This is a genomic window from Chitinophaga barathri (assembly GCF_003807585.1).
In the GTDB taxonomy this organism is placed as follows: domain Bacteria; phylum Bacteroidota; class Bacteroidia; order Chitinophagales; family Chitinophagaceae; genus Chitinophaga; species Chitinophaga barathri.
Window position 1 is genome coordinate 230,686 of the sequence record NZ_RMBX01000001.1, and the last position, 57,671, is coordinate 288,356.

General features: G+C 53.0%; 50 protein-coding genes (2 of these 50 only partly in view). 32 read left to right on the forward strand and 18 right to left on the reverse strand.

The window, feature by feature from the left end; genetic code table 11:
- From EG028_RS00805 to EG028_RS00845, 9 genes are all read left to right on the forward strand, one after another.
- Nucleotides 1–405 carry the 3' end of an ABC transporter permease gene (locus tag EG028_RS00805; protein WP_120514147.1) on the forward strand. 774 nt of this gene lie to the left of the window's left edge, so the window shows 405 of its 1,179 coding nt (coding positions 775–1,179); its start codon lies beyond the left edge, outside the window; its stop codon occupies nucleotides 403–405.
- A gap of 18 nt (nucleotides 406–423) precedes the next feature.
- Nucleotides 424–1,797: a sigma-54-dependent transcriptional regulator gene (locus EG028_RS00810; RefSeq protein WP_120514148.1), complete on the forward strand. Its 1,374-nt coding sequence runs from the start codon at nucleotides 424–426 to the stop codon at nucleotides 1,795–1,797.
- On the forward strand, nucleotides 1,778–3,019 hold the full coding sequence (locus EG028_RS00815; protein ID WP_241559031.1) for a sensor histidine kinase: 1,242 nt from the start codon (nucleotides 1,778–1,780) through the stop codon (nucleotides 3,017–3,019). The genes EG028_RS00810 and EG028_RS00815 overlap by 20 nt, the downstream gene beginning before the upstream one ends.
- Nucleotides 3,020–3,309: 290 nt before the next feature.
- Nucleotides 3,310–4,707, forward strand: a complete 1,398-nt coding sequence (locus EG028_RS00820; protein WP_120514149.1) for an ATP-binding protein — start codon at nucleotides 3,310–3,312, stop codon at nucleotides 4,705–4,707.
- Between the two features lie 20 nt (nucleotides 4,708–4,727).
- Nucleotides 4,728–6,389, forward strand: a complete 1,662-nt coding sequence (locus EG028_RS00825; RefSeq protein ID WP_120514150.1) for a response regulator — start codon at nucleotides 4,728–4,730, stop codon at nucleotides 6,387–6,389.
- Nucleotide 6,390: 1 nt separating this feature from the next.
- A complete protein-coding gene (locus tag EG028_RS00830) occupies nucleotides 6,391–6,660 on the forward strand; it encodes a UBP-type zinc finger domain-containing protein (protein WP_120514151.1) in 270 nt (89 codons plus the stop codon).
- 65 nt (nucleotides 6,661–6,725) lie between these two features.
- A complete protein-coding gene (locus EG028_RS00835; protein ID WP_120514152.1) occupies nucleotides 6,726–6,935 on the forward strand; it encodes a hypothetical protein in 210 nt (69 codons plus the stop codon).
- Between the two features lie 66 nt (nucleotides 6,936–7,001).
- The gene (locus EG028_RS00840) at nucleotides 7,002–7,610 is read left to right on the forward strand and encodes a hypothetical protein (RefSeq protein ID WP_123864492.1); all 609 of its coding nucleotides are present in this window, start codon (nucleotides 7,002–7,004) and stop codon (nucleotides 7,608–7,610) included.
- A 116-nt stretch (nucleotides 7,611–7,726) separates the two neighbouring features.
- Complete coding sequence (locus EG028_RS00845) at nucleotides 7,727–7,972, forward strand: hypothetical protein (protein WP_123864493.1); 246 nt, start codon at nucleotides 7,727–7,729, stop codon at nucleotides 7,970–7,972.
- Nucleotides 7,973–8,032: 60 nt separating this feature from the next.
- Here the strand turns inward: EG028_RS00845 and EG028_RS00850 are convergent, their stop codons facing one another.
- The 3 genes from EG028_RS00850 to EG028_RS00860 all read right to left on the reverse strand — a co-directional run bounded on the left by EG028_RS00850 (nucleotide 8,033) and on the right by EG028_RS00860 (nucleotide 11,969).
- On the reverse strand, nucleotides 8,033–9,727 hold the full coding sequence (locus tag EG028_RS00850; protein WP_120514155.1) for a serine hydrolase domain-containing protein: 1,695 nt from the start codon (nucleotides 9,725–9,727) through the stop codon (nucleotides 8,033–8,035).
- 73 nt (nucleotides 9,728–9,800) lie between these two features.
- Complete coding sequence (locus tag EG028_RS00855; protein ID WP_120514156.1) at nucleotides 9,801–10,070, reverse strand: dynein light chain Tctex-type family protein; 270 nt, start codon at nucleotides 10,068–10,070, stop codon at nucleotides 9,801–9,803.
- A gap of 258 nt (nucleotides 10,071–10,328) precedes the next feature.
- Nucleotides 10,329–11,969 carry a hypothetical protein gene (locus EG028_RS00860; protein WP_120514157.1) on the reverse strand — a complete coding sequence of 547 codons (1,641 nt, stop codon included), beginning with the start codon at nucleotides 11,967–11,969 and terminating at the stop codon, nucleotides 10,329–10,331.
- Between the two features lie 109 nt (nucleotides 11,970–12,078).
- Here EG028_RS00860 and EG028_RS00865 point away from each other — a divergent pair, with 109 nt between their 5' ends.
- The 3 genes from EG028_RS00865 to EG028_RS00875 all read left to right on the forward strand — a co-directional run bounded on the left by EG028_RS00865 (nucleotide 12,079) and on the right by EG028_RS00875 (nucleotide 14,528).
- The gene (locus EG028_RS00865) at nucleotides 12,079–12,939 is read left to right on the forward strand and encodes a helix-turn-helix domain-containing protein (RefSeq protein ID WP_120514158.1); all 861 of its coding nucleotides are present in this window, start codon (nucleotides 12,079–12,081) and stop codon (nucleotides 12,937–12,939) included.
- Nucleotides 12,940–12,992: 53 nt separating this feature from the next.
- Nucleotides 12,993–13,391, forward strand: a complete 399-nt coding sequence (locus EG028_RS00870; protein ID WP_120514159.1) for a DinB family protein — start codon at nucleotides 12,993–12,995, stop codon at nucleotides 13,389–13,391.
- Between the two features lie 156 nt (nucleotides 13,392–13,547).
- Nucleotides 13,548–14,528, forward strand: coding sequence for an alpha/beta hydrolase (locus EG028_RS00875; RefSeq protein ID WP_120514160.1), 981 nt, complete (start codon nucleotides 13,548–13,550; stop codon nucleotides 14,526–14,528).
- Nucleotides 14,529–14,885: 357 nt separating this feature from the next.
- On the opposite strand, the gene EG028_RS00880 is transcribed toward EG028_RS00875, so the two are convergent.
- A complete protein-coding gene (locus EG028_RS00880; RefSeq protein WP_120514591.1) occupies nucleotides 14,886–16,166 on the reverse strand; it encodes an enolase C-terminal domain-like protein in 1,281 nt (426 codons plus the stop codon).
- A gap of 207 nt (nucleotides 16,167–16,373) precedes the next feature.
- Between EG028_RS00880 and EG028_RS00885 the strand changes: the two genes are divergently transcribed.
- The 6 genes from EG028_RS00885 to EG028_RS00910 all read left to right on the forward strand — a co-directional run bounded on the left by EG028_RS00885 (nucleotide 16,374) and on the right by EG028_RS00910 (nucleotide 22,434).
- Nucleotides 16,374–16,931, forward strand: coding sequence for a dihydrofolate reductase family protein (locus EG028_RS00885; protein WP_120514161.1), 558 nt, complete (start codon nucleotides 16,374–16,376; stop codon nucleotides 16,929–16,931).
- 87 nt (nucleotides 16,932–17,018) lie between these two features.
- Nucleotides 17,019–19,955, forward strand: coding sequence for an endopygalactorunase (locus tag EG028_RS00890; RefSeq protein ID WP_123864494.1), 2,937 nt, complete (start codon nucleotides 17,019–17,021; stop codon nucleotides 19,953–19,955).
- Nucleotides 19,956–20,045: 90 nt separating this feature from the next.
- Nucleotides 20,046–20,516 (forward strand): helix-turn-helix transcriptional regulator, encoded by a 471-nt coding sequence (locus EG028_RS00895; RefSeq protein WP_120514163.1) that lies wholly within the window; start codon nucleotides 20,046–20,048, stop codon nucleotides 20,514–20,516.
- A gap of 99 nt (nucleotides 20,517–20,615) precedes the next feature.
- A complete protein-coding gene (locus EG028_RS00900; RefSeq protein ID WP_120514164.1) occupies nucleotides 20,616–21,149 on the forward strand; it encodes a DUF4199 domain-containing protein in 534 nt (177 codons plus the stop codon).
- Nucleotides 21,115–21,504, forward strand: a complete 390-nt coding sequence (locus tag EG028_RS00905) for a VOC family protein (protein ID WP_120514165.1) — start codon at nucleotides 21,115–21,117, stop codon at nucleotides 21,502–21,504. Before EG028_RS00900 ends, EG028_RS00905 begins: the two co-directional genes overlap by 35 nt.
- A 195-nt stretch (nucleotides 21,505–21,699) precedes the next feature.
- Nucleotides 21,700–22,434, forward strand: coding sequence for a class I SAM-dependent methyltransferase (locus EG028_RS00910; RefSeq protein WP_120514592.1), 735 nt, complete (start codon nucleotides 21,700–21,702; stop codon nucleotides 22,432–22,434).
- A 62-nt stretch (nucleotides 22,435–22,496) separates the two neighbouring features.
- On the opposite strand, the gene EG028_RS00915 is transcribed toward EG028_RS00910, so the two are convergent.
- Both EG028_RS00915 and EG028_RS00920 read right to left on the reverse strand, forming a co-directional pair.
- A complete protein-coding gene (locus tag EG028_RS00915) occupies nucleotides 22,497–22,904 on the reverse strand; it encodes a hypothetical protein (protein ID WP_120514166.1) in 408 nt (135 codons plus the stop codon).
- Nucleotides 22,905–23,016: 112 nt separating this feature from the next.
- On the reverse strand, nucleotides 23,017–24,876 hold the full coding sequence (locus EG028_RS00920) for a heparinase II/III domain-containing protein (RefSeq protein WP_120514167.1): 1,860 nt from the start codon (nucleotides 24,874–24,876) through the stop codon (nucleotides 23,017–23,019).
- A 177-nt stretch (nucleotides 24,877–25,053) separates the two neighbouring features.
- On the opposite strand from EG028_RS00920, the gene EG028_RS00925 reads away from it, so the two are divergent.
- Nucleotides 25,054–25,254: a hypothetical protein gene (locus EG028_RS00925; protein ID WP_120514168.1), complete on the forward strand. Its 201-nt coding sequence runs from the start codon at nucleotides 25,054–25,056 to the stop codon at nucleotides 25,252–25,254.
- 6 nt (nucleotides 25,255–25,260) lie between these two features.
- Here EG028_RS00925 and EG028_RS00930 read toward each other — a convergent pair whose 3' ends face one another.
- Nucleotides 25,261–25,656 carry an acyl-CoA thioesterase gene (locus EG028_RS00930; protein ID WP_120514169.1) on the reverse strand — a complete coding sequence of 132 codons (396 nt, stop codon included), beginning with the start codon at nucleotides 25,654–25,656 and terminating at the stop codon, nucleotides 25,261–25,263.
- 492 nt (nucleotides 25,657–26,148) lie between these two features.
- On the opposite strand from EG028_RS00930, the gene EG028_RS00935 reads away from it, so the two are divergent.
- On the forward strand, nucleotides 26,149–32,703 hold the full coding sequence (locus EG028_RS00935; protein WP_162946179.1) for a T9SS type B sorting domain-containing protein: 6,555 nt from the start codon (nucleotides 26,149–26,151) through the stop codon (nucleotides 32,701–32,703).
- A 57-nt stretch (nucleotides 32,704–32,760) separates the two neighbouring features.
- Complete coding sequence (locus tag EG028_RS00940; protein ID WP_120514171.1) at nucleotides 32,761–33,339, forward strand: alpha-ketoglutarate-dependent dioxygenase AlkB family protein; 579 nt, start codon at nucleotides 32,761–32,763, stop codon at nucleotides 33,337–33,339.
- Between the two features lie 72 nt (nucleotides 33,340–33,411).
- On the opposite strand, the gene EG028_RS00945 is transcribed toward EG028_RS00940, so the two are convergent.
- Together EG028_RS00945 and EG028_RS00950 are read right to left on the reverse strand one after the other, a co-directional pair.
- Nucleotides 33,412–33,684: a hypothetical protein gene (locus tag EG028_RS00945; RefSeq protein ID WP_241559032.1), complete on the reverse strand. Its 273-nt coding sequence runs from the start codon at nucleotides 33,682–33,684 to the stop codon at nucleotides 33,412–33,414.
- A gap of 12 nt (nucleotides 33,685–33,696) precedes the next feature.
- Entirely contained in the window at nucleotides 33,697–34,173 is a 477-nt protein-coding gene (locus EG028_RS00950) for a hypothetical protein (RefSeq protein ID WP_120514172.1), read from the reverse strand.
- 168 nt (nucleotides 34,174–34,341) lie between these two features.
- Here EG028_RS00950 and EG028_RS00955 point away from each other — a divergent pair, with 168 nt between their 5' ends.
- The 6 genes from EG028_RS00955 to EG028_RS00980 all read left to right on the forward strand — a co-directional run bounded on the left by EG028_RS00955 (nucleotide 34,342) and on the right by EG028_RS00980 (nucleotide 39,718).
- On the forward strand, nucleotides 34,342–34,776 hold the full coding sequence (locus EG028_RS00955; RefSeq protein WP_120514173.1) for a DUF2147 domain-containing protein: 435 nt from the start codon (nucleotides 34,342–34,344) through the stop codon (nucleotides 34,774–34,776).
- 725 nt (nucleotides 34,777–35,501) lie between these two features.
- Nucleotides 35,502–36,113, forward strand: a complete 612-nt coding sequence (locus tag EG028_RS00960; protein ID WP_162946180.1) for an START domain-containing protein — start codon at nucleotides 35,502–35,504, stop codon at nucleotides 36,111–36,113.
- Nucleotides 36,110–36,898 carry an SDR family NAD(P)-dependent oxidoreductase gene (locus tag EG028_RS00965; protein ID WP_120514176.1) on the forward strand — a complete coding sequence of 263 codons (789 nt, stop codon included), beginning with the start codon at nucleotides 36,110–36,112 and terminating at the stop codon, nucleotides 36,896–36,898. The genes EG028_RS00960 and EG028_RS00965 overlap by 4 nt, the downstream gene beginning before the upstream one ends.
- Nucleotides 36,895–37,881, forward strand: a complete 987-nt coding sequence (locus tag EG028_RS00970; protein WP_120514177.1) for an NAD-dependent epimerase/dehydratase family protein — start codon at nucleotides 36,895–36,897, stop codon at nucleotides 37,879–37,881. Before EG028_RS00965 ends, EG028_RS00970 begins: the two co-directional genes overlap by 4 nt.
- Nucleotides 37,881–38,963 carry a sensor histidine kinase gene (locus EG028_RS00975; protein ID WP_120514178.1) on the forward strand — a complete coding sequence of 361 codons (1,083 nt, stop codon included), beginning with the start codon at nucleotides 37,881–37,883 and terminating at the stop codon, nucleotides 38,961–38,963. The genes EG028_RS00970 and EG028_RS00975 overlap by 1 nt, the downstream gene beginning before the upstream one ends.
- On the forward strand, nucleotides 38,960–39,718 hold the full coding sequence (locus EG028_RS00980; RefSeq protein ID WP_120514179.1) for a LytR/AlgR family response regulator transcription factor: 759 nt from the start codon (nucleotides 38,960–38,962) through the stop codon (nucleotides 39,716–39,718). The genes EG028_RS00975 and EG028_RS00980 overlap by 4 nt, the downstream gene beginning before the upstream one ends.
- On the opposite strand, the gene EG028_RS00985 is transcribed toward EG028_RS00980, so the two are convergent.
- Complete coding sequence (locus EG028_RS00985; protein WP_120514180.1) at nucleotides 39,719–40,447, reverse strand: LytR/AlgR family response regulator transcription factor; 729 nt, start codon at nucleotides 40,445–40,447, stop codon at nucleotides 39,719–39,721.
- Entirely contained in the window at nucleotides 40,444–41,502 is a 1,059-nt protein-coding gene (locus EG028_RS00990) for a sensor histidine kinase (protein ID WP_120514181.1), read from the reverse strand. The genes EG028_RS00985 and EG028_RS00990 overlap by 4 nt, the downstream gene beginning before the upstream one ends.
- A 198-nt stretch (nucleotides 41,503–41,700) precedes the next feature.
- Between EG028_RS00990 and EG028_RS00995 the strand changes: the two genes are divergently transcribed.
- Complete coding sequence (locus EG028_RS00995) at nucleotides 41,701–43,911, forward strand: outer membrane beta-barrel family protein (protein WP_120514182.1); 2,211 nt, start codon at nucleotides 41,701–41,703, stop codon at nucleotides 43,909–43,911.
- Nucleotides 43,912–43,965: 54 nt separating this feature from the next.
- Here EG028_RS00995 and EG028_RS01000 read toward each other — a convergent pair whose 3' ends face one another.
- The 5 genes from EG028_RS01000 to EG028_RS01020 form a co-directional block, all read right to left on the reverse strand.
- On the reverse strand, nucleotides 43,966–45,960 hold the full coding sequence (locus tag EG028_RS01000; RefSeq protein WP_241559033.1) for an FAD-dependent oxidoreductase: 1,995 nt from the start codon (nucleotides 45,958–45,960) through the stop codon (nucleotides 43,966–43,968).
- A 12-nt stretch (nucleotides 45,961–45,972) separates the two neighbouring features.
- Nucleotides 45,973–47,421, reverse strand: coding sequence for a RagB/SusD family nutrient uptake outer membrane protein (locus EG028_RS01005; RefSeq protein WP_120514183.1), 1,449 nt, complete (start codon nucleotides 47,419–47,421; stop codon nucleotides 45,973–45,975).
- Between the two features lie 27 nt (nucleotides 47,422–47,448).
- Nucleotides 47,449–50,706, reverse strand: a complete 3,258-nt coding sequence (locus EG028_RS01010) for a TonB-dependent receptor (protein ID WP_120514184.1) — start codon at nucleotides 50,704–50,706, stop codon at nucleotides 47,449–47,451.
- Between the two features lie 264 nt (nucleotides 50,707–50,970).
- The gene (locus EG028_RS01015) at nucleotides 50,971–52,149 is read right to left on the reverse strand and encodes a FecR family protein (protein WP_120514185.1); all 1,179 of its coding nucleotides are present in this window, start codon (nucleotides 52,147–52,149) and stop codon (nucleotides 50,971–50,973) included.
- A gap of 180 nt (nucleotides 52,150–52,329) precedes the next feature.
- The gene (locus EG028_RS01020) at nucleotides 52,330–52,929 is read right to left on the reverse strand and encodes an RNA polymerase sigma factor (RefSeq protein ID WP_120514186.1); all 600 of its coding nucleotides are present in this window, start codon (nucleotides 52,927–52,929) and stop codon (nucleotides 52,330–52,332) included.
- Nucleotides 52,930–53,088: 159 nt separating this feature from the next.
- Between EG028_RS01020 and EG028_RS01025 the strand changes: the two genes are divergently transcribed.
- Nucleotides 53,089–54,180, forward strand: coding sequence for a DUF695 domain-containing protein (locus EG028_RS01025; protein WP_120514187.1), 1,092 nt, complete (start codon nucleotides 53,089–53,091; stop codon nucleotides 54,178–54,180).
- A gap of 225 nt (nucleotides 54,181–54,405) precedes the next feature.
- On the forward strand, nucleotides 54,406–54,816 hold the full coding sequence (locus EG028_RS01030; protein ID WP_120514188.1) for a DoxX family protein: 411 nt from the start codon (nucleotides 54,406–54,408) through the stop codon (nucleotides 54,814–54,816).
- A gap of 72 nt (nucleotides 54,817–54,888) precedes the next feature.
- Here the strand turns inward: EG028_RS01030 and EG028_RS01035 are convergent, their stop codons facing one another.
- Both EG028_RS01035 and EG028_RS01040 read right to left on the reverse strand, forming a co-directional pair.
- Nucleotides 54,889–55,452 (reverse strand): hypothetical protein, encoded by a 564-nt coding sequence (locus EG028_RS01035; protein ID WP_123864495.1) that lies wholly within the window; start codon nucleotides 55,450–55,452, stop codon nucleotides 54,889–54,891.
- Nucleotides 55,453–55,722: 270 nt separating this feature from the next.
- Nucleotides 55,723–56,718 carry a helix-turn-helix transcriptional regulator gene (locus EG028_RS01040; RefSeq protein WP_162946181.1) on the reverse strand — a complete coding sequence of 332 codons (996 nt, stop codon included), beginning with the start codon at nucleotides 56,716–56,718 and terminating at the stop codon, nucleotides 55,723–55,725.
- 168 nt (nucleotides 56,719–56,886) lie between these two features.
- Here EG028_RS01040 and EG028_RS01045 point away from each other — a divergent pair, with 168 nt between their 5' ends.
- Nucleotides 56,887–57,660, forward strand: coding sequence for a lysophospholipid acyltransferase family protein (locus EG028_RS01045; protein ID WP_162946182.1), 774 nt, complete (start codon nucleotides 56,887–56,889; stop codon nucleotides 57,658–57,660).
- A 3-nt stretch (nucleotides 57,661–57,663) separates the two neighbouring features.
- Nucleotides 57,664–57,671: the 5' portion of a hypothetical protein gene (locus EG028_RS27595; RefSeq protein ID WP_162946183.1), read on the forward strand. Its footprint extends 163 nt past the window's final position; only the first 8 of its 171 coding nucleotides appear in the window; its start codon is at nucleotides 57,664–57,666; its stop codon lies beyond the right edge, outside the window.

A 57,671-nucleotide genomic window follows, 5' to 3' on the forward strand; every position in this document is an offset into this window, starting at 1 on the left:
GTATCCACAAACAGCGTCTCGCTCATTCCCATGATCCTCCTGCTGGTAGTGGGCGGCTTCCTGATCATCAACGTGGCGCTGGGTATTTTCGGCGTGCTGTGGTACAGTGTAAACAAACGCAGAGCGGAGATAGGGCTGCGGCGCGCGGTGGGCGCTTCCGGCAGCGGCATATCCGGGCAGATAGTGAGTGAAACATTGGTCTTATCTACCTTTGCGCTGCTGATCGGGGTGTTTTTCGCCATTCAGTTCCCCCTGCTGAACCTGTTCAATATGCCTTCCGGCGTATACATCACGGCCATCGTGCTGTCCGTCCTGTTCATCTACATCCTGGTGGTGATCTGCGCGTTTTACCCGGGCAGGCAGGCGGCGCAGATATACCCGGCTGTGGCTTTGCATGAAGATTAATATTACATTTACGACCGTATGATCCTGATCATTGATGACGATATTGCTGTAAGAACTTCTTTATTACTCCTCCTCCGCCAGGAAGGTTACGAGGCCGGCGCCGCGGGCAACCCCTCGGAAGCCATGGCCTCCCTTCAACATACCCGGCCCGGCCTCGTATTGCTGGACCTGAACTTTTCCCTCGGTACGTCCGGGCAGGAAGGCATGGACCTGCTCCGGCAGATCAAGCAGTTCGACAATACTATTCCCGTGATCCTCATCACCGGCTGGGGCAGTATAGAACTGGCCGTACAGGGCATGAAGCTGGGGGCGAACGATTTTATCACCAAACCCTGGAGCAACGAAAACATCCTGCAATCGGTAAAAACCCTGCTGGACCTGCAAGGCAAAAAAGCCACGCAGCAAAGCCGCAAGCAGCTGGACGGGCAGTTCGACTTCTCGCATATCATCGGGGAAGACCCCGCCATCCTCCGCATCCTCGAAACCATCGGGCGGGTGGCCGCTACGGACGCATCCGTGCTGATCACCGGCGAAAGCGGCACCGGCAAGGAACTGATCGCCGAAGCCGTGCACCAGAACAGCCTGCGGAGAAATAAACCCTTTGTAAAAGTGAACCTGGGCGGCATCTCCACCACCCTCTTCGAAAGCGAAATGTTCGGCCACATCCGCGGCGCCTTTACCGATGCGCGTTACGACCGCACGGGCCGTTTCGAGATGGCGAACAAAGGCACCATTTTCCTGGATGAGATCGGCGACCTGGATGCCGGCAGCCAGGTGAAACTGCTGCGTGTATTGCAGGACAGGACCTATGAAGTGCTGGGCAGCAGCCGCACCAAAACGGTGGATGTGCGCGTGGTATGCGCCACGAACAAAAACCTCGGCGAAATGGTATCCGAAGGTACTTTCCGGGAAGACCTGCTGTACCGCATCAACCTCATCAGCCTCCACCTGCCGCCGCTGCGCGAAAGACCGAAAGATATCCCCCTGCTGGTGAACAGCTTCCTCCGCAACCTGCGGGAGATCTACAACCGGCCGCAGCTCAGCGTTACAAAAGAAGCCATGAAATGGCTCCAGCAACTGCCGCTGCCCGGTAATATACGGCAGCTCAAAAACCTGACAGAACGCAGCATCCTGGTGAACCATACGGACGAGCTGGACATCCCGCATTTCCGTTCACAGCTGGAACTTTCACCCGTTAAAAAAGGACAACTGCAACTGCCCGGCGTGGGCAGCGTAACGCTGGAAGAACTGGAAGTGGAAATGATCCGCAAAGCGATGGCCTTCCACCAGAACAAGATCGCAAAAGCAGCCGTATCCCTGGGGCTGACGCGGAGCGCGCTGTACCGGAGGCTGGAGAAATATAACATTCCGTATGATGAAGCTGAGGACTAAATACCTGTTGTTTGTAGTGATCCTGCACGCCGTTGCGCTGGTGCTCACGTATTTTATCTTCCGGGAAAACCGGTGGCTGTTCCTCGTTTCCGAAGTCTTTGTCGGTTTTTCGCTGGTAGTGGCCTGGCGGCTTTACCGGCAGCTGATAGCCCCCTTGAAAATGCTGATGCGGGGCGTGGAAGCCATACGGGACAAGGATTTTAACGTCAAATTCCTCACCACCGGCAAATACGAGATGGACCAGCTCATCAACGTATACAACCAGATGCTGGACCAGCTCCGCAAGGAACGTACGCTCCAGGAGCAGCAGCACTTTTTCCTTGAAAAACTGATCCAGACCTCCCCCACCGGCATCATCATCCTTGATTACGACGGCAACCTGCACCAGACCAACCCGCGCGCGCAGCAATTATTACAAACCCTGCCCGCGTTGCTGGATGAAGTGCAGCGCCTCGGCTCCGGCGAGTCCCGGAGTATTTCCCTGAACGGGGTGAATACCTATAAATTACAGAAGTCGCATTTCATTGACCGGGGTTTTCCCCGGCATTTTGTGATGGTGGAAGAGCTGACGGCCGAGATACTCGCGGCGGAGAAAAACGTGTACGGCAAAGTGATCCGGATGATGGCGCATGAGGTAAACAATACCATTGGCCCGGTGAACTCCATCATTGCCTCCACCATCAAGGGGCAGCCGCTGGATGAACAGCACCGCTCCGCCCTGGAAGTGGCCGCCGAGCGCAACCAGCACCTGAACCGTTTTATGCGCAACTTTGCGGACCTTGTAAAACTTCCCCCGCCGGACCGCAAACGCATCGATCTTGCCGCGCTGATACAACAGGTGACGCAACTGATGGAGCTGCAGGCCGCCGAAAAACAGATCCGGTTCAGCTTTCAATTCCCCGCGGGGGCAGTATGGGTGCAGGCGGACAGGCAGCAGCTGGAGCAGGCGCTGATCAACATCATCAAAAACAGCATGGAAGCTATCGGCCGCGACGGGGCTATCGGTTTCAGCATCCACGGGCAGGAGCTGACGATCACAGACAGTGGCGGCGGCATACAGGAGCCCGGCAGCCTCTTCTCCCCTTTTTACAGCACCAAACCTGACGGGCAGGGCATCGGCCTTACACTGGTGCGGGAGATCCTGCTGCATCATGGCTGGGACTTTTCGCTGAAAACCTATGGCGAAAAGGATACCCGGTTTGTTATTCATTTCAGGTCATAATATCCCGATAATACTATTTTACCAAACCTTCTCCTATAACGATCCTATATCTATCCTATATCCTTCGTATAAGCTTCGTATAAGTTCCCCTTTCGGTTAAAATACTATTTACCCGATGGAGGATTTTCCCATCCGGTATACTTTTTCTCCTTTTTCGTATATCCTCTTGCTCCGGGATATCCCACTTTTGTATTTCCCCATTCCTGCATTCCGTGGTACGGTTCCCCGCATTTCCGGCGGCGAAACGTAATAAGCTGATTTATATTTATCTTTAGCGCAAAGGCAGGCACATGCAACCCGTGACTACACAGATACTACAGGAATTCAACATATTAAAGGACGTTCCGGAAAACCAGCTGCAGTGGCTCATTGACCATTGCGAACGCGAAAACCTCCCGGAAGGCGAATTCATTTACAAACCCGAAGTCCCGCTGAGAGGCATTCATTTTGTACTGAAAGGCACGATTGAATTTTACCGCCTGCAAAACGGGAACAAACAGATCATTGCCGAGATCGGTAGCCACCAGGCCACCGGCCTGCTCCCCTTTTCGAGGGCGAACCTGTCCCTGGGTTATACCCTGTGCAAAACCGATGTGGACATGCTCACGCTGCCCAAGCCCCTCATCAAAAAAATGGTGGAGCTGCATTACGAACTCACGCAGGTGCTGGTGATCTCCATGATCACCCGTGTACGGGAGCTGACGGCGCAGGCGCAGCAGAATGAAAAGATGATGGCCCTGGGCAAACTGGCCGCCGGCCTGGCACACGAGCTGAACAATCCCGCCGCGGCCATCGTGCGCGGTTCCAGCACTTTAAAAGAACACCTCCAGCTGTTCCCCGAAACCTTCAAAAAACTCATTTCCGCCACCATGACGGAAGAGCAGGTGGACCTCGTAACGGGCAAAATGATGGACGCCATCAGCCGCCAGCGGACACACCTGGCCCTGATGGAACGCAGCGCGCTGGAAGACGAAGTGAGCGACTGGCTGGATGATCACGATATCGAAGACCCCTGCGATATACCGGTGAACTTCACGGACTTCGGCCTTACCACCAAAGACATGGACGAACTGGCCGCGCAGGTGCCGCCGGAATTCCTGGAGACCGTGCTCACCTGGATCAACAACAACCTGACCACCGAAAGAATGGTATCCGACATACAGGAAGCCTCGCAGCGCATCTCCGAACTGGTGAAAAGCGTGAAGATCTTCACCCATATGGACGGCGGGGCAGACAAACAATTTATCGACATCCACACCGGCATCCGCAACACGCTGGTGATGATGCAACATAAGATCAGGAAAGGAAACATCACCATCGCGGAACAGTTTGACGAAACACTGCCCAAAGTGCACGCACTGGCGGGCGAACTGAACCAGGTCTGGACCAACCTTATCGACAATGCCATTGATGCACTGGAGCCCAAAGGAAAAGGCACCATCACCATCCGTACCGAAAGAGATCACGAATTCGTGAAAGTGACCGTTACGGACGACGGGCCGGGCATTCCGCCCGAACATCTCACCCGTGTGTTCGACCCGTTTTTCACCACCAAGGAAATTGGCAAAGGCACCGGGCTGGGCCTTGATGTAGTGATGATGATCATCAAACAACATCATGGCACCGTGAAAGTAGCCTCTGTACCGGGGCGCACGGAATTTATCATTTGTTTCCCCATCAACGCGTGAAACGCCATCAACTAACGACCATGAGCTTACCGATTATATTTCTGATAGACGATGACCAGCAGGTACTGCGGGCCATGAGCCGCGACCTCCGCTCCAAATACCGCGACGACTACCGCATCCTGAGCACCGCATCCGTACAGGAAGCACTCGCCAGCCTGCCCGAATTGCAGAACAAAGGCGAAGAAGTGGCCCTGTTCCTCACCGATCAGCGGATGCCCGAGATGGAAGGCGTGGACTTCCTCGAAAAAGCCATGCACATCTTCCCCGATGCCAAACGCGTGCTGCTCACCGCCTATTCGGATACCGAAGCCGCCATCAAAGCCATCAATGCCGTAAAGCTGGATTATTATCTCATGAAACCATGGGATCCCCCGGAAGACAAACTGTACCCGGTGATAAACGAAATCCTGGACGACTGGCAGGCTAATTACCACCCCGATTTTAAAGGCATCAAAATACTGGGCTACCAGTTTTCCCCGAAAAGCCACGAGATCAAGGATTTCCTGGCGGGCAACCTGGTACCCTATCTCTGGATGGATGTGGAAACCCACGAGCAGGGCAAGCTGCTGGCCACCTCCAACAGCCTTCAGCCTACGGACATGCCCGTGATCATATTTGAAGACGGCACACTGGTAAAGACACCCGTTTTAAAAGACATCGCGCTGCGCATCGGGCTGAACCCCACGGTAAAACAAGCCGTGTACGACGTGGCCATCATTGGCGCGGGGCCAGCCGGGCTGGCCGCTTCCGTGTACGGCGCGTCCGAAGGGCTGAACACGCTGCTGATAGAAAGGCGCGCTCCCGGCGGGCAGGCGGGCACCAGCTCCAGGATCGAAAACTACCTCGGTTTCCCGACCGGCCTCAGCGGCGCGGACCTTACCCGCAGGGCCATCACCCAGGCCACGCGGTTTGGTACGGAATTCCTCTCCCCTTTGTCCGTGAACGAAATCAGGCTGAAGGATAATTACAAAATGATACTGCTGGACGACGGCACGGAAATATTCACCAAGTCCATCGTGATCACCACCGGCGTGGACTACCGTAAGCTGGAAACGCCCGGCATCGCAGAGTTCACCGGCGCGGGCGTGTATTACGGCGCGGCCAGTACCGAAGCCGCCTCCTGCCGCGACAAGGAAGTATATGTACTGGGCGGCGGCAACTCCGCCGGGCAGGCCGCCATGTACCTTTCCAAGTTTGCAAAGAACGTATACATCGTGGTGCGCAAGCCCAACCTCAGCTCCTCCATGAGCTCCTACCTGATAGACCAGCTGAGCCATACGCAGAACATCCACCTGGTGCCCTGCGCGGAGATCACCAGCGGCTTTGGCGATCAGCGGCTCACCGGGCTGAAGATCATGGACCTGAACTCCAATACCGAAAACGAAGTGCCGGCCGATGCCCTGTACATCTTTATCGGCGCCAAGCCATATACGGACTGGGTAGGCCTTGAGATCATCAAAAACGATAAAGGGTTTATCGAAACGGGCCGCGACCTGAAGAATTATCCCGGTTTTAAAAAGATCTGGAAATCAGAGCGCGATCCCTACATCCTCGAAACCAGCTGTCCCGGTATATTTGCCGCGGGCGATGTACGAGCGGGCGCGATGAACCGTGTGGCCGCCGCCGTTGGGGAAGGCTCCATGGCCATTAGTTTTGTTCACAAATACCTAAACGAGATCTGACATGGGAGATTCACCCTGCAAACACATCCGCGCGCTGGACAAACTGACCCAGCCCAAAACATACGAATGCGAAGAATGCATCAAAACCGGCTCGGACTGGCTGCACCTGCGCACCTGCCAAACCTGTGGCGGCACCTACTGCTGCGACAATTCCCCGAACAAACACATGACGGCCCATTATCACGCCACCAGCCACCCGGTGATCATTTCCGCGGAGCCCGGCGAGCAATGGCTGTGGTGTTACCCGGATGAGGATTTTGTAGAGTATTAAAAGAATTTCGCCAGAAGACTTGCATATATAGTTTTTAATTACTATGTTTATTAAAACTATATCCTATGAAAAACGACCTCAGCAGCATCCTCGCTGTCATTCTCCTTTTCGCAACGGTAGGTATTAGTGTGCTCACCGGCATTACCGTCTACAACTGGATAGACCCCGATTCCTTAGGCGGAGGCCTCCTGTTTATGGGCGCCTGGGCATTGTGCTCCTATGCGGGTTACCTGCTGCTGTCCCGGCTGATCGGGCTGATCCACAAGGAGAATTAAGGCGAAGTATTACATATCATGAAATTATTTACATTACTTTGCAGGGTAATCTCAAAAGCTGTTTTTATGACAAGAAGATGGTCCCTGTACCTGCCGCTATTGCTGGCAACGGTTTTATTTTCCTGCGCGGAAGAAAGCATTGAGCCCAACTCCGAAGGCAAACTCATCGGCGATTATGATTTTGTATCATTGTCCGTAGACGGCACTACCGTCAGCGAAACGATATTCCCGGACGAGACCACGAAGGTGGTGGCCGAAGTGATCTATCATACAAAAAACAATACCGGGACCTACACATTCGATGGTAAAAAGATCATCGGGATGAACGTTGGTTATAGCGTGGATACTACTTTAAAAGCAGTGTATTACGTAGACGGCGTGAAGGATGATGAGTTTGAATTACCATTCGCGGCCACCATTCCACCTTTAAACAGTGCCGGCACTTATAAACTGATCGGCGAGGATTCGCTGTATTTTGAAGGCGGTTTTATCAGCCCTCCCTCCGGCGGCGGCGCGCCCATGGTTTCAGGCCCAAGCGGTGCCAGGTTCGTAGTTACAGGCAATACGCTCATACTCACTGCGAAGTTCAGTACCTCCACCAGCACTACGCAAATGGGTATCACTACCCGTTCTATCACCAATGGCAGCACTACGGTCCGCATGAAAAAACGATAATAAGAGAATGCAATATTTTACAGATGCGCACTTTACCGGTGCGCATTTTTTATGGCTGCCAATGAAGGATGGACCGGATATTGCGGTACCCGTATATATCACCAAAACATCCCATCATGGATCAGCATATCATTACCGTGTACATCGACAATAAACCGTACCGTTTCCGTGTGAACATTGATCACAAGCTGGAAAAGACCACCTACCTCGTGTCTTCGGAAAATGACGAGGAATTTCTGCCACAGGATTTCAGGATAGATGAAAACGGGCGTGCGGATATAGAAGAAGGCCTCCGCACCGTGGAGCAGGAGCAGATCGCGAGACTGGTGTGGCAGGAGATCATCAACAAAACAAAGTCCTGATACAACGAATGAACGGGACGGCAGTACGCCATTACTGCCGCCCGCTTTACAAAACTGCCGTCAGGGCTGTTTCGTAAGTTTTGCCAGAGCCTGCTGGCTGGCGGCATTATCCGGGTTGAGCGAAACAGCCGTTTTATACGCCACAATGGCTTCTTCCCGTTTGCCCGCTTTTGCCAGTGCTTCCCCATAGCTATCAAAGGCGTTGGCGCTGCGCGGAAACAATTCCACATTAAACCGGAACATCAGCTCAGCCACCACCAGGTCGTTGTTCAGCGCCTGGTAGCCAAGCTGGTTGAACTGGAATTCTTTGATAAAATAACAGGCCGTATCTTCTTTCATTATATAAAACTGTTTGAGCGCGGCGATCGCTCCGTCTTTCCGCACGATTTTCTCCAACTCCTGCGCCAGGGACAGCTTCTGTATTTTCCACTGGTAACCCTTTGACGTTGGCGCGCGGCGGACGCTGCGTATTTCAAGCCCGGCTATCTTCCCGTTCCGGTCGCGGACAAACTGGCCCACGCTGCCGGTGTTGTCGAACACCACGCTGTCTTTTGCATACGGCGTGACGCCAAATCCGCCGGTCCATTCGCGCTGGTACCATAGTTTGCCGTTCCTGAGGCTGATATATCTTCCCGCACCTGAACTGTCTGTATAAAGGCCCGTATAGGATTGCAGCGTCAGGCTATCCGGCCGGAACTGCGGGTAGCGCAGCGGCCTGTCCAGGGCGGCGGCGGCAAGGTCTGTGGCGACCAGTTCCGGCAGTTTCCCGCGGAAGTTCTCAAACACGGCGACGAATATCTTTTTATCCGGGAAATAGATGTCGTGCACCATAAACCCGCCCGCGTTCCCGCCATGTTCCACCAGCCTGTTGCCCTGCAGCTCCCCTGCCCACCAGGCGTAACCGTATTCGGAAAGTTTGCCATTGTTGAGCCGGTAAAGCGTCCATGCGCGGTCCAGGGTTTCTTTTTTCACCAGCTTGTATTGAACAAGTGCCTGGTTCCATTTCAGCAGGTCCTCCACCGTGGAATAAATGGCCCCGGCCGAGGCTGCGGAGCCCCGTGCCGCTTCCGGCCCGTTCTCGATCTGCCCGTTGCGCGTGTATACGTAACTACTGGCACGGTGCCGCCAGATGCGGGCATTGTCCGAATAAAAAGTCTGCATCATACCCAGGGGCTGGAAAAATTCCTTTTCGAGATAGGTCTTGTAAGGCACGCCAGTCACCTTTTCGATAATGGCGCCGAGGATAATATAGCCGTGGTTGCTGTAGGAATAAGCTTCGCCGGGCGTCTTTTTGATGGTGAGATGTTTGAAGGTGTTCACTACTTCGCCGGGGCTGTAGGCCCTTGGCGAGGGCGGCAGTTCTTTCTGCCCGTTTTCCGGGATGCCGGCCGTATGCGTGAGCAGGTGCTCGATGGTGATGCGGTGGCCGTTCACCGCGTAATCCGGGATATACTTTGTAAGCTCGTCGTCCAGGGAAAGTTTGCCCTGCTCTGCAAGGCGGAGGATGGCAATGGCGGTGAACTGTTTGGTAACGGAGCCGATGCAGAAGACCATATCGTTTTGCATGGGCACTTCCAGCTCCACATCGGCCATGCCCCATGCTTTTTCATATACGATAACGCCGTTTTTTGCGATAAGCGCTACGCCGCCGGGCATACCGGGTTTGGTTTCCGCGGCGATAATGCTGTCGTACAGCGCAGTCTGCCCATAGGCGGCCTGCACGTATAGTAAGACAAGAACCATTAGATATTTCATGACGAAGAATTTGCCTCTAAAGTAAGGTAAATTATCATTCGTACGAAATATTTCCTACCTTTGCCAGGAGGGGTTAGTTCCTCATGGCCTGCTGCATCTTTTCGGTGGCGATCACGATGCGCATCATCCTGTATTCGGGTATTTCCAGCATTTCTGAGAGTTGTTTCACTTCCTGGAGGGTGATATTGCTGATGTTATGCAGCCATTCCCGCATTTGGGAGGGTTCAATATCGGCGTCTTTGCATAACTGTTTCAGTGAGATCCTGAGGATTATTTCGGGAAAGGTGGTGATGCTGTTGTTCCAGATAAGCGTCCTGATGGCTGTATAAGGCTGGTGTATCATATCTTCTTTTTTGGGTTCGGCTAATAAATAAACAAATTTGAGGCCTTAATGTTTGTCAGGCTGTTAGTTGCTGAAAATTAATAGGTTAACGCGCGTCTGGCGGTGTACTGTCTTGTTTCCCGGTGTGGGATAAATTCCACAATTCCGGCTGCTGAACTAAAATAGAAATTATTTTTAATTGCGCAGATTAATTTTTCATGAGGGCATAAAAAAAGCCCGCATGGAGTATTATGCGGGCTTTTTTGGTTAATGATTTGTTTATGGTTCCATCCATACCAGTTTGATGATCTTTGCGTCGGGATCGAGTTTTACGGTAACATACAGATTTGTTTCCCTGTCGTAATCGCCAACAGCAAACAGCCCCAAATGGTGATCTTTTCTCCTGGCGGCATCACCGTACACGAAATCCCGCTTCGGCAGCACATCTTCACCTTCCAGCACATAATAAAAGGCATCGCAGTCGCTTACGCCTTTGATAGCGGTGATTTTACCTTTCTGTACTCTTTCGGTATTTTCCTCCACGTCGTTGAACAGTATGAACTTTTTGTCTTTACCGTTGATGTAGGAGAATGATTTATACTGATCGCCTTTAAACAACCGTGCCGCCATCCCTTCGCGTTGAGCGTGGTAAAAAGCGCGCGGCTGCCCGCTCCACAGGAAATGCCGTTTAGGAAGGAAATAACTTTTGACGATCTTTCCGTTTGCATCATACAGGGATACCGCGATGTCCTGCAGTTCGGTGTTCATCTTCGACGAGGTGGACACCATCTGGCCGCCCGAGTTCATATACGTCGAACCACCGCGAATGTATACGCCAAGGTCTTCGTACACTACGACAAAGCTACCGTCAGGATTCACGGAAAAATTAACCGGCCGGCCTTCGTAGTCGGCTTTCCGGCCGAATAGTTCCCTGCTTTTGGCATCCGCTTCCTGCGGGAAAAGATCATCCGCATCTAATTGTTTTTTTGTTACCGGATCTACGTAAATCATGCGGGTGAAGCCTTTGGCATTATCGCCGCCGGATTTTGTGACGTATACCAGCATCATCAGTTTTTTCAACGCCGGATTATAACTCAGTACCCCACGATCCAGCTCAAGGTCGTGCGTAAAATCGAGTTCTTTTACATCTACGGAAGTGTCGCCTTTTTGCAGCGTGCCAAGCACCATGATATTCTCTTTGCCGCCGCTTCTGCGGGTATTGTAGGCATAACCGAGCACATTCACCGTCTGGTCAACTATCGCCATATCTATATACTCAACGTATTTGTATTTGTCTTCGGGTGAATGATAAAACCCCCGGCTTACTTCTTCGTGAGTGCCATTATACAGGCACATTTCTATCCTTTTATTCCGATCAGGCTCAAGACTGTTCATAGTCGCGATGGCATACAGATCGCTGTTGGGGTCCTTATGAACATAAAAACCAGGGAGGGGCAACTTCCCGAATGTTACCGCAAAAGCGCTTCCGAGATGTATATCGGGTATTGTGGCAACAACATCCTGTTTTTTAAATGCACCTTTTGTACCGTCGATCACCAGGCGATGAAGGACAGGCGTCCTTTTTTCCTGGTCTTGCACCAGCAATACCGCGTCGCCGTTCGTTTCAAAAATGGCCAGTATCCTGCCATTATGGTCCAGTTTCCCATACTTAGGGGTGAGCCGCTTGGAAACTTTTGGCTTATGTTTCGCGTCATAGATCTTAATATCAATCGCGGCATCATCTGTTCCCCGTTTAAAGGGAAAAACAATGAACATGGTATAACCGTTCTTTAACTGTAGTATACGCGCGAATCCTTCTTCTGTTTCAGGAAATCCGGCGCTTTCCGCGACCTTTTTCATTTGGGGGAAAGCCACTACAGGCAACATTGCCAGCAGGCACAGGGATAAAATCTTTCTCATATCGTTAAAAATGAAGGGCAAAGATAGCCGCCCGCGGCCGTTATTCCCTTCCCATTTCGTGTTATAGGCACGATATCTGTACCTTTATCAGACATTCACCTTTTCAGCCATGGAAGCGGATATTCATCAACTGTACGGTTCAGGTTTTTACCGGGTGCTCGACTTCAAATGCCGCTGCACCGCCTGCACTACTTCAAAGCCGGAGTACAGCCAGGCTTTCAGTATCAGCTTTGTACGGAAAGGCAATTTCCTGTTCAACGTATTCCGCCGTTCCCTGGATTCCTACACCGGCTGTGTGCTGATCACCAAACCCGGGTTTGAAAGGACCGTCACCCACGCGCACGCCGTGCCGGACGAATGCACCATCTTCGAAATGAAACCCTCATTTTACAACGAGCTGCAGGAACTTTACGGCAATACCCTGTTCTTTTCCAACCCGGACCTTCATTCCACGCTCCTCTTCGCCCGGCCGGACCTTGAATACCTGCACACACTCGTAATGCAGAATATCCTGAACCGCGGCATGCACCGCCTGCAAACGGATTCACTGGTCATCGAGATCATTCACAAAGTGCTGGGCGGCATCACGGATTATAACCCGGACGAAAAGATCAGCCCGCGTTTCAAGAAAAACCACCTGGGTACTATAGAAACAGCGAAAGCCTGGCTCATGGAACATTTCAACGACGACATCTCTCTCCAGGAGCTGGCGGACCAATGCCATGTGAGCCCTTTCCATTTCAGCCGTATTTTCAGGGCTTTCACCGGGCATTCCCCGCACCAGTTCCTGCTGCACATCCGGCTGAAAAACGCGGCCGTTTATCTCCAGAATACAGACCTCCCGGTGTCCGACATCGCGTTCACCTCCGGCTTCAACAGTATTGAACATTTTACGGCGGCTTTCAGGCAGCGGTATCACTGCCCTCCCACCGCCTACAGAACTTCACGGCAAAAGAGCAGGATTCCTTAAGTGCTTCCCCGGGCACGGGGATACCTTCGTGTTGTAATAAAAACACACATTTTATGAAAGCACAATTTCTGGAACACCTTGCCATTTCCCGCGACTATACGCTGAACGTAGCCGATGCCATGCCCGAAGACGCATATGAATTTTCTCCCGCGCCCGGTGTGTGGAGCTTCCGGGAACTGATGCACCACATTGCATACGGCATCCTGTGGTGGCGGGACAATTACATTTTACAACAGGAAACAGCCTGGGCGCCCACACCGGTAAAGGGCAATAAAGCGCAGATCCGCCAAGAGCTGGAAGCGGCTTATGCTTCGCTGGAGGACACCGTGAGCGCGGGCGGGAATATTCACAACGGTTTCCACGCCACGCTGGACCATATCAGTCATCACCGCGGCCAGGCTACCATATCCCTCCGTATACAGGGGATCGTACCGCCGGAGTATAACTTCTGATTACGGCATTTCGTGATAAAACACGCGCGGCAACGAATTATCGTTGCCGTTTTTTATTCAACACTTCTTATCTGGTTGATTTACAGCCATAAACCTTAATGGCATCACTTTCGTTATCTAAGGGCATACTTTGTCAATTTAAAAAATTGTTCTGCTATGAGTAAAAATCAAACTCCAGTGGATTACGCTGTCGATCCACATCTTACACCCCAGGTAAAAGCTTTCCTGGATGTGTTGAACGCTTCAGACACACCGGTGGAAAGCCTTTCCACAGAAGATGCCCGCAACGTGCTGGTAAATGCCCAGAAAGCGGCGAAGGTGGACAAGTCCGGCGTTACCGTCGAAGAAAAGACCATCACCGCGGATGGTTATACCGTCAAGCTGCATATTATGAAACCTGAAGGCGCAACAGGCACGCTGCCCGTGTTTATGTTCATTCATGGCGGTGGGTGGATACTGGGCGACTTCCCCACTCACCAGCGCCTCATGCGCGACCTGGTGGTGCTTTCCGGCTTCGCCTCCGTGTTTGTGAACTATACCCGGACCCCTGATGCGGCTTATCCCCAGGCGATCAACGAAATTTATGCGGCCACCAAATGGGTAGCGGAGAATGGCGCCGAAATTGGCGTGGATGGAAAAAACATGGCAATTGCAGGCAATAGCGTGGGCGGTAATATGTCCACCGTGACCACTATCCTCGCAAAAGAACGCGGCGGTCCGAAGATCAAATTCCAGCTGCTGATGTGGCCGATCGTGGATGCGGACTTTGACACCAAAAGTTACCGTAAGTTCGGCACACAACGTTTCCTCACCAAATCCCTGATGAGCTGGATGTACGACATGTATATTCCCGATCCGGAAAAAAGGAAGGATATCCATGCCTCACCTCTCCAGGCAACGGTAGAACAACTGAAAGGTTTGCCTCCCGCCCTGATCCAGGTGGCGGAAAACGACATTCTGCGCGACGAAGGCGAAGCCTATGGCCGCAAGCTGGCTGAAGCGGGCGTAACCGTCACTACCATCCGCTACATCGGCGTGATACACGACTGGGGTATGCTGGACGGGCTGGCGCACCTGCCGGAAACACGTTCGCTGGTGGAACATGGCGCGGCGGAACTGAAAAAATATCTCGGGTAAATAATAATCCTTTGGAAACCGAAGTATATATAAACGAACAAAGCGGCCTGCGCCGCTTTGTTCGTTTATTGGTCCCAGCCGTTAGTTAAAACTATGCACTTTGGTGCAAGGGCTTTAGTAATGCGGGAAAATCTACCTCAGAACTGGCCTTGTTTGGGGCGTCGTTGTGAAAAGCTCGTCATTGCGAGGAGCATCGGGGGATTTGTGCGGGAGCCGCGACGAAGCAATCTCCAGATATTGGCGTACATCCATTCGATGGAGGAGATTGCTTCGTCGCCCCACCCACTTTAGCGCTGCTGCTCCTCGCAATGACGGCACAGGTTATATCGTACTTCACGGATGCCGCATGAATCTTGTTTAGGTCTGTTTAAAAAGTTCTTCATAATGCGGCAGCGGCGCCAGTATCCCGCCGCTTTGCACATAAAAATCAGCGTCGAGATTAAACACGCCCTGCTCCGCTTCTGTCCAGCTGCTGCCGGCGGCGGGATGCCACTGTTTCATCTCCGCCCAGCGTGTGTAATTCATATCCCCGTTGGTTTCCATCATGCCCATGCCAATGCCGGGGAAAGGGCTCAGGCGCGCGGCAAGATTTTTATGCCAGTCTACCAGCACGGGATTGACCGTGAGGTCCGAGCACATACAAGGCACGCCTCTTTCCGCCGCCAGCTTCGCGATGCGCATGGACAGGCTCAGCGTTTTGGCAATGCCTTTCAGCACAAGGGCGGTATATCCCTGCTCCAGCCGTTGCAGGGCATCCGCTTCGGAATGCACACTTTCATCCACCGCCAGCCGCAGGCCAATGTCATGCACAGGTTGGGTAAATTCTTCGCGGAAAGGTTCTTCGTACAACAATATCCTGTCGAATGCACCGATGCGCCGCGCATGATCGAGGTAACGCAGCAGCGTGTCTTTTGTTTCGTAACGGCCGTTTGCATCCATCGTAAAACGCACCGGGCCGTGCGGGGTGTGCAGGTCTTTCACTGCTTCATGTATCTCCGTGAGGCGCGCGCTGTCAAAGGCCAGCATTTCTTCCTGCGTACCCGGGGCTCCTGTTTTGATCTTGATCACAAAATATCCCGCCTTTACCGCGTTCACCACATCTTCCACCGGCATGTTGTAAGACACCTGGAACATCACGGCGATCTGGTTATTACGATGGCTCAGCGCCTGCCGGTATGCGGCGGGTATCATTTCATCAAAACTCCGCAGGCCATTCTCCCGTGCGTACAGCAGCCAGGCGGCATTGTCCACGCTCACGAGGGAATTGAGCACGAAGTTGATATGAATATCCGGCTTGCCCGTGATATCCCCCGCCGCGGCTACTACCCGCGGCAGCAATTGCTCCTGTAGGTCAAGCGGCGTTGTGAAAGGGATCTGTTTCATCAGGGAAAGCGCTTCCCTGGTGAGGGCAAACATCTTTTCATTCCCATCCTGTTCGGGATGCGCCGCAAAGAAGTCCGCATCGCCGTACAGTACGCTTTGCGTGGCAAGACCAATGGCGGAATGACCATTCGCCGATGTGATGCGGCTTACGGCCTGCCATAATTCGGTCAGGTAATTGCCCTTGAAACCAAAAGGGCGGATGAGCGGTTCCCGTTCCGCAACCGCGGCTGTGTGTTGAACTTGAATAGAAAGCATGGAATCTTTTAGGTTTTCCCGGTGGCCCGGTCTGCATGGGTTAACAAGATACGGCGCCATGATTCAGAATACAAACCGCTGTTGAAAAAAACCTGTCCCCAATGGCCGGTTCACGCCCTTACATTGACATATATGCCCCCCTTCCACCCGCTGCCATGGCATTAGCTTTGCAGCATTACCTTCATTGCTCATCACTAAATCATTTTTATGGGAAAGTTATCCGTATTTAATTTCCTGACGCTGAACGGCTTTTATGAAGGCAAAGAAAAAGGCGATGTATCCTGGCATACGCATCAGCCCGGCGGGGAAGAAGGTGAATATGCGGCGGAAGGCGCGGGATCGGGCAGCGTGCTGGTGTTTGGCAGGGTGACCTACGAAATGATGGCCGGCTGGTGGCCCACGCCTATGGCGATGGAAACCATGCCCGATATAGCAAAGGGAATGAACAGATCGGAGAAGATCGTGATCTCACACAGCCTTACCAGGGCTGACTGGGAAAACACGCGGATCATCAAAGACAATATCGGTGAAGAGATCAAAAAACTGAAAAAAGATAAATCCCTGACCATACTGGGCAGCGGCAGCATCGTGACCCAGCTGTCCGACCTGGGGCTGATAGACCAATACCAGCTGATGATAGACCCGGTGGCCCTCGGCGAAGGCAGGTCCATTTTTACCGGTATGCAAAAAAAGCTGGACCTGAAGCTGGTGGATCACCGGGTATTCAAAAGCGGAACGGTATTGCTCACCTACGAGCCGGCATAATCCTGAAATAACCATCCCCGGTACTTTTTTCACAAAATGCCGGTTTTCCCGTTGGAGATATGTAATTTCCGGGGACAAATTCCTCGTATGAAACTACTACCGGTACTGGCTTCCATTACAATGGCCTGCTGCGCGGTGCCCGCTATGGCGCAATCCTTTCAACCGGAGGCCCGGTCAAAATACATTTCCCGCATTACCCGGGACTCCGTTATTATCATCACGGGTACTACCCGGAGCTTTACGGTGGATTCCCCGGAAGACCAGGGGCCGGTGCTCACTAACATTGATGTTTCCATGCTCGGGTATTATACGGATGTTTCCATAAAGCAGCTCTCGCCCAGGCGCGGCGTGAGCATACCCACGTATAAAGTGATGAGACATGGCATAGTGCAAAAGGACGGCCCGGCCAGGAGCGGTGATGAATTGCATGTTACAGACGGTTTGGGCGACGGGCCTGTTCGGAAAATATATAAGGTCGGTGCGCAGGAAATGGCGTTGGGCGGAGAACTGGAGATACTTCAGCCTGCGTTTACCGCGGGCGCCGCACCCCGCCGCCTTGAAATAAAATTCACCGCCGGCCAGCGCAGCCCGGATGCAACGGTACGCATCCAATTCCCCGCGGTTGTAAACGTTTCGCTGAAAAATACATTGGTCAATGTGATCGGTCGCGGCTTTGTAAGGCTGGATAGCCTGCCCCTGCAATCCATCGGCCGCACAGGAACGAACTATTCTTATTCCAAAGTAGGTGATGCCGATGTCAGCAAAGCAGCGGACGGCTCTACCATCATCACCCTCCGCCACCTCGATCTCCGGCCGGACAATGGGGCGGATATCATACTCATTGTGGAGGAAGTACGTTTCGCCGCTCCCGGCAAACCCGATATCAAAGCAGAGTACACCACCGCGCAGCCCGCTGTGCTCACCAGCCCTTCCGCCGTTGCCGCCATTACCGTAAAACGCGGCATCAGCGATTTTGCGCGCGAACCTTTAAAAGTAAAAACGTACATAGAAACACCGGAGCTATACACCGGCGCCAGTTTCCGCTGGGCTGCCACCGGTAATCCGGAAAACATCCGGCTGATGCAGTCCCTGGACAATGGTAAAAAATGGACGCCTGCCAAAGCCGTGATCCGTGATGGCGGCGCCACCGTTTCCGGGCTGAAGCCCGGTATGCTGTACACTTTCCGGCTGGATGTAAAAGGCACAGGCCCGTCCAATACCGCGAAGTTTTTCACCGGCAAAATGGACATCAGCGGGTTTAAACCTTCAGGAACGGATAACACCGAAGTGATCAACACGGCGATCGATTCGTTGTATAATCTCGGCGGCGGCACATTGCTGTTCAGCAAAGGCGAATACAACGTGCGCACGATCCATCTCCGATCCAACGTATACCTTTACGTAAGCAAGGACGCGGTGCTGAAAGGCATGAAAGGCGCAGACGCGCCCGAGCCCACCTGGTTCAGCGATAAAAAATACCGCTCCGGCACCTCTCCCACCGATCCCGGCCCTTATGACGATCCGGAGAACTATCTCACCAAACAGGACGTGGGCCATCATTATTTTAACAATGCCATGTTCACCGGCAAACGCCTGGACAATATCAAGATCATCGGCAACGGCCTGATCACGGGCAACGGCAATCTTGTGAACAGTGACAAAGTAATGAGTAATGAGCCAGACAACCGGGCGGACAAAATATTTTCCCTGAAGCTCTGCACCAACCTTGAAATTGGCGGCATCCAGCGGAAAGAAGACCTCTGGTATGATGCCGAAAAAGACGAACCTTATTACGCTACACCGGATGGCGGCAAGGATTTTAATACGGACAATATGCTCAAAATAGAGCGTGGCGGCCACTTTGTGCTGCTCGCTACGGGCACGGACAATATTCATGTGCACGATACCTATTTCGGGAAATACAGCACCGGCAATGTGCGGGACATTTACGATTTTATGGCCTGCAATAATGTGGAGGCCGTCAACATCTACTCCAAAGTAAGCTCGGACGATATCGTGAAACCCGGCTCTGACTGTTCACTCGGCTTCACCCGCCCCGCCACGCATTACCGGGTGCGCAATATTATTGGCGATACGAATTGCAACCTGTTCCAGATCGGCTCCGAAACAGCGGACGACATCACAGACCTTTGCGTGGACAACATATATGTGCTGGGTGCGAACAAAGCAGGGTTTTCCATTTCCACGAACGATGGCGCGCATATCAAAGACGTGCACCTGAACTGCGGCCATACCGGCCCCATCCACGCCCGTTCCAAAATGCTGCGCACCACCGCGCCGTTCTTTATCTCCATTTCCAACCGTGGCCGCGTGATAGGTTCCACGGCTGGTAAATACACCTTTACAGAAAGCGGCAAGACCCGCAATGAGCTGCTCGTGAAAAATGTGAATATCGGGCGGGTGGAAAACATCATCATCAACGGCATTGACATTTCAGAAGTATACAGCGGCAGCTCCTACGGCGGCAAACGCTGGAAACCATTCGACGGCACGCAGCGCCGTTCCACCTCCATCATTGCGGGGTACAGCCTGCCGGAATCATCGGCCGTACAGGGCGGGCTGGACTTCCGCCTGCCGGACGGGCGGCATACCGGTTATATTCAAAACGTACAGTTCACTGACGTACATATCCAGGACATGGGCGGCAATCCTGCGGACGATGCTAAAGCCGCGCCACCGGAACTGGGCGTGGGGCAATACAATGTGGGCAACCTGAAGACACAGCCCTCCTATGGTCTCTGGGCCAGACATGTGGACGGGCTTACTGTAAAAGCATCCAGCTTTAATTACAAACAAAGGGATGGCCGTTACGCCATTTTCCTGGACGATGTGAAAAAGGCGCAGCTTTCCGGGCTGAAAATGGTGAAATCAAAGGACGTACAGCACGTGATCGGCCTGAAAGAATCCCCCGATGCGGACCTCAGCGACATCATCTATTATAATGATACCTGGAACAATTCCCCGCAGCCGCTCAAACCGGCAGAGCTTGTAAAAACGCCATAGATCCGGCGGAAGGGATGGCTCCAAGGCCGGGTTATCCCTTCCCTCGAAAATTGTATTAATTTTGACGGGTAAACCAAAATTTGTCTATCCGTGCGGAAATGGCTCACGAAGCATAAATCCACCATACTCTACACCATTTCACTGGCAATACTGCTGTTCGTGCTGCGCTGGCTCGAACTGAGGTTCCTTGTGATCAACAACGCTTTCGAGATATATGCCGGCGGTATTGCCATTTTGTTCACCGCCCTGGGCATCTGGCTGGCGCTGAAACTTTCCACGCCGAAGGTCAATACCGTAGTGGTCGAAAAAGAAGTGTTCCTCCCCCGCCCCCCTGAATTTACCGTCAACGAAAAAGAACTGGAAAAAACCGGGCTCAGCGGCCGGGAGCTGGAAGTGTTGCAACTGATGGCGGAAGGGCTGAGCAACCAGGAAATCGCCGCAAAGTTATATGTGTCCCTGAGCACTATCAAAACCCATTCGTCCAAAGTGCTCGAGAAAATGGACGTACGCCGCCGCACCCAGGCCATCGACAAAGCTAAGAAACTGAATATCATACCTTAAGAGATTTAATACTTTAGGCTGAAATCCTCAGAATCAGCCTAAAGTATGAGGGAAAACCCATTCCGTTCACGCATTTTTGCAGCATAAAACCTACTACTGATGAAAAAGATCGTATTCATTTTTGGGCTTATCGCGGGGTTAATTGTAACCGCTATGATGATCGGCTCGGTTACCGTCTGTTACAACAACGCGGATTTCGAGGGGAACATGGTCATTGGCTTTGCGGTGATGGCCCTGGCATTTTCCATGGTTTTCGTGGGCATTAAAAACTACCGGGACAAATACCTGGGCGGGCAGATCACTTTCCTGAAAGCGCTGAAAGTGGGATTGCTGATCACCCTGGTGGCGTCCACGATGTATGTGGTCGTTTGGCTGATAGACTTTTACATTTTCATCCCGGATTTCCTGGATAAATACGAAGTATCCAGGCTGAAGGCCATGGGGCCTGACGGCAAGGCGGACGTGGAAAAGGAAATGGCCATGTACAGGATGTGGTACAAAACTCCTATCGGCGTAATACTTGTTACATACATGGAAATATTGCCCATGGGCATTCTTATAACATTGATCAGCGCACTGATCTTAAAACGTAAACGAAATGAAAATAGTAGTTACCAGCGTGCTGGTGCCTGACCAGGAGAAGGCATTACAGTTTTACACGAACATTCTCGGGTTCGTTAAAAAGACAGATTTCCCCGCAGGCGGCGCCCGCTGGCTCACTGTAGTAAGCCCTGACGCCACCGAAGGCGTGGAGTTGCTGCTGGAGCCCCTGGGGTTTGATTTTGCCGTTACCTGGCAAAAAGAACTGTACAGCCGGGGCATTCCCCTGACCGTATTCGGGGTGGATGATGTGGATGTGGAATACAAACGCCTGAAAGACCTGGGCGTAGTGTTCAGGGGCGAACCCAAACAGGACACCCTTTCCAGGCACGCCATTTTCGAGGACACCTGCGGCAACCTGATCATGATAGCCAAACCGCTCCAATAGATCACAGAGGGCCGCACCGGAATTGCATGTTTTTTCCTGCTCCCGGAAAGCGGCTGACGAAAAACAGGACAACCAGGATACCTTAACGGTAAAGCCTGCACTGGTGCGCCGCCGGTGCGGGCTTTATTGTTCTTTGACGGGCAGCGGCTCCGCTACATGGATAATGCCTATTTTTGCAGTATAAACCCTTCCCCCATGAAAGATAACTTCTCCGTCCACGCCGGGAAATACGCAAAGTTCCGCCCACAGTACCCGGACGCGTTGTTTGATTATCTCCTCGGCCTGGTGCCCGCACACGGCGCAGCCTGGGACTGCGGCACGGGAAACGGGCAGGTAGCCTCCAGGCTCTCTCAGCACTTCCGGAAAGTATATGCAACAGATATCAGCCGCCAGCAGATCGAGCAGGCCAAACCGGACCCGAAGATCGAATACTCCTTACAACCCGCCGAACAGACCACTTTCCCCGATCATACCTTCGACCTCATTACTGTAGCGCAGGCTATCCACTGGTTTGATTTTGACGCATTTTATAAAGAAGTGAACCGTACGCTGAAAGAAGACGGCGTACTGGCGGTGATCGGTTATGGCCTGTTGCATATCACGCCCGCGGTGGACACAGTAATCAGGAGGTTGTACGTACAGATCGTGGGCGAGTATTGGGACAGGGAAAGAAAATACATTGATGAAAATTACATGACCATTCCATTTCCATACGCCTGCCAGCCCTCCCCGTATTTTGAACATAAAGAAGAATGGTCGCTGGAGCATCTGAAAGGGTATTTGTCTACCTGGAGCGCGGTGCATCATTACATACAGGACCGCCGCACGGACCCCGTGGAGCTGATCTCCGACGATCTGAAAGCGGCATGGGGAAAGGAGTCGCTGCTGACGGTGAGGTTCCCGATCTTATTAAGGGTAGCCAGGGTATAACAGAGCCCGGCATACAATATAAAGAGCCCCTGCGGTATAACACTGCAGGGGCTTAAAAATGTCTACAAATCAATAAAGTCTTTCGTCACCTCCGCTATATTCCACCAGCTGTTCACCACGCCGTGTACCTTGATGTCCACGATATAGTCCCCGTCAGGGCCGGGAATGGATACGTGAAAACCGTCCACATTCGGGAGAGGCGGTGTGCCGGGCGAATGCGATACATTGGTCATGGGATACGAGCCGATGCCGGCGATGGTCACCATGGGCGTTGAATAGATGCCGCCTGATGTAAAATAGGTGATCGAAACTTCCCCACTGCGTCCGTGGAGGGTAAAGTACTCCGTGTCCGTCGTTGCGAACGAGGCCACAGTTTGTGTTGCCGGGGTCACGGCCGGGTTCATGAAGCTGCTTGCAAAAAACAGGGTGCCGGCCAGCAGGCCGCAGCACAGGATGTTCTTTCTTACCATTGGGTTTTGGTTTTTATTGAAGAAATCGGGTGAGCGCGAAACAATAAAGAGTCTATAAAGAGTTCTTCAATATGCGCATTAATTCCCGGATTTCATAATTCCCGGCAAGAATTTATTTCGAAGCCGGCCACTCGCCCAAAGCCTTTACCGCAGCGGTCTGTATGTCTTTTTTCGGCAAAAGGTACACGTTCAGCGCGCCTTTGAAACCAGCGGGCACGGTCATTTCAAAACCCGTGAGTATAGTGCCTTTGTTCGGCGCATCATAATCTTTATCAGACTGTGTGCTCCAGGTCTTCATCCGCACAGGCAGCGGCGCGTCTACTTTCAGCGTCAGCGACTGGCCGTTTTTGGAAAACTCGGCTGTATTATCGCCGGTGATCTTCACATCAGCGGGCGTGAGCAGGGTCCAGCGGATAACAGTTTCTTTTTGCGGTGCAACGATCTCATCGCGTACGAGCACATATTGTTTGTTCACGATCGCGATGCCGCGGACAGCTTTTTCAAGATCGCCTTTATACAAAGAAGTGATGTCTGTAGTAGCCTGGAGGAAATCTTCGCCACGATTGAACGCGGTGATGGGCGCATCTCCTTCCACGGTTTGCAGATGCCCGTTTACCGTGAGTGTATTATGCACAAAGTTGTTGTAACGGAATACTTCCCAGCGCTGCGAATTCTGCGCGCGGCCCCAGATCTGTATGCCTTTCGATTCCAGTGAATTGTAATCCTGCATACCGAAGTCCATGGCCCAGCGTACGCCGTCGCTTTCCATCACGAAAGAACCAGCGTCCATATGCGCGTGATTCACGGAGGGAGAGCCGCCTTTCATGCCCACGAATATGGCGTTTTTGTCCGTCCAGGAGGTGCGCATCATCGCCACGGGGTTTCTTCCCGCGCCGGTCCACAGGAGAGCGGAAGGCGGCTGTACGGAGGAAAGAGGGATGTTGTTGTTCCAAAGCATAATAGCGGGCAGCAGGCGGTCGCGCGTGTGCGTTTTACCGCTTTCCAGCCAGCTTTTCTCTACCCAGAGCAGCGAGGGGTCTTTTTGTTTGCCGGCGAACCAGAACATGGCGGTGTTCAACCCTCCGCCGTTGCCCGCATCGGAATAGTTAAAGGGCGCGCCGGTGGGGCCGGTCATGTTTTCGAGGTAACCGGCAGTTTGCAGGAAGCCCGGTTTTTCCGTCAGCCCGAAGTCTTTTCCGAACAGTTTTTCCAGCGCACTGATGAACAGCACATTGAAGCTGGTGCCATATCCCCAGTAACCATATCCTTCGGGGTACGCGCCGCCCGGCTGATAATCCGCCATGGGCAGCTGAATGGTGGTAATGCCGCGGTTGATGATCTGCAAAGCGAGTTCGGGCCGCTGCTCGTAAATAGCCAGCGCGCCGTACATCATGCCCGCATTGCATACCTGGTTCCAATTGTGCGTAGCCCGCAGCCAGCCGTTATTTTTCGGGTCCAGCGAGGTTTTCACGCCTTTTTCGAGGATAGCAGCGGAGATGGTTTTGCGGGAAGAGGCAGGCAGGGCATTGTAGAGCCAATCGTAACCGATGGCCATGCCAAGCGTCATTTCGGCCACATCCAGGAAATGGGATGGGTTCCAGTCCGCAAACGCGGCGATGGCCAGCATTTCATTTTCCGCGCGGGTGAAATATTTACGGTCACCGGTGGTACGCCAGGCATAGGAAAGATAAAAGAGGCGGCGGATACATTCGCGGGAAACGCCCAGCAGGCGCCGGCCTTCCAGTTCACGTTGAAGGTTGGGCAGGCCCAGCATCATATCGCTTTCCGCGATGATGGCGTTGTGCATCTTCCGCCATACAGCATCCGATGCGGCCAGCTTCTTCAGTTGCGCCTCTTCTCCTTTTAATAACAAAATACGCGGATGCCCCGGCACTTCCGTGCTTTTGGGTAATGTATCCGTTTGGGCAAAAACGGGCAGGCTCAGGATCATAAAGAGCATGGTAAGTCTCATAAGTGGAATTTTAATGCGGATCAAAATACAAAGATTTCGATACTTCCACATCCGCCCGTCCCCATTTTGCCGCATGAATTCCACAGGCGGTAAAATGGCTGGTACAGGGAAGCCCGCTCAGCCGCTATCCGTAATCCTGGCACAGAATTGTATGTATAATGGCTAAATGACAGCCCGATGGAAAACAGCCGTAAGACGAAACACAACAACCTTCCCGCACAGGAGCTGATGCGACTGGCCGTAAAATTTAATGTATCCTTCCAAAAAGTGAGAGCGGCGATGTATACGCTAGGCCACGACCTTAAAGATATCGAAGCCTGGTTCCAGGAGAGAAAACAGAAACTGGAAATTGAATATTCCTACCGGATCATACAATAACGCCGGTCAGGGCGTTTCGCGCAGGCGCTCGTCCGTGTAAGTGATCTCCGTTTTGCCATGCGGCTTCGGTACGCCGTTTTCATCCACACTTACAAATACTATTTTATCCACTGTGAGAATCGACTTCTGCGTGATCTTGTTGCGCACCTCGCAGGCAAGGGTGATAGAAGTACGCCCGAAGTGCGTGGCTTTGATACCCAGCTCCACGATATCGCCCTGCCGGGCTGAATTGATAAAATTGATCTCCGACATATACTTTGTAACACAACCATTGGTGCCCAGCTGGATAATGGCATAAATAGCCGCTTCTTCATCGATCCATCTCAGGAGGCTGCCGCCGAATAAAGTGCCGTGTGCATTCAGGTCTTCAGGTTTCACCCACTTCCTCGTATAAAAATTCATTGTCCGGAAATTTGGGGCGAAATTAAACAAATATGCGGGAAAGCCGAAGCAGCGGAAAAGCCGGTCCATAAATCCCCCTCATGTCCTACCCGGAGCGGGTATTTTCTGTCCATTAACAAAAGAAAGCACCCCTGTTAAAAACACCTTGCAACAAGATAAATAATTGTATATTCGTATATCCCTTATTACCACCCTAATTCTCCCCTTTAGCTTAATCCGACACCCATATTGTGTCATAACCTCCCGACTTCAGAGCTGCACGATGCTTGTGTTGCTGATCCGTGTTTATAACTGCGTCATAACTATTCCGGCTTTTTGAGCTTCACGGCCTGTGTTCCTAGTCTGTGCGTATGATTTTATCATAACCTGCCTACCCCACGAGGCGCACCATGCTTGTATGGCTATGCCTTACCTGTTCCTGTTTTCCCTATCCCGCTCATCATGCGATGCATAACAGTGTATTTTATCGTCAGTCCCCGAAACACCCTACATATGTATAGAACCGTACGCACGACCTATCTTATCCTGTTTAGCCTGCTGGCTTTTGTGCGCGTTTACGCCGAAGGCAGCAAAGAATTATCCGCCAACGGCGGCAGCCGCGCCTTCTGGCGATGCAGCGGCACGTCCACGGCTCAGTTCCCCTACCCCAATCCCGGCATCATCCGCGTGTATGCGAATGTGGGAGAACGGATCTACCTGGGCTCCAGTGCACAGGGCATCAACGGCGGCACTATCTCCTGGGTGGCGCCCAATGGGGCTACAGGCTCATCCGGCAACAGCGCAACCGTCGGTCTGATACCGGACAGGGCGGCGGAACTGCTCGGGCCCAGGCTTACCACCAATGGCGCCGATCCCGGATACAATCCCTATATCGTGACGGTGGGCGCAGGGCAGGCCGGCATCTGGGAGATCACCTTTACGTCCACCAGCACCACGGCCGCCGGCACTACGCCCATTATACCGGCAAACGGCGCATGGACACAAAATATCAATAGCGTGTACCTGGCGGCGTTCGACGTATCCGTGCGTAATGGCAGCAATACCGCGTTTATCCCCGGCCGTTCTTATCTTCATATCTTTTCAGGCAATACAGCCAGTGTGGGCGCCACCTTCGGTTCCTTCAACGGCATTTTCTACGTGCTCACCCGCGATGGTTTTGAATATTCGGTGAATGCAAACGGCATGCAGGGTGTGGCTTTCCAGTTCTTTGTGAACAATAAGGGCTTCCGCGACGGATCGGGCAATTCAGCGTACTCCAGTGTGGCCGGCATCGGCACCACTCCCGGCACCATCCCCGTACACAACCCCACCACACCCGATGACGCGACGAATGTAACGCACAAACTATTTTTTAACCAGGCAGCCGCCGACATGCCGGCCTCCGCGCCGATCGCGGGCGGGGGAACGGTCTGGCTGCTGACCACACCTATAGATCCTACCCTCAGTACGCTCACCTTTACCGGCAGAGAAGGCACCCCGAATGCCACCGGCACTTTCCCGCTGGGCGGCACATTTACTTTCAACTCCACAGCCGTGGGCGCGTACAGGCTCAGCCTGGACGTGAACCAGAACGGCATATTTACCGACGTACAGGACAGGGTGATAACCGGCTTTTCCGTCATCGGCACAAACAGTGTGCCCTGGGATGCGCTGGATGGTGAAGGGAATCCCGTACCCGGCGGCACCACCTTCGCGCCGGGCAGCATAAAAGTGGAAATGCTCAGCGGCGAAGTACACTTCCCGCTGCTGGATGTGGAAAGGAATCCCGCCGGCATCATCGTTACCCGGATAACGGGGGCGGGTGCGCCCAACAACATTCTTTACTGGGATGATACCAATATCCCCGTGGTAGGCACACCGTCCAACCCCGTACGCAACCTGGCCGGGCAGCCCAGCAATACGAACGGGCATACCTGGAATTTAAACTTCGGAGACAACAATGGCATGGACAGCTGGAGTTACATCAGCAGCGACCAGTTGTTCAACACCGCGCCGCTGGAAGTACGGGAAGCGGACCTTGAGGTGGTGGCCGTGACGGCCGATAATCCCAGCCCTTGCGTTGGCTCACCTATATCCTATACGATACATATCCGCAACAACGGGCCCAGCGATGTGACGGGCGCGACTTTCCTTGCATCGGTCCCTCCACCGCTCCTGAACCCCACCTTTGAGATCACCGCTACCGGTACAGCCTCAGCAACGAACCCCCAGCTTTTCCCCGCCGGCTTTAGCGCGGACCTGAATATGGAAAGCGGTTCTTCTTTATTTATCACGATCTCAGGCACCTCGGTTAGCTTAGCCGGTACAACGCTGACGGTAGATGGCCGTGTGATGAGGATAGCGGACTGCACCGATCCGGATGCCACTAATCCTGACGCCGCGCCGCCAACGGATGGATTTGCTGAATGTGATGCCCCGCCCAGCGGTACTGGTTGTAATAATATCAAGTCATTCAGCCACACAATAACAGGCGCGATCGGGAACAATGTCATCAGTTCCGACCAGTCGCTTTGCGAAAATGCAACACCCGCGACGCTGACGGGCACTGTGCCCACCGGCGGCACCGGCGTCTTTACTTATCTCTGGGAAATGAGCACCACCAGTGACTCAGAAGGGTTTGCTCCGGCGCCTGGCACCAATAACACCATCAACTACAGCCCCGGGCCTGTAACCGGTAATACCTGGTTCAGAAGGACAGTCATATCCGGCTGTAACAGCCAGAGCAACCTGGTAACCATCACGACCTCCCCGCCATCCGCCAGCGGCACCGTGACACCACCTACCTGTACGGTGGCAACGGGCAGCATTGTGGCGCCTGAAGTACCGGGCAATACGTTTTCATTGAACGGCAGCGCATTCCAGACCAGCGGTACATTTGCGGGCCTGGCGCCGGGTAATTATACGCTCATTGTACAGAATACCGACGGCTGCGTCTCCAATCCGCTGCCGCTGGTCATTCCCCCGCAACCGGCAACCCCGGCGGCGCCGGCTGCAACGGTCATTCCGCCTACCTGTTTAGAGGCAACAGGTTCCATTACGGTAACAACGATCGCAGGGCTTGAGTATTCCATCAATGGAACAGACTACCAGGCATACGGTACGTTTGTAACCTTAACGCCGGGCACTTACAGTCTTACCGCGCGTAATGCTGATGGTTGCATATCAACAGCGACATCCCTGGTAATACCGGCACAACCGGCTACACCTGCCGCACCCGCTGCAACCGTCACGCCGCCTACCTGTACGGTAGCAACGGGAACGATTACGGTGACAGAAATCGCAGGACTGGAATATTCCATTAATGAAATAGACTTCCAGGCATCCGGTACATTTACGAATGTGGCCCCGGGAACATACAGTGTTACCGCGCGCAATACAGATGGTTGCGTGTCAACAGCAACATCCGCTGTGATACCCGCGCAACCGCCTACCCCCGGCACACCAGCCGCAACGGTGACGCCGCCTACCTGTACAGTAGCGACGGGAACGATTACAGTAACGGTGATTGCAGGATTGGAATATTCCATCAATGGAACAGATTACCAGGCATCCGGCACATTTAGCAATGCCGCACCGGGAACATACAGCGTTACAGCGCGTAGCGCTGATGGATGCGTATCAACAGCAACATCCGCTGTGATACCAGCGCAGCCACCCACCCCCACCGCACCGGCTGTCAGTCTCATACAGCCTACCTGTACTGTCACTACAGGTACCATTACGGTGACAACAATTGCAGGGCTGGAATATTCCATCAACGGCACAGACTACCAGGCTTCGGGTACATTTGCAAATGTTGCCACCGGTACATACAGTGTTACAGCCCGTAACACCGATGGATGTACATCACCTGCAACCCCGGCTGTTATTGGCATACAACCGCCAACTCCGGCGGCTCCCGTGGCGAATATCACCGCCCCCACCTGTACGGTAGCAACGGGCACTATCACAGTTACTTATGTGGAAGGAATGGTATATTCCATTAATGGAACGGACTTCCAGAATAACGGTGTATTCGCGAATGTGGCGCCGGGAACATACACTGTCACCGTGAGGAATACAAACGGTTGTACCGCCACGGCAAACGCTGTGGTACCTGCACAACCGGCAACACCCGCCGCGCCTGCAATAAACATCACAGCCCCGACCTGCACGGTAGCGACGGGAACGATTACAGTAACGGTGATTGCAGGATTGGAATATTCCATCAATGGAACAGATTACCAGGCATCCGGCACATTTAGCAATGCCGCACCGGGAACATACAGCGTTACAGCGCGTAGCGCTGATGGATGCGTATCAACAGCAACATCCGCTGTGATACCAGCGCAGCCACCCACCCCCACCGCACCGGCTGTCAGTCTCATACAGCCTACCTGTACTGTCACTACAGGTACCATTACGGTGACAACAATTGCAGGGCTGGAATATTCCATCAACGGTACAGACTACCAGGCATCCGGTACATTCGCAAATGTGACACCGGGAACATACAGCGTTACAGCGCGTAATGCGGATGGTTGTACCTCCACCGCAACATCCGCCGTGATACCCGCGCAACCTGCTACCCCGGCGGCACCCATCGCAACGGTGACGCCGCCGACCTGTACGGTAGCGACGGGAACGATTACGGTAACAGAGATCGCAGGATTGGAATATTCCATCAATGGTATGGATTACCAGGCGTCCGGTACATTTGTCAATGTGGCGCCCGGGACATACAGCGTGACGGCACGTAACGCGGACGGATGTACGTCTGCCGCCGCGTCCGCAGTGATACCGGCACAGCCGTCCACCCCCGCCGCTCCGGTTGTAACGGTCACCGCGCCGACCTGTACGGTAGCCACCGGTACGATTACCGTGACTGAAGCAGCCGGGCTGACTTACTCCATCAATGGAACTGACTACCAGGCATCCGGTACGTTCACCAATGTATTACCCGGCACCTACAGCGTAACAACGCGCAATAGCGACGGATGTACATCCACCGCCTCATCCGCGGTGATACCGGCACAACCGGCCAGCCCCGCCGCTCCGGCAGCCAACGTGACCGCGCCTACCTGCACGGTCGCTACAGGCACGATCTCAGTAACGGAAGTTGCGGGCCTGACGTACTCCATCAATGGTACAGATTACCAGCCGTCCGGAACATTCGCGGGCATAGCGCAAGGCAGTTATAATATCACCGCACGGAACAGCGATGGCTGCACCTCCACGGCCACACAGGCTGTAGTGCCTGCCCAGCCGCCCGCTCCGGCAGCACCTGTTGTGGCCATTACCGCGCCTACCTGCACAATAACGACCGGGAGCATTACCGTAACGGAAACCGCCGGCCTTACCTACTCCATCAATGGCACAGACTACCAGGCCACCGGCATATTTACGAACCTTGCACCCGGCACTTATAACGTCTCCGTGAGGAATACACAAAGCTGCACCTCCACGGCAACAACGGCGATGATCCCGGCACAACCGGCTACCCCGGCGGCACCTGTCATCAGTATCACCGCGCCCACCTGCACAGTGGCAACCGGTACCATTACAGTAACTGCAAGCGCCGGTCTCACCTACTCCATCAACGGTACAGACTACCAGGCCTCCGCTACATTCACCAATGTAACACCAGGCACCTACAGCGTCACCGCACGGAATGCAGATGGATGCACCTCTACCGCCACATCCGCTGTGATACCGGCCCAGCCGGCCTCACCCGCCGCGCCTGTGGTGAACGTCACCGCGCCTACCTGCGCAGTGGCCACAGGAAAGATTTCCGCAACGATGGTTGCAGGCATGACTTATTCCATCAATGGTACAGACTACCAGCCGTCCGGCACATTTGCCGGTGTTGCGCCAGGGTCTTACAACGTGACGGCGAGAGATGCCTCGGGTTGTACTTCAACGGCCACCAGCGCCGTCGTACCGGCACAACCCGCTGTATTGCCTGCTCCGGCAGTAGCTGCTATCAGTTATTGCCAGGGAGACGCCGCCACACCGTTGCAAGCCGGAGGTACCTTGTTGAAATGGTACAATTCCGAAACCGGCGGAGTGCCGCTTGCGGCTACGCCGGTGCCCAATACGGCAACCCCGGGCATCTTCACCTTCTGGGTTTCTCAAAGCAATGCGGCTGGATGTGAGAGTCTGCGCAACGCATTGGTCGTAACAGTATTCGCGAAACCCACGCCCCAGATCACCAGCAGCACCGCAGACATGAACAGTGCGGATGCAAGGCGCGAGCTCACCGCCACGCCTGCCGGAGGCATATTCTCGGGCAATGGCGTAGTTACGGAAAATGGCCGCGCATTCTTTAACCCGGCCACCGCCGGGGCTGGAAGTCATACGCTGACCTACACTTACACCAGCGGCGGCAACTGTTCGGTGAGCACAACGTTTGTGATCCGCGTAACAGCCGCACAGGTAGACGTATCAGTAAGGAAAATATCCGACGCACAGGCCGTACGCCCGAACGATGTGTACCGGTACACCATTACGGCCACGAACAACAGCACTGTTGCCGCGCCGGATGTGGTGGTGACTGATGTATTGCCGGCCACGCTGAGTTACCAGAGCCACACCGTTACCACCGGCACGGCCGCGCATTCCAACGCCAGCAACACCCTGACATGGAACATCGCATCCCTGGCGCCGGGCGCTTCGGAAACGCTGGTGATCACGGTCACCGCACGATCCACCGGGAATATATCCAACAGCGTGAACATCGTCTCAGGCCTGGCGGATGCCAGCCCGGGCAATAACACTTCCACGGACAACAAGGAGATCGTGGACCTGAAAGTGCCCAATATCTTCACCCCAGATGGCGATGGAATGAACGACCGCTTCGTGATCAAAGGACTGGAGCTTTACCAGCAAAACCAGCTCACGATCATCAACCGCTGGGGCAACCATGTGTTTGAACAGAAAAATTATAGCAACACCTGGGAGGCAACCGGCCTGCTGGAAGGCACTTATTATTACCTGCTGAAACTTACGGACAGGCAGGGCAAGGAAACCGTGCTGAAAGGTTATATCACCATCTTCAGGGGGAAATAAGATCTAACAGCAAGAAACGGGTGGCGCAATTCCGTGCCGCCCGTATCTTTGCCGGATATGGACAACCTGTTGCCGGTGGATGGAACGGCAGTATTATTCCCCGCGCTGTTCACCAGGGAAGAAAGCGATCATTACCTGGAAGTATTACAGGAAAAAATAAACTGGAAACAGGAACCTGTGATCATGTTCGGGAAGACCGTGATGCAACCCCGCCTCACGGCCTGGTACGGGGATGAAGGCAAGGCCTACAGTTACTCCGGCATCACGATGCAGCCGGTCCCCTGGACGGAGGCATTGCTCGCCATCAAAACAAGAGCGGAAGCCGTGGCCGGGCAATCTTTTAACAGCGCCTTATTGAATTTTTACCGCAACGGGCAGGATAGTATGGGCTGGCACCGGGACAACGAAAGTTCTCTTGGCCTGAACCCCGTGATAGGTTCGGTGAGTTTCGGCGCGGAGCGTGAATTCCAATTGCGCCATTACATGAACCGCTCCATGAAACGCTCAGTGGTACTGACGCACGGCAGCGTGCTGATCATGGCGGACGCCACACAGCATTACTGGCAACACGCCATCCCGAAAACGACGAAGCCGCTCGGTGCGCGCATTAATATTACTTTCAGGAAAATTATGTAGACAGGCAAATGCCGGGCAGCCTGCCGGATGAGGTCCGGGCAGGAATCCGCCGTGCATTATATCGATGATCATTTATCCCTTCTGATCGTGCCCCTGCTGTTTTACCATTTTGTTGTAAATACCGAAAAGCAGGAAAGGCGCCACCCATTGCCCGATAAAAAGACTTGCGTGTTTCCGGCCAAAACATTGCAGCGCCAGCGAAACGCTCATGGCGCCCACAGCCGCCCATAAAAAGGCATCCGAAGGCAGCTTTGCCGTCTGCTCTTCTATCGCTTCCGCCACGGGTCCTTCTTCGTGTTTGCTGACTTTGTCCACCGCCAGTTTTCTTTTTGCCATCTTTGCCATAAGGATCAGTTTTTAGTCATCATTTTTATCGATGCTGTATTCATTGTTTTCTTCATCTTCATCGCCGATATCTTCCATTTCGTCATCATCTTCGCTGCCGGGCACATCCAGCTCCTCTCCTTCGTTCAGCGGGTCGCCGTCTTCGTCTGTCATATCCACTTCGGCTTTATGCATACGTTCTTCTTCTTCATACGCCGGGTCGCGGGTGGCGGCGTCTTCCAGGATGCGGCGTTCTTCATCAGTTACGTTATCATCGCCCTGGAGCAGTTGTTCGTTTTCGTCGGTGGTTTCTTCCAGGTTGTCCAGCAGGCCTTTGCCTTCTTCATCGTCGGAGGAGGCGGTAGTATCGGCCAGCTCGCCGAGGGGCGCGGGCTTTACATTTTCCTGGCCGGGTATGTCGTGCATCTGCGGCAGGTCCATACTCGCGGGGGTGCCTTTCATGCGGTCCTCATCGCGTTTGTTGTCGGTAAGATCATTTCCCTTTGCCATGGTATTTTTTTAATAACCGGCGAAAGAACCATGCCATATGAAATAACTGGAAAAAGCGGGGTAAATGACGTGTAACTGTAGAGATTATTACGCACCATAAAGTCATGGTGTGGAAACGTTTATATTGCTTTTTACCCGATATTTGAAGGGTTAATCAAAACCGGACCCATGAAAAACATATTGCTGGCAGCCCTGCTTTTGCTGATGATCCCCGTTTATGCCAAAGCCCAGAGCGCGGACGCCATTGTTGGCCTTTGGCTCAATGAAGAAAAAGACGCAAAGATCCAGATCTACCGCACGGGCGATAAATATTACGGCAAGATCGTGTGGATCGCCAATGCATATGAGGCGGATGGGAAAACACCCCGGAAAGACAGCAAAAATGCGGACGCTTCCCTGCGCAACCGCAGCATCATAAATATGGTGATCCTGACGGATTTTGAATACGATGACGGCGAATGGGAAGATGGTAAGATCTACGATCCCAAGAGCGGGAAAACCTACAGCAGCAAAATAAAACACAAAGGCAATACCCTAGATATCCGCGGTTATGTGGGGATCTCCATGTTCGGGAGGACCACCGTCTGGACGAAAGCGCAGTAAGGCCTATTCCTATTGCACTATTTTATCCCGGTTTACCCCCTTTCCCCAATTCGAAGTACCTTATTAGATTACTTTAGCTTAAAATTGCTCTTCCGAACGAGAACTTTCTCCTTCCGAAGGACCTTTTTGTTTCTTTCAGCTTGAAATTGCTCTTCCGAACGAGAACTTTCTCCCTCCGAAGGACCTTTTTGTTTCTTTTAGCTTGAAATTGCCCTTCCGAACGAGAACTTTCTCCCTCCGAAGGACCTTTTTGTTTCTTTCAACTTGAAATTGCTCTTCCGAACGAGAACTTTCTCCTTCCGAAGGACCTTTTTGTACTTCTAAGTATCGACTTTGTACTTCCGAAGGACCTTTTTGTACTTCCAAGTATCGACCTTGTACTTCCGAAGTACCTTTTTGTACTTCCAGGTATCGACTTTGTACTTCCGAAGTACCTTTTTGTACTTCCAGGTATCGACTTTGTACTTCCGAAGTACCTTTTTGTACTTCCAGGTATCGACTTTGTGCTTCCGAAGTACCTTTTCCTCCCTTTTTACCTCGACGTCGAAGCTTTTTACTCCGGCGTCCTCACTTTGAAGGGGGTAATTTGCGCATTTACCCCCTTTGACCACCTTTCTGCCACACAACAGCTCCCCTGACAACTCAACCCCTCAACTCAACAGTTCGACGGATAATCCATGGCCAGGCATCCCGTTCCCCTCAAATTTGCCCTTAAATGCCAAAGCATGAAACGTATCATAACCATATTAATCATGAGCGCGGTCTTTATCCAGCCACTAATCGCAGGCAAACTGCCCGCGGAGGAATTCAAACTGGTCAAACAATCTGAAAATATATTCCTGTACGAACGCTGGATCGCCGCGGGCAACAACGAAAAGGTCAGGGAGATCAAAGCGGTGTTCCTCGTCAGGGCCAGTCGCGGCAACCTGATCAGCCTGCTGAAAGACCCCGTGAAAGGCCGTGAATGGAATGTAAACGCCAAAGAATACCGCGTGCTGCCCCTGCCGGAAGAAAACCGCTGGATCAGCTACATACAGTACGATATCCCCTGGCCCTTCGACAACCAGGATTGCTGCCTCGCCTTCCAGAGCACTGATTCCGAAGTCAGTTTCCAGAGCACTCACCACAGCGCCTTCCCCGAAAAAGAAGGCATCATGCGCCTATCCGGCACAAAAGGAAAATGGGTGCTGGAAAACATGCATTCCGGGAACGTGAAGGTCACCTACTTTATCACCACGGACCGCAGCCGCAAGATACCCCGCTGGGTATCGGACCCGATCGTGCACAACAATCTCATCAAAACCATGTCGAAGTTTAAATCACTCGCCGAACAATGAAATACACGCTGATCACAGGCGCCAGTTCAGGACTGGGCCGGGAATTTGCCATCCAGTGCGCCCGCATGGGTATGCACATCGTGCTCGTGGCGCTTCCCGGCGGCAATACCGCTTCCCTGGCGGAACAGCTGATGCTGGAATACAACGTGGACGTAAGGTTTTTTGAATTTGACCTGACGGATGCGGACGAGCTCGAAAAACGCATCGACGATATTCTCCGGCAATACCCGGTCAACTTCCTGATCAACAACGCCGGCATCGGCGGCACGGCATCCATTACAGATACCTCCCTGGAAAGGATCGATAAGATCATTATGCTGAACGTGCGCAGCACGGCGCTGATCACCCGCCAGCTGATCCCGCACATGCTGCGGCACGAGAGGAGTTATATCATGAACATCTCCAGCATGGCGGCTTTTACGCCTATTGCCTACAAAACGGTGTACCCGGCTTCCAAGGCTTTTATTTCCGTATTTTCACTGGGCCTGAAGGAAGAGCTGGCAGGCACCGGTATTTCCGTGAGCGTCGTGTACCCCGGGCCTATACTCACCAATTCCGGCACCTCGCGCAGGATCATCAGCCAGGGATTGAAAGGCAAAATGGGCCTGCTGCCCACGCCGGACATTGCGCGGAAAGCCATCCGGATGACGCTGGCGGGTTACCCGGTGATCATCCCCGGCCTCATGAACAGGATCAGCCATTTCCTCATGCAATTGCTTCCCGCCGGCTTTAAGTTGCGGCTGGTGTCCAGGGAGGTAAAAAAAGAAATCAGTTATTCGATATGACCAAAGTGCTGATCACCGGAGCCAATGGCTTCCTCGGCTCCAACCTTACCCGGGAAATGTACCGCCTGGGTTATGAAGTAAAGATACTGGTGCGCCCCACGGCGGACCTGAAGGCCATCGCGGACATTCCATGCGAGATATTCTCCGGCCGCCTGGACGATATCAACCATGTAATGCAGGCAGTGGAAGGCTGCGACATCGTGGTGCACGCCGCCTGTATCACAGACCAATGGGGCGTTTCCTTCGAGGAATATGAAAAGATCAATTTCACCGGTACCCGTTATGTGGTGCAGGCCTGTCTTCATCACCAGGTGCGGAAGCTGGTATATGTCAGCACCGCGAACACCATCGGGCCGGGCAGCCGCACCAATCCCGGCAGCGAGCTGAACGGGTTTTCACTTTTTAACGCCAACTCCGGTTATATCAACAGCAAATATCTCGCGCAGCAATACGTGCTGGAGCAGGTGGAACATGCGGGCCTGCCCGCCGTGATCGTGAACCCTACTTTTATGATCGGGCCGAATGATGTGAAACCCAGTTCGGGCAAACTGTTGCTGTATGGCGTAGGCAAAAAAATACTGTTTTATCCACCCGGCGGGAAAAATTTTGTCCATATCCAGGACGTGTGCCGGGGCATTGTGAAGGCGATCGATCAGGGAAAGACGGGGGATTGTTACCTGCTGGCGGGACAGAACCTGAGCTACCGGGAGTTTTTCCGGCTGATAGACCAGGTGCAGCACCGCAAAACATTGCTCGTAAGGATTCCTCCCTTCTTTCTGAAATTGGCCGGGATGGCCGGTTCCATGCTTGCCGGGCTTACCGGCCGCTCTCCCCGGCTCAATTATACGTCCGCGTATCTTTTATGCCTGCAAAACTATTACTCCGGCCGTAAATCAGAACGTGAGCTACAACTCCAATACACACCGGTGGAGACTGCCGTACGCGAGGCATTCTCCTGGTTTAGGGAAAATGCATACTTTTAATGAAGCGAATCACCAATATGGATTTTCAAAAGCACGACAGACTATTCACCAGCAAGCTTTTCCGATATCTTACCAGGATACTGATCCTCTATATCCTCAGCACGATCTTCAAATCCTTCGATCACAGTTTTGTGGAAGATATGCATGTATGGAGCATGAGAGGCCAGATGTTCAGCATCGTGTACGTCGTGTACGGGCTGCTCGTCTGGGAAGGCGCCATCCGGCTTTCCGCCTGGGTGGAGCGGCATACCGGGCCTAAAAAACTCGTCGCCCTGGCCATCAGCCTCCTTATCTACGGCATGTTCGCTTCCATTGGCTTCGGGCTGGTATACTCCGCCTTCGACGTACTGCTCTACCACCGTTACGAAGCCTGGGAAAGCGCCAGCAGCCTCAGTTATGACCTCAACTTCGGCACGTTCCTTTTCTATGTGCTTATACTCACGTTCAACGGTATCATCTACTATTATAAAGGCTGGAAGGAATACCAGCTGCAAACGGAAAGGCTGATGCGTGAGAACATCCAGGCGAAATATGACGCGCTGCGCAACCAGATAGACCCGCACTTTTTCTTCAATTCCCTCAGCGTGCTGACGAACCTCGTGTACAAAAGCCCTGATGTGGCGGCGGACTACATCACCCAGCTGGCCAAAACCTACCGGTACATCCTCGACAAAAAATTTGAGAACCTCGTGCCGGTACAGACCGAACTGGACTTTCTCGATTCATACCTCTTCCTTATCCGCATCCGCCACCAGAACAGTATCCGCTGCTCCGTGGAGATCGGTGAAAAGATCAGGGCCAAAGGCATGATACCGCCCGCTACCTTGCAGCTGCTGGTAGAGAACGCCATCAAACACAACCGTTTTTCGTCCAACGACCCGCTGCTGATCACGATCAAAAGCGAAGGAGACGAACTGGTGATCACCAACAAAGTAAGGGCGAGAAGTAATCCTGAAACACCCTCGGGCATCGGGCTGGAAAATATTCATAAAAGGTACGAGCTGGCCATTGGCAAAGGCATCCAGGTGTTTCCCTCCTACGATCTGTTCATTGTTAAAATACCGGTTATCCAGCAATCATGAATGTAGTGATATTTGAAGACGAAGTACATAACGCGGAAAGGCTGATCCAGCTGATCCGCCAGTGTAATCCCGACGTGGAAGTGCTTGGCATCATAGAATCCATCGCGCAGGGCTCGCAATGGCTCGCGGAGCAGCATCCGGTAGACCTGATGTTTATGGACATCCAGCTGTCCGACGGCAACTGTTTTGAAATGTTCACCCATACCAAAGTGCATACGCCGGTCATTTTCACCACTGCCTATGATGGTTTCGCCCTGCAGGCATTTAAACTGAACAGCATCGATTATCTGATGAAGCCGATCGAGCAGAAGGAGCTGTGCAATGCTTTACAAAAGTTCGAACAGTTCCGCCCGGCGCCAAATTACCAGGTGGATATCACCCGCATTGCGGAGGAGTTCCTGCGCCGCGACCATACGCGGTTCATTGGCCGGATCAACAACCAGCTGATCTATGTAAAAGCAAAAGACATCGCTTACCTCCAGTTCTCGAAAGGTGTCACCTGGGCCACCACCTTCGCACAGCAGCGGATGCCGCTGGATTATTCGCTGGACCAGATCGAGAAGCTGCTGGACAAACACGTATTTTTCCGCATCAACCGCCAGTTCATCATCCACATAGACGCTATTAAAAAGATCATGGCTTATTACAACAGCCGCCTCATACTCCAGCTGGAGCCGGCAGCCGCCGAAGATGTGATCATCAGCAGGGAAAGGGTAAATGATTTTAAGACCTGGCTGGAAGGCGGAAGAGCATAGTTATTCTTTCACGCCCAGCGCGCGCATAACTTCCGCGCGGTATTGCCGCCCGATGGGCAGCTCCTGGTCCCCCACTTCGATCGTGGTACTGTTGAACGACCGTATTTTGTCCACCGCGATGATGTAGGAACGGTGGATGCGGAGAAAACGGCCTTCGGGAAGTTTTTCTTCCAGGTATGTGATCCGCTGGTAACTGATGATCTCCTTGTCCGTGGTTTTTACTTTCACATAGTCTTTCAGGCTTTCGATATACAGGATGTCCTTCTCAAACACCTTTACCATTTTTTTATCCGCTTTCAGATAGATGAAAGTATCCGCGGCAGTTGTTGTTGCCGGGGATACGAGCATGGAAGGCAGGGTTACCGAGGCTTCCTGCGTGGCGTGATATTTATTGATGGCTACCAGGAACCGTTCGAAGGGAATGGGTTTCAGCAGGTAATCCAGTACGTTCAGTTCAAAACCATCCAGGGCGTAATCACGAAAGGCGGTGGTGAAGATCACTTTGGGGCGTTGCGGTAATGTTTTCAGGAAGTCGATGCCGCTGAGCTTTGGCATTTGAATGTCCAGGAAGAGCAGGTCTACACGGTTCTTTTGCAGGAACTGCAAGGCGTCTATCGCATTGTGGCAGGTGCCGGCGAGGCTCAGGCTATCCAGCTGGCCGATGTATTTCACGAGCACTTCCACCGCCAGGGGTTCATCGTCCACTACCAGGCATTTGATCTTGTTCATCCTTCCAGGTTTATTTTCAGGTCCACGGTAAAGCGGCCGGACTCCTTCTTCAGCGCCAGCGTATGCCTGCCGGGATACAGCAGTTCCAGCCGGCGGATCACGTTCCGCAGGCCGATGCCGTTGTTCTCCGCATCAGCGGCCGGGAATGCATCGTTTTCCGTATGACTGTTCTCCACTTTTACGCTGAGTACATCGTCTTTCACCTTCACGTCTATCGTCACCCAGACGGGGTCGGTCTCGTTGCTCACGCCATGTTTGAAGGCGTTCTCCACAAAGGGGATCAGCAGCAGGGGTGCAATCTGCCTGCAGTTCACATCGCCGGATACATTGAAGGAAACGTCCAGCGGCTGGCTGTACCGGATCTTTTCCAGCTCGATGTAATTGCGGATGTGCGTGATCTCTTTGTCCAGCAGGATGTTGTCCGCGCGGGAATCGTAGAGCATATAACTCATCAGTCCGGAGAGTTTCAGCACCACTTTTGGCGCCGCCGGGGAGGCCTGCAATGTGAGTGAGTAGAGGTTGTTGAGCGTATTAAAAAGAAAGTGCGGATGCACCTGCGCTTTGAGAAAATTCAGTTCCGCTTCGAGTTTTTCACGTACGATCTCCTGGTGGCGTTGCTCCTGGGAGAACCATTGGGAGAATATTTTTACCACCAGCGTAAAAAGCAGCACCGGGCTGAGGAACCAGAGCATGCCTTTGAAGATCATGTACCAGACGAACACCTGCTCGCGGTAAGTGGTATCCGGGTAAAATACCGGTTCAAAGAACTTTTCCTGGACGATGCGGTTGATCACCGAACCCACAAAAAGCAGCAGGACAGCGGAAACCGTATATGCCAGGTATTTTTTCCGGAGAAAAAAACGGGGGAACAATACGTACATATTCACATAAGCCACCAGGACAGCGGCAGGCAGCCCTCCCAGTTCTTCGAGGAAATAAAACAGCGTGCCCCGCTCCGCTTCCGCATGTACGCCGGTATTGACGAGCATGTAACAGACCCAGAAAAGAAGGTGTGTAAGCACACGGCTATTGGCGATATAATAATGTTTCCGCATCAGTCGAGGCCTAAATTAAGGATATTCTACCATCCGCCGTTCTTATTCGGCGAACGACATATTTCACCCGCTTTTCAGCATTAAAACGGCTCAAAACAGCCCGTGCCTGTCTTATGCCTTCCCAAAGCCATCGTTAGGCGAAAACGCGGCCCGCAGGCCTTATTATGGCGTTCATTTGCCGGATAAAACACGACCGCTATGCGTACTTTCTTGTTCCTATTGTGTTTCTCCTTCGGCGTTCAGGCACAGCCGAAGGATTCGGTTCCTTCCGTCAGACAGAAAGCCCTGCTTTCCGCCGGGCGGCAGTTGCAGGGGGATTCTATTCCTCCGCCAAAGGTCCGGCAGCTGGAAGGCGTCACTATCACCAGCCAGAAACAGCTGATCGAAAGAAAACCCGGCCAGACCATCATCAACGTGGACGCCCTGTTGTCCAACGCGGGCAGCAACGCGCTGGAAGTGCTGGAACAATCCCCCGGCGTGAAGGTGGACAATGACGTCATCAGCCTGAAAGGCAAACAGGACGTGACCATATACATCGACGGGAAACCCTCTTACCTGCAAGGCACAGAACTGACCAATTACATCAAATCGCTGCCGGCGGCCATCCTGGACAGGATCGAGATCATGCCCAGCCCGCTGGCGGGATACGATGCGGCGGGGAACGGGGGCATCATCAATATCGTCCTTAAAAAAGGGAAAGCCCGGGGCTTCAACGGCACGGTGAACTTCGATAATACGCAGGGCCGATACACCAGGATCGCGCAGAGCGCGAACTTCAACTACCGCGCGGACCGCCTCAACCTGTACGGCAACCTCTACAATTACAAAGGCACCGGTTTCTCGGATTTTACCAGCGAAAGGCATTACGCGGACCGTACCGTGTCCCAGGCCAGTTTCAACAAAATAACGTACGACCAGATACTGGTAAAACTCGGCGCCGATTACATCCTGACCCCCAAAACCACGATGGGCGGATCGGCTACTTACAATTATTTTCACCGTGGCGAAAACGCGCAACCGCAGACACAGCAGACTTACAAAGCATCAGCATCGGACACGGCCATTTCGGCGGACAACCGCGCTTCGCGCAATCATCATAACATATTTGCCAACATCTACCTGCAACACCGCTACGACAGCACAGGCCATGAAATATCCGCCGACCTTGATTATATCTCCTTCCTCCAAAGAAATAGTTTTGATAATTACAGCATCAGCCAGCCCGGCGGTTATGCGGAAAGCCTGTCCGGCGTACAACCTTTCGACATCCACATCTTCACCGTTAAAGCCGACTACAAACTGCCGCTGCGCAACGGCGCCAAACTGGAGGCCGGTTATAAATCCTCTTTTATGAGAACGGAGAACCGCGCCGTTTATACCGGGAACCTGCCGGAGTTCAACATTACGCAGCAGTTCAATTACCGCGAGAACATTCATGCGGCATATGCCAGCTACCAGGGAACGTTCCGCCGGTTCACTTACCAGCTGGGGCTGCGCCTGGAGCATACCGGCGCCAAAGGAAACCAGCCAGCGTCGAAAGACGCGCGGGATACTGCTTTTTCACGCAATTACACCCAGCTCTTCCCTACCCTGTTCGTCACTTACAAACCCGGCAGTACCGGCGAGCACCAGCTATCCCTTGCCCTGGGCAGGCGCATAGACCGGCCCGGGTACACAGACCTCACTCCTTTCGCCGCGCCCCGCGACCGCTTCACCTGGGACCAGGGGAATCCCGCACTGCTGCCGCAGTTCTCCATCAACTCCGAGCTTTCCTACACCTACCGCAATGCTTACACCGCATCCGTTTTTCACAACCGCCTGCGCGACGGGATAGACGCTACCATCGAAGTGCGGGACGACATATTTTACCGCCGCCCGCAGAACATCGGCAACAGAACTGTCACCGGCTTTACGCTGGACGCCACGCTCAAACCCGCCTCCTGGTGGACGGCAAACCCCACCGTGCTGTACACCAGCACCCGCACGGACGCCACGCTGTACAACCTGCCTATCCGCTTCACGGCGGACAACTGGAATTTTAATCTCATACAGCAGTTCAATTTCCTGGAGACCTGGAGCGCGGAGATAAACAGCGGCTACAGCACGCCGCAGGCATACGCACAGTTCACCCAGGCCGCCAGCTGGCATATTCATGCGGGCATCGGCAAAAAGATACTGCGGAGCAACGGCGTGATCAAACTGAATGTAAGAGATATGGCATACACCCGGGTGGACAGGCAGGACTACGACCGGCTGAATGGTGTCACCGGGTTTTCTTCCCGTAAATGGGACACCAGGAATATCACGCTCTTTTTCAGCTACCGCTTCAGCCAGGGCAGCAAAAACACACGCCCTTCGCGGGAGGCAGGCGCAAACGAAGAAAGCCGCCGGCTCCAGCAATCGGAATAAAAAAACCGGGCGGAAATACATCCGCCCGGCTGGTAAAACCATTTTAGCTAACAGTTATTTCCCTACAGGAATAAACAACACAGCATCTGCTACCGTTACGCCATCACCGCCTTCGCTGGTGATCTCCACAAAGGATTTTTTGCCTTTGGGGAATACGTAACTGCCAAGGTCCACCCATTCGCCGGAGGTTTGTCCTTCCACGCGCACGGACTCCGCCGTGTAAGGCACCTTGCTTTCCTTCTGCCCGTTGTACACGCTGATGTGCGTGGTGGATGAAAGGCCGGCCACTTTCGGTACATAGGTGTATACCTTGTAGGTACCGGCTGTGAGCACGTCAGGTGTAAAGCGCAGGGACATGGCCTGGCTGCTTTTGTCAGCCACATAAAAGGTAGGACCGTAAGCGCCTTTTTTCTCCTGCTTCCACTCGCCTTTTTTCACCACATGCGCGGCATCGTCGTTGTCCACGAGGATCTCGGCGGTGCTGTTCGTTGCCAGCGGACGGGCTTTCAGCTGCTGCTGTATTTTGCTGATGTCCACTTTCTGCACGGAAGTTTTGCCGTCTATCGCGGCCACGGCGGCAGTGGCGGAAGATTGCGCCAGTACCATAAACACAGGTTCCATGCGGATGGAGCCGTAAGCAATATGCGTGGCGGACAGGCAAACCGGCACCAGCAGGTTTTCGCAATCCTCCGCTTTCGGGATAATAGAACGGTAGCTGATCGGGTAAGGCCCGAAACCGCCGATCTGCACGTCACCTTCATTTTTCACCATCCCGTTCTGCACAATACGCTGGCAGTTGTGCGAATCCATTGTGTAAGCGGCCATGCCCACACCGTCTTTCACTACTTCCTTGCTTTCACAATTGGCCTGCGTCATCACGTAGGCGCCCACCATGCGACGCGCTTCACGCACATACATCTGGGGGCTCCAGTTGCCAAAGTCCTGGTATTCATCTTTCGGGTAGCCCCATTTCAGCATGGCTTCACGCAGGTGCTGGGGCATACGCGGGTCGTGACCGATGAAATACAACAAGCCCTTGTTATACAGTTCATGTTCTTTGGTGATCTTTTCGCGCGTAGCGTAGTCCGCTTCCGGGTAATTGTAATTCATGCCGATCATGTCCGTGGAAAACGAGCCATTATTATTGATGTCCGTTTTATGATTGGGCATGAGGTCGAATTTGAGGAAATGGCTGAGGCCGCCGGGTTTCGCCTTTTCCACCACGCGGGCCAGCAGCTCATAACGGGCGGGATCATATCCTTCCGGCCGGGTGATGGGTATCATATTGTCCGGCTGGTCCGTGAGGCATATCCTGAAATTGTACGCCTGCACTTTTTTGTCGCCGGCGCCATGCGGTGCCAGCGGCTCTGTGCTGATGCCCCATACCAGGCCGCTTTCCGGCTTGCCCGGTTCTTTGTACGGATCGATGCCGTCGGGGAACTGGTGTTTGTTCAGCAGCTGCACGCCGTTGTAAGTTTCGTTGTACTGTGCATTGGCTTCGCGGCCTACTGTATAGCTCACGCCGGCTTTGGCCATCAGGTCGCCTTCGTAGGAACAATCTATGAACATTTTGGCGCGGATCACGGAATGTTTGGCGGTGCCGCCTGCTGAGGGTTCCAGCTGTATCTCCGTAATACGCCCGCCCGTTTTTTGCGCGCCGGTGAGACGGTGTTGGTACAGCACTTCCACATCTCCTTCGCGGATGTATTCCTGGAAGGTACGTTCGGCTACGCTCGGCTCGAATATCCATTGCTCAAACTTGCCGTAATGTTTGCCGACGCGGCGGTAAAAATCGCGGGAAATGCCGGTGATGGCATATTTGTTCCCGATATCGGTGTAGCCCAGGCCGCCGGAGGTGAGGCCGCCAAGGCGTTTGCCCGGTTCTATCAGCAATACCGTTTTGTTCAGTTTTTTGGCGGTGTAAGCGGCAATTACGCCGGCGGAGGAGCCGCCGTATACGCAAATGTCCACCTCCCGCACAGACTGCGCGGAAAGCCCGGTGGAAACGCCCGCCAGGCAAAGGATTAAAAGGATTCGTAATTTCATCATGCTGGTAAGTTTTTAGTAGCCGGGATTCTGGTCTTTTACCGGGTCTATTGCTTTGTTATAATTGTATTCGATCGTGGGAATGGGCCAGAGCAAATGCTTCGGCAGCACCGTTTTGCCTTTCACCGCCTGTATCACCTGCCCGGCAATGCCGAGGCGCTTCAGGTCCGGCCAGCGTTTGCCTTCGGAGCAGTTCTCGTATGCCCTCTCTTTTACCACCAGGTCAATAAAAGCCTGTTTGCTGTTATGATCCGCCAGCTTAAAATCCACAGCGGGGTCAGCAATGAGCGGATTTTTGCCATAGGCCCTGCGGTGTACCATGTTCAGTTTTTCCATGGCGTCCGCATTGGGCGCGCCGTCCGCCTGTGCCACACATTCCGCGTAAAACATCAGGATATCCGCGTAACGGTACATGGGATAATCGTTTCCGCCGCTGGTGGTCGTGGTTTTGTCGCTGAACTTTCGGTTGATGAGCGTAGTGGCGCCCAGGCCGAAAGTTTGCGAGTACCAGTTAAAAGTATAACGCAGATCGTTTTTATCCCAGTTTTTGATAAAACTATTTTGCTCGGAATCGCTATAGAACGTATAATAACCGCCGGGGGGATAATAACCGGAGCCGGGGTAATGCGCATATATCAGGTACCCGAAGCCTTGCCCCGCCGGCGTCCGGGAATATTTGAGATAGAAGATCTCTTCCGTGGAAGACGTGATGTCCGGCCCGAAGAGCTTGTCAAAATCGGCTGCCACTGTTACATTCACGAGGGAGAACTTATTCGAGCTGATCACTTCCAGCGCCTTGTTTTTGGCGTCCGCGTAACGGTTCAGGTTCATCAGTACATCCGTGAGCACGGTTTTGGCCACGAGTTTGGAAGGTGTGCCGCCCAGGCGGGGCACGTCCGGCAGATTTTGCTCGGCATATTGCAGATCTTCCATGATAAAGGCATACACTTCCGCCTGCGTGCTCCTTTTCAGGTTGATGGAATCCATATTGAACTCTGTACGGATCGGCACGCCGGCCCAGTTCCGCACCAGGTAGAAATACGACAGCCCGCGCAGGAAACGCGCTTCCGCAAGGTAACGCTGTTTTTCCGCGTCGGACAGCTGGTTGCCTTCCGGCGTTTTCTGGATTACGATGTTCGCATTACGGATAGACAGGTAAAAATTGGTCCACATGCCGCCCACACGGGTAATATTGGTATTGTCAAGACCAATGTAATCATTCAAAGGGGCATGGCTGCCGCGGCCGTACATATATTCCGTGTAGATCTCCATCTGGCACTGGTATAGTGCGCCCAGCGCGCCCTCCTGACGTAAAGGCACATATATCGCATTCAGACCGGCCTCCACTTCAGCCGGGGTGTTATAAAAAAGTTCCGCCGCAATGGACTTTGGCTTTTCTTCCAGCATTTTGGTGCAGGAAGCCAGCAGCAGAACGGATAATATGATGAGCAAATACTGTTTCATATGCAATGATTAGTGTAAAGAAATGGATTAGAACCCGCAACGGACGCCGAAGGTCACCGATTTGTTCGTCGGGTACGTGGAATAGTCGATACCCTGACTGATAGAGTTGGCGCCACCATAGGCGTTGATCTCGGGATCGTACCAGGAATATTTGGTGAAGGTGATCAGGTTCTGCCCGCTGGCGTACACCTGCGCGCTTTTGAACCATTTCCAGCCAAAATTGCGCACCGGCAGGTTGTAGGCCAGCTGGATGTTTTTAAAACGCAGGTAACTGCCGTCTTCCACAAAGCGGGTACTCATGTTGCCCGCCAGGTTCCGTGTGATCTTCGGGTATTTGGCATTGGTATTTTCCGGCGTCCAGTGATCTTCGTACACTTCGCGGGGCAGGTTCAGCCCCATGCCCAGATCGAGGCTGGCGGCTTTGTTCAGGTTGAAGATGTCGTTGCCCTGGCTGCCCTGGATAAATACGGTCAACTCAAACCCTTTCCAGGCGGTGATGGAGCTGAGGCCATAAATAAAATCAGGATTGGGATCGCCGATGTAAGTTTTATCCTCCGCACTGATAATCCCGTCTTTGGTGATGTCTTCGTACCGGAGATTGCCGGTTTCGGTATACCCTATTTCTTTGTAACCATAGAAGATGCCCAGTGGCTGGCCTTCACGGAGAAGGTTCACATAGTCGTTCAGTGAGCCGGTATATAAAGTTCTGCCGAAAATGTCCTGCCCGTTATAGAGTTTCAGCACTTTGTTGCGGTTGAATGCAATATTGCCCGCCAGCGTCCAGTTCACATCTCCCTGCAGCACATCCGCTTCAAGGTTCAGCTCAACGCCGGTATTCTGGATCTCGCCCACGTTCTGCACCGTGGTGCGATAGCCCATGGAAGCGGGCAATTGCACATTGTTCAGCAGGTTAGTGGTTTTCTTTTGGTAAAAATCAGCTGTAAAACGCAGCGCGTTGCGGAGAAAAGCAATGTCCATACCGGCATCAAACTGCCGGGTGGTTTCCCAGCGCAGATCCCCGGGCAGCGTGGTGCCCGGTGCAAACGCGATGTACAATGCGTCCCCAAAGATAGTATTGGAAGAGCTGAGCTGGTTCAACGTCTGATAAGGGTTTACCGCCGTGCTGCCCGTACCGCCGTAGCTGGCCCTCAGCTTCAGGTCTGAAATGACTTTGCTCTGTTTCAGGAAGTCCTCGCTGGAAACCCTCCAGGCAAGCGCTGCGGAAGGGAAGTTCCCCCATTTGTTGCTTTCGGAGTAACGGGAAGAACCGTCGCTGCGGAAACTTACGGTAAGCAGGTACTTGTCGTTGTAGTTATAATTCAAACGGCCGAGATAAGACAACAGCACCCATTTGTTGTATCCTGAGCCGGGAATGCCGGGCGTATTTGCGCTACCGAGGTTGCCGGTGCCGGTAATATCACTGAGAAAACCCTGACCGGACCCGCGAAGGGTGTTGAAAGTATAATCCTGGTATGTGAAGCCCGCGGTTACATTCAGGGTATGTTTACCGAACTGTTTGCTGTAAGTGGCCACGTTTTCATTCAGCAGGCTCGTCGTCTGGTCCGTAAACACATTGGCGCTGCCCACGGAATTGACAGAGGGCTCGATGTTGTTGTATTGGTCCACCCGGTCGTTCGAGTTCTCGATACCACCGGAAATCCTGATGCTCAGGTCTTTCCAGGGTTTGATCACTAAGGCCGCATTGGCGAACACGCGGTCGCCCTTGATCAGGTCAGACTGCTCATGCAACGGCACCAGCGGGTTCACGATCACGTTTGAGATGAAAGGATAAGCGGTGTTTAACCTGCGATAGGATCCATTGGGCAGGTAAGGCGTGAGGCTCGGGGGAGACATCAGCATGGCGGAAATGAGATCGTTACCGCGGTTGCCGGGCTCCTGGTTTTTCCGGTTGCTGTTCAGCCGGGTAAGGATCACGTTGTAGTTCACGGTAAATATCTTGCTGATGTCGTGCTCAACATTGGCGCGGATATTATATCGTTTATAGTCGCTGTTGCGCACAATGCCATCCTGCGTAAATGCGGCGCCGGAAATGGAGAACTTCGTTTTCTCCGTCCCCCCGTTCACCGTGGCGCTGGCCGTAAACATCGGGGCGTCGCGCAGCACCAGGCCCTGCCAGTCCGTACCCGGGTTCGCCGACAAACTGTCTATCTGGCCCTGCGTGAAATAAGGGGCCAGGCCGTCGTTCTTCGCCTGTTCGTTGTACAGTGTGGCGTATTGCTGCGCGTTCATGAGCGGCATTTTTTTGGATACACGCTGTGTGGTGTAACCAAATTCCACGTCCACGGAAGTCTGTTCTTTTTTCCGGCCGCTTTTTGTAGTGATCATCACTATACCGTTTGCGCCACGTGAACCGTAGATCGCAGTGGAAGAAGCATCCTTTAATATTTCAATGGATGCGATATCCGAGTTTTGTAAAAAGGTGGGATTACCGGAGACAGGGAAACCATCTATCACGTACAGCGGTTCGTTTCCGCCCAGGATGGAGTTCACCCCCCGGATACGCACGCTCATGGCGCCACCCGGCGAGCCATTGTTCTGCATCACCCGCACGCCCGGCGCGCGGCCGCTGAGGGCCTGCATGATATTGGTGGTCGGATAGGAGGTAATGTCTTTTGATTTGATCTGGGAGAGGGAACCTGTCAGGTCCGATTTACGCGCGGTACCATAACCTATCACCACGATCTCGTCTGTGCTGCTCACGGACTGTGCCAGTACAAAGTTGATGGGGTCTGTGCCGGTCACAGGTGTTTCCTGGCTTTTGTAGCCGATGTAAGACACGACCAGCACGGCGCCCCGTGGCACCTTGAATTTATAAGCTCCATTCACATCCGTAGCAGTACCGGTAGAAGAGTTCTTTACCATCACAGAAGCGCCGGGAAGGCCCTGGCCTTTGTCGTCCGTTACCTTACCCGAGGCCACGATCAGGGTGTCCTGCTGTGCGTCGAATATGATCTTCGTGACAAAGCTCTGTTCCTTCTGTTTGATCACGATGTTTTTACCAACGATGGAATAAGTAAGCGGCTGGTCTTTGAGGCAAAGGTCCAGTGCGAGATCCAGCGGGTAGTTTTTAAAGTTGACGTTGACGCGCGCTGCTTTGTCGATGAGGGAATGGTCAAAGAAGAAGACATAGCCAGTTTGTTTTTCAATATACCGGAATACTTTTTCCAGCGGCGCGTTCCTTTCGGAGATAGTTACGCTCTGGGCGTATCCCCGGGCACTCACCTGCAAACATGCACACAATAAAATAATCAAGGAAAACTTCATAACTAGCAGTGTTTTGGCGATCAGCCGCCATTTAAAATACCGCGTACAATCAGGAATAAATTGCATAATTTTGGTTTGTTAGGGTAAAAGAATCCCGCCCGGCTCAAACAAGCCGGGGTTGCGGAATACCGTGGAATGATTTCATCATGGTTTGCCCTTACGATCTCTGCCGGTTCCGACTGCCATCGGGCCGGTTTTTTTATGGGCCAGTGTTGCTGTTAGTGTTTCTTCATAACTGTTTGTTTTTTCATAACGAATATTGAACTACGGCATTACAATTATTTTCTTTCCTTCGATCCTGTAATGCACTTTACTTAATTCGAGTATTTTCAGCACTTCGGTCACGCTGCTGCTCCTTTCGATCTTACCGCCGAACTGCCTGGGCGCGATCTGTCCCTCGTAGGTGATCTCCGCGTCGTACCACCTGCCTATCTGCCGCATCACGCCCTGGAGGCTTTCGCGGTTAAAATGGAAATAACCGTTTTTCCAGGCCACCACTTCTTCCACATCCACGCCATCCTGCGTCGTGATGCTCCCGGCAGGGCTCAGCTGCGCCTGCTGCCCGGGGGCCAGCTGCACCGCCTGCGTGCCGTGCTGCACCTTCACCGCGCCTTCCAGCAGGGTGGTGCGTATGCCCGGTTCGTCAGGGTAGGCCATTACATTAAAATGCGTGCCCAGCACCTGCACGGCCATTTCGTTCACCTTTACCTTAAACGGCATGGAAGGGTTTTTCGCCACTTCAAAATAAGCTTCGCCGCTCAGCTGCACTTCCCTTTCCTTTCCTTCAAAAGCGTTCGGGAAACGGAGCGATGACGCTGCGTTGAGCCATACCTTGCTGCCATCGGGCAATATGATGCGGAACTGCCCGCCGCGTGGCGTGGCCAGTGTATTGTAACCTATTGCACGACCTTTGCCGGAAACGCCGGAGGCGTTGTAAGCCAGCTGCCCGCTGTCCAGCTTGATCACCTGTACATTGCCCTGGCTGGCGATGGCGCCGTTGCCCGCACTGTCCAGCGTAATGCGGCTGCCATCCGCGAGGGTAAGCACGGCTTTGTTGCCGCCAGGCTGTACCTGGCCGGCGCCCTGCGCCTGGCTGGCCTGCTGCTGCCGGCTGCGTGGTTTGGGCTGGTCCAGGACGACCAGCACGGCCGCTGCCCCGACAAATACAGCGGCGGCGGCATATCTCAGGTACCCGAAACGGGTAGGTGTCTCTTTTACGGGGGTGGGGCGTTTTGCAAGGATGGATTTGCGGACCGCATCCCGGCGCGCGGGATCTGACATGCCGTGAAGCTCCCGGTTTTCCAGCAGCCCGCTGATGGCGGCCTCCCATCGCCGGCGCATGCCCTCGTCCGTGAGGGAATGCAATACCTTCTCGGCCTCTTCCCGGCTTAAATCCTCGCTTAGGAACCTGTCCAGCAATGCATCAAAAGTTTTCTGATCCATAACGTGTATTAAATTAAAGCCCGGGCCTGGGAAGCCTGAACAATGTAAAGACGCGCGACATGCCCCAAGGGAGGTGCCGCTGTTGAAAAAAAATGCGGGAAATAATGAAATCCCTTTCCCTTGGCGGGAAAGCGGGGTAAAATAGATCCGGGGATGAAAGGATACAACCGGGCAAAAAAGTCAGGAATGGAATAAAAACACGGCCCAGACGAGCAGGTGGGCGCCTGAGGGGTGGTTGGCCAGGGCTTTGCGGAGACTGGCGATGGCCTGTACAATGTAACTTTTAATGGTAATACGGGAAACACCCATGGTAACAGCTATTTCCTCGTGCCGCATGCCTTCATACCGGCTCAGCCTGAAAGCCTTCTGCTGCTGAGGCGGCAGCCGCCTGATGGCCTGCTGGATGGTACGATCCAGCTCACGTAGCTCCGCCGCGTCATCCACGCGCTCCGCCCCGTCTTCCCGGAAACAGGAAAGGATGTACTTCCGGTAAGCGTCTTGCGAAGCCAGCTTCCGGAAGCGGGAATAGATCATATTCCTGGCGGAAATGAACAGGAAACCGTCCAGGCTGTCCACCCCGGCCAGTGTGGCGCGTTTTTCCCAGATCATGGCAAACACGTCCTGCGCTACGTCTTCAGCGATGGTGGCGGATTTGGTGAGTAATAAAGCAGTGGAAAACACGGCATCCCAGTGCCGTTCGAAAATAACCTGGAAGGCATACTCGTCTCCGTCCGCAAGCAGGCGCAACAACTCCTTTTCACTATGTGGAATATTCTGCATGAACCGATAGACGGGATAAGACGGTTAAAACGATTTTGGTGATTCCTTGTTGAATTAAAAGTAGTAAAAAAACAGATGACAGGTGCAAATCATTAAAAAAAGACATATCGCATTGGCAGGGATGCAAATATTTGTATTATTGTTTAATAATCCTTTCCTATGAGCTTTATCAGCAGGTTATTCGGCAAAAAGGAAAAAGTGGAGGTCATGACCAATGCCTCTTTCTGGAAATGGTTTGCCCGCCACGATAAGGAATTTTACAAGGTGCTGGACAAAGGAACGGATATAGACAGCCGGTTCATGGATAAAGTGATCCCGCAACTGCACCAGCTCAACGAACATTTTTATTCACTGGCCGGCAAATATGACGAACAAACCGTTGAAATGGTGATATCCGCCGAAGGGGACATCAAGTCCTTCGTGTTCGTGGAAGACCTGGTGGCCGCCGCCCCTCCCCTGCGCGGCTGGAAATTTACCGCGCTGAAACCAGGCCTCGGTTTCTCCGAGATCAAAATCGGCATGAACGGCTATGAGTTCAGCAGCCAGAACATCAGTTTTTACAGCAATGAAAACAACGAGTACCCCGACGAGATAGATATCACTTTTGTACATACGGACTACAACGAAGAAAACAAAAAAGAGATCGGCAACGGCATCATGATCTTCCTCGAAAACGCCCTCGGGGAGCTGGATACCGCCACACTGATAGACAATATACAATTTGGAAGCGGCATCGGGGAAACGCTGATCCCGCTCGAAAAACTGGAAGATTTCCTGCGCTGGCGCGAAAAAGAATTCGTGGAAAAATACAAAGGCACCCGCAGCAATAATGAAAACGACCTTTACTCCGTCGTAGAAGGCCACGACAATTACGACATGCCGCTGATCGCCTGCATCAACTCCGAACTGCTGGAATGGGATGCCAAACCCTCCCATCCCTGGATGCTGGTGGTAGAACATGAATTTCATGCGAACGACAATGGCATGCCTTCCGCGGACATGAACGAGGCCCTGGGCGATTTCGAGGACGGCCTGCTGGACAGCCTGCATGAAAAAGAAGGTCATCTGTACCTGGGCAGAAGCACGGAAGGCGGCTCCCGCTTCATTTTTATAGCCTGCCGCGAATTCCGGGAAATATCCCGGCAAACCGCCGCCTACCTGGATAATTACCCGCTGAATATCGACGTGAATTACCGCATTTACAAGGACAAATACTGGATGACCATGGAAAAATTCATTCCCGCTCCCTGACCCCGCATGAAGATATTTGCAGACATACTCCGCTCCTTTATCGCCTATCTACTGCTCTGCCCGGGCACTTTCCCGGCCCAGAAACAGCACTACACCGGTATCCCCTGGTACAACCCACCATGCTACCTGCGTAATCCACACCCTAACAAAGTCGCATTTCACCCTGTGCAAAGTTAAATATTCCCCTTATTTTTGATGCGTACATAACCTACAAACCATTACAATATGAAGAACAGCATCCTTAACATTCAACCATTCAGTACCGACCTGGCTGCACTCCTGCTGAGAGTTCTCTTTGGCGGCTTATTTATTTATCATGGCTGGGGGAAACTGTCCAACTATGAGGCTATGCTCGGTATGTTCCAGGACATTATCGGCATCGGCATAAAACCCACAGTGATACTCGTGATATTCGCGGAGTTTTTCTGCGGCATCTTTGTATTGCTGGGCTTCTTTACCCGCCTGTCCGTAATCCCCATCTTTATCACCATGCTGGTGGCATTTTTCATAGCTCATGGCAAAGATCCTTTCCAGGTGAAGGAGCTTGCATTTGTTTATCTCGGGCTTTCCATCGTGATATTTATCCTGGGCAGCGGCCGGTATTCACTTGATGCGGCATTCCGTAAAAAAAGTTAGGCATTGATTGCCACAAAATAAAAAGAGCGGTGATTGTCACCGCTCTTTTTTTATGTCTTATAGATACAGTTCTTAGAATCTTGCGCTGATACCCGCTTTGGTCCAGCTGATGTCGTAGCCCAGCTCCGCAAAAACGCTGATGTTTGAGGTGAAATAATAACGGCCGCCTACTACAACACCTACAAAAGGATTCACGGTGTTGTCCTCTACAAAAACGCCGGGAGCGCCGTCTGCTTTGTAGTTTTCGGTACGTACACCTATCAGCGCAGCGCCGTATACATTGTACTTTTCAGTCACCAGTTTTTCCCAGTAATAAGTACCGCGCGCAGCGATCAGCAGCGTGTTGAACTTATCCTTATAACGGTTGTCACCGATATTGTATTTGTACGCCAGGCTGCGGTAACCCACGATGGCGCCTACGCCCAGCAGGCCGGGGCCGATCTCTTTGGGCCAGATGCGCTCGTAAGATACGCTGAGGGCGGGGAAACCGTTGTAGGAGGAATTGAAAGAATAAGTGGAACCGAAACCAATGCCGACGTTGATCACATTATCGTTTACAGAAAGTTTTTGGGAGTAGGCTGTTGAGCACAACAAAAGAAAAAACAGCGTCACTGGATAAATTGCTCTTTGTTTCATGAATGTTTTATTTTGATTTGGGCGCCAAATTATAACATTATTTATTGCCAGAATAATGATTCAGGCTGAGTTGTCATATTTACCGGTTTAACCGGATGGAACCATACATGGTTACGGGTATACAAGCCTACCTGTTTCCAGGTAGATAGCCTGTTTTGATATCTGAAATTACCGTGTGTCCTGTAACGTTATCAAACTATAACGCGGCCGGCTATTGTAAAAAAACACAAATATTCGGGTATTGGGAATGGATCCGCGGTTAATAAAATATCAGCGTAAACTTCCCGGGCTCACACCGAACTTTTTCCTGAATTCATTGCTGAAATACTGGAGGGTGGAATAGCCCGTTTCATAGGCTACTTCCGTAACAGTTTTCCCGCCGCCGCGTATCAGTTCCCGCGCCGTTTCCAGGCGGTACGATTTCAGGTAGCCGAATACGGAAGCACCGAACATCTTTTTGAACCCCTTCTTCAGTTTAAATTCATTCAGCCCCGCCTGCCTTGCCAGCATGCTGAGCGTAGGCGGGTTCTGCAGGTCGCGTAGTAACAGTTCCCGCGCGTCACGCACTTTGTTCATATCCGCCGCGCTGAGCCCTTCCGGGCGCACTTCTCCTTTATTGGCCGCTTCCAGCTGCCCGCATTGTAATGCCAGCAGTTCCAGCATTTTGGATTGCAGGAAAAGGTTCATCAGTCCGCCATGATAACAGCCCTGCTCGATCTCCAGGATGATGGCCAGCATACGCGGCGTAAGCGGCATATTCGGGCTGTGCAGGTAAGGCGTCGGTTTATTTGCCGCGATGCTTTCCGCCAGCTGCCCCATCACCGGGCCGGCGTGCTCCGCCAGCTGCAGGAACCGTTCGCGCTGAAAGCCCAGCAGCAGGATCTCAAGGTCTTGCTGTACTGGTATTTCGGTGCTCATTGCAGTATAGGGGTTCATAAACACGTTGTGCTGGCGCGCGGTGAACGTGCGCGGCCCGCCGCCGGAATAAGGCGTGGTGGTGAGGCAGCCCTGTTTTAGAAAACCCATCCCGGGCAGGGGAGCCTGTTCATTGGTGGTGAGCCGTATATGTTCATATATATTGATGTTAAAAAAGCTGATATGCATGCCGTCAAAAAAATGATCGCGCACGCGCACATCCCAGAAAGGCATGCGCTCGCCCTGCCATTCCTCCCAGGCCCTGGAAGGCTGAAGGCCCTTCTCCCTGTCCGACTCGAATAAAATCTCGTTTGTACCGTACCTGTAGACCCTTTCCATAGTTCTTTTCATTTTACGCAATAAATAATCCCGATCCTGCAACATGCCGCCGCGGTAAATCCGTCTCTTTGTATCCGGAATGCGTTGTACCTGGTTGCAATGCCTGTTCATAAAACGGCATATCCGTTCCGCACCCCTATGCGCGGCAGGATATTCGGTTTACTTTAACATATGTGGCGGATGATCTATCTGATTTTATACAAGGTACTGGGGTACCGTTATGCAGTAGTATTACAAAACCTTTCCCGTTCTTTCCCGGAAAGGTCCTATGAGGAGGTGAACCGCCTGGCGGACGTTTTTTACCGTCATTTCTCCGGCATCTTCCTGGAAATGGCATTGATGCTGCTGGCACCGGCGGGTTTCGTAAAACGGCGGGTACAGGTGAAAAACATTGACCTGCTGAAACATTACCATGCACAACAGCGCAACGTCATGATCATGCTGGGGCATTATGGCAACTGGGAATGCCTGAGTGTGCTGCCTGCCCATGTAGATTTTGACATACACGCCGTATACCAGCCGCTGAGCAATGCGTTTTTTAACAGGGTGATGCGCAGGCTCCGCTCCCGTTTCGGGATGAAGCTGCTGCCGGTGGACAAAGCGGCGCGGCATATGCTCACCGCGCGGAACAAAGCCGGGGCTTATATATTCGTGGCGGATCAATGCCCGGGCAAAGAAGCCCACACCGTCGATTTTCTCCGCCAGCCCACCCCGGTGATCACCGGGGCGGAGCGGCTCGCCAAAACGACGGATGCCGTGGTATTGTACGCCACTGTCAGCAAATCGACACACTCCGCATCCTGGGAAATATCCTTTCAACTCATCTCCGACGCACCCGGCCAGTTACCGCCGTTCGCCATTACGGAACGTTTCTCCCGTTTCCTGGAAGAAGACATCCGGCGGCAGCCGCAATACTGGCTGTGGACGCACCGCAGGTGGAAAAACCGTTCGTAACCAATGACAAC

Coding starts and splice junctions, on each gene's coding strand:
- EG028_RS00990 (WP_120514181.1), bottom strand. CDS start 41,502: ATGCGGAAACATTATTATATCGCCAATAGCCGTGTGCTTACACACCTT.
- EG028_RS00935 (WP_162946179.1), top strand. CDS start 26,149: ATGTATAGAACCGTACGCACGACCTATCTTATCCTGTTTAGCCTGCTG.
- EG028_RS00855 (WP_120514156.1), bottom strand. CDS start 10,070: ATGATACACCAGCCTTATACAGCCATCAGGACGCTTATCTGGAACAAC.
- EG028_RS00900 (WP_120514164.1), top strand. CDS start 20,616: ATGAAAAAGATCGTATTCATTTTTGGGCTTATCGCGGGGTTAATTGTA.
- EG028_RS00980 (WP_120514179.1), top strand. CDS start 38,960: ATGAATGTAGTGATATTTGAAGACGAAGTACATAACGCGGAAAGGCTG.
- EG028_RS00865 (WP_120514158.1), top strand. CDS start 12,079: ATGGAAGCGGATATTCATCAACTGTACGGTTCAGGTTTTTACCGGGTG.
- EG028_RS00835 (WP_120514152.1), top strand. CDS start 6,726: ATGAAAAACGACCTCAGCAGCATCCTCGCTGTCATTCTCCTTTTCGCA.
- EG028_RS00810 (WP_120514148.1), top strand. CDS start 424: ATGATCCTGATCATTGATGACGATATTGCTGTAAGAACTTCTTTATTA.
- EG028_RS00975 (WP_120514178.1), top strand. CDS start 37,881: ATGAAGCGAATCACCAATATGGATTTTCAAAAGCACGACAGACTATTC.
- EG028_RS00970 (WP_120514177.1), top strand. CDS start 36,895: ATGACCAAAGTGCTGATCACCGGAGCCAATGGCTTCCTCGGCTCCAAC.
- EG028_RS00840 (WP_123864492.1), top strand. CDS start 7,002: ATGACAAGAAGATGGTCCCTGTACCTGCCGCTATTGCTGGCAACGGTT.
- EG028_RS00955 (WP_120514173.1), top strand. CDS start 34,342: ATGAAAAACATATTGCTGGCAGCCCTGCTTTTGCTGATGATCCCCGTT.
- EG028_RS00820 (WP_120514149.1), top strand. CDS start 3,310: ATGCAACCCGTGACTACACAGATACTACAGGAATTCAACATATTAAAG.
- EG028_RS01035 (WP_123864495.1), bottom strand. CDS start 55,452: ATGAAACAAAGAGCAATTTATCCAGTGACGCTGTTTTTTCTTTTGTTG.
- EG028_RS00850 (WP_120514155.1), bottom strand. CDS start 9,727: ATGAAATATCTAATGGTTCTTGTCTTACTATACGTGCAGGCCGCCTAT.
- EG028_RS01005 (WP_120514183.1), bottom strand. CDS start 47,421: ATGAAACAGTATTTGCTCATCATATTATCCGTTCTGCTGCTGGCTTCC.
- EG028_RS00905 (WP_120514165.1), top strand. CDS start 21,115: ATGAAAATAGTAGTTACCAGCGTGCTGGTGCCTGACCAGGAGAAGGCA.
- EG028_RS01010 (WP_120514184.1), bottom strand. CDS start 50,706: ATGAAGTTTTCCTTGATTATTTTATTGTGTGCATGTTTGCAGGTGAGT.
- EG028_RS00995 (WP_120514182.1), top strand. CDS start 41,701: ATGCGTACTTTCTTGTTCCTATTGTGTTTCTCCTTCGGCGTTCAGGCA.
- EG028_RS00950 (WP_120514172.1), bottom strand. CDS start 34,173: ATGGCAAAGGGAAATGATCTTACCGACAACAAACGCGATGAGGACCGC.
- EG028_RS00875 (WP_120514160.1), top strand. CDS start 13,548: ATGAGTAAAAATCAAACTCCAGTGGATTACGCTGTCGATCCACATCTT.
- EG028_RS00815 (WP_241559031.1), top strand. CDS start 1,778: ATGATGAAGCTGAGGACTAAATACCTGTTGTTTGTAGTGATCCTGCAC.
- EG028_RS00910 (WP_120514592.1), top strand. CDS start 21,700: ATGAAAGATAACTTCTCCGTCCACGCCGGGAAATACGCAAAGTTCCGC.
- EG028_RS00915 (WP_120514166.1), bottom strand. CDS start 22,904: ATGGTAAGAAAGAACATCCTGTGCTGCGGCCTGCTGGCCGGCACCCTG.
- EG028_RS01015 (WP_120514185.1), bottom strand. CDS start 52,149: ATGGATCAGAAAACTTTTGATGCATTGCTGGACAGGTTCCTAAGCGAG.
- EG028_RS01030 (WP_120514188.1), top strand. CDS start 54,406: ATGAAGAACAGCATCCTTAACATTCAACCATTCAGTACCGACCTGGCT.
- EG028_RS01000 (WP_241559033.1), bottom strand. CDS start 45,960: ATGATGAAATTACGAATCCTTTTAATCCTTTGCCTGGCGGGCGTTTCC.
- EG028_RS00825 (WP_120514150.1), top strand. CDS start 4,728: ATGAGCTTACCGATTATATTTCTGATAGACGATGACCAGCAGGTACTG.
- EG028_RS00880 (WP_120514591.1), bottom strand. CDS start 16,166: ATGCTTTCTATTCAAGTTCAACACACAGCCGCGGTTGCGGAACGGGAA.
- EG028_RS01045 (WP_162946182.1), top strand. CDS start 56,887: ATGATCTATCTGATTTTATACAAGGTACTGGGGTACCGTTATGCAGTA.
- EG028_RS01025 (WP_120514187.1), top strand. CDS start 53,089: ATGAGCTTTATCAGCAGGTTATTCGGCAAAAAGGAAAAAGTGGAGGTC.
- EG028_RS00885 (WP_120514161.1), top strand. CDS start 16,374: ATGGGAAAGTTATCCGTATTTAATTTCCTGACGCTGAACGGCTTTTAT.
- EG028_RS00830 (WP_120514151.1), top strand. CDS start 6,391: ATGGGAGATTCACCCTGCAAACACATCCGCGCGCTGGACAAACTGACC.
- EG028_RS00845 (WP_123864493.1), top strand. CDS start 7,727: ATGGATCAGCATATCATTACCGTGTACATCGACAATAAACCGTACCGT.
- EG028_RS01040 (WP_162946181.1), bottom strand. CDS start 56,718: ATGAAAAGAACTATGGAAAGGGTCTACAGGTACGGTACAAACGAGATT.
- EG028_RS00960 (WP_162946180.1), top strand. CDS start 35,502: ATGAAACGTATCATAACCATATTAATCATGAGCGCGGTCTTTATCCAG.
- EG028_RS00870 (WP_120514159.1), top strand. CDS start 12,993: ATGAAAGCACAATTTCTGGAACACCTTGCCATTTCCCGCGACTATACG.
- EG028_RS01020 (WP_120514186.1), bottom strand. CDS start 52,929: ATGCAGAATATTCCACATAGTGAAAAGGAGTTGTTGCGCCTGCTTGCG.
- EG028_RS00945 (WP_241559032.1), bottom strand. CDS start 33,684: ATGGCAAAGATGGCAAAAAGAAAACTGGCGGTGGACAAAGTCAGCAAA.
- EG028_RS00890 (WP_123864494.1), top strand. CDS start 17,019: ATGAAACTACTACCGGTACTGGCTTCCATTACAATGGCCTGCTGCGCG.
- EG028_RS00860 (WP_120514157.1), bottom strand. CDS start 11,969: ATGAGAAAGATTTTATCCCTGTGCCTGCTGGCAATGTTGCCTGTAGTG.
- EG028_RS00920 (WP_120514167.1), bottom strand. CDS start 24,876: ATGAGACTTACCATGCTCTTTATGATCCTGAGCCTGCCCGTTTTTGCC.
- EG028_RS00940 (WP_120514171.1), top strand. CDS start 32,761: ATGGACAACCTGTTGCCGGTGGATGGAACGGCAGTATTATTCCCCGCG.
- EG028_RS00930 (WP_120514169.1), bottom strand. CDS start 25,656: ATGAATTTTTATACGAGGAAGTGGGTGAAACCTGAAGACCTGAATGCA.
- EG028_RS00985 (WP_120514180.1), bottom strand. CDS start 40,447: ATGAACAAGATCAAATGCCTGGTAGTGGACGATGAACCCCTGGCGGTG.
- EG028_RS00925 (WP_120514168.1), top strand. CDS start 25,054: ATGGAAAACAGCCGTAAGACGAAACACAACAACCTTCCCGCACAGGAG.
- EG028_RS00965 (WP_120514176.1), top strand. CDS start 36,110: ATGAAATACACGCTGATCACAGGCGCCAGTTCAGGACTGGGCCGGGAA.